Below are 55728 nucleotides of genomic sequence, written 5' to 3'. Positions count from 1 at the left end.
CCCCCTGCAGGGCGACAGGCCGCAAGGCGGCTGTCCGCGCAGTGCGGCGCACGCATGACAGCGTTGCGCGCAGCATTGCGCAGTGGCCCGTTTGGCTCGGCCATGCAGGCCGTCCGGTTGATGCCATCGTGTCGCGCCATTTTGCCTGGCGCACCCCTCAATTTGCGGGTCGGACACCGATAGTGAGGAAGAGGATAAGTTGTCGTGGCCTCAAGGTCAAACCCTTAGCCTCAGACCACTCCGAACCTTTCACGACCCCATGACTTCTCGAAATCTCAGACTATTCGGATTGCATCTTGCCTGGCTACGCAAGCAGCGGGGCTGGTCCCAGGAAACCCTGTCGCTTGAGAGCGGGCTGTCGCGCTCATACCTGAGCGGCATCGAAAGCGGCAAGCGCAACCTGGCGCTCGCCAACATCTGCAGGCTGGCCGAGACGCTCGCCGTGCCAACCCCGGAGATGCTCGACTTCAGCCGCCATGACGCCAGCCAGCTGCAGGTGGAACAATCGCGCGCGCCCTTCGGCAACCGCCAGCGCGCGGCGATCGAGGCCACCGTGCGCCATATGGCGGAGCTGACCGAGCCCGAGCTGAACCTGGTGGCCGCGGTGGCGCGGGCGCTGGCGGGCAAGGGCAGCTTCCGCCCGTCGCTGACTCACGCCACCAACGCCGCATCCGATGCCAAGGGCGACAGCGCAGACTAGACGCCCAGCATGCCCTGCCGTTCGATAAAGCGGATCACCTCGTCCAGGCCCTGCCCGGACTTGACGCTGCCCATCACGAACGGCCGGGCGCCGCGCATCTTGCGCGCATCGCTCTCCATCACTTCCAGCGATGCCCCGACGTATGGCGCCAGGTCCGTCTTGTTGATCACCAGCAAGTCGGACTTGGTAATGCCCGGCCCACCCTTTCTCGGAATCTTCTCACCGCCGGCTACGTCGATGACGTAGATCGTCAAATCAGAAAGTTCTGGGCTGAAGGTGGCAGCGAGGTTGTCGCCGCCGGACTCGATGAAGACCACGTCAGCATCCGGGAAGCGCGCCAGCATGCGGTCCACCGCCTCCAGGTTGATCGAGGCGTCCTCGCGGATCGCGGTGTGCGGACATCCGCCCGTTTCCACGCCCATGATGCGTTCCGCCGGCAACGCGCCGGAGACCGTCAGGAGACGCTGGTCCTCCTTCGTGTAGATGTCGTTGGTGATGGCAACCAGGTCGTAGCGGTCGCGCATCGCCTTGCACAGCATTTCCAGCAGCGTGGTCTTGCCGGAGCCAACCGGGCCGCCGACGCCGACGCGCAGCGGAGGGTTCTTCTTGGTACGGGCCTGGGTCATGGTGCGATATGGGTTCAGGATCGGAACAGCCGGGAGTACTGCGTTTCGTGGCGCGCGGAAAGCAGGCCCAGCATCGGGGAAAAGGTGGAAAGTTGCGGCGGCGTGGCGTCGGCGCGGCGCGTGGCTTCATCGACTGTGTCGAGCACCGCGCAGTGCAGGCGCCGCAGCATGTGCTGCCCCGCCACCTGGCCCAGCGGCACCGCCTTGATCGCCGCGGCGACCTGGTTCTCGGCCCAGTTGAAGCAATAGGCAGCGAGGCCGTCGCGCGCCTCGACCTGCAGCGCCACGCATGCCGCAGTGAACGCCGTCGGCAGGCACACCGGCGACAGCGCCGCCAGCGTCTCGCGCAGCACGGGCGCGCCCCACTCCATCTGCGCAATCAGCCTGGACAGCGACCAGCCCATCTGCTCGGTCTCAAGCCGCAACTCGGAAGTCTCGCGCGTGGCGCGGAACCAGTCGTTCCATGTCCGCACCTGCGCGGCATCGCCCGCTTTCCAGCAGCGATGCAGCAGCAGCCACAGCGGCGCTTCGCATTGCGCCTGCACATGCAGCAGGTTGTCGCGGATCCATCGTTCTGCGCTTGCCGCATCGTGCACGCTGCCACAATCGATCGCAGCTTCCAGGCCTTGCGAATAGCTGAAGCCGCCGATTGGCAGCGATGGCGATGCGAGGTGCAGCAGTGAGATCAACTGGTGGAGTTGCGTCATGGCGCGGACTCCGGTTCAGCGATGGCTTGCTCCCCTCTCCCGCAAGCGGGAGAGGGGAGTATCGGCGAGTTCAGTTCTTCATCGGTTGGCATGGTCCGGCACCCACCTTGCAGGGCAAAATTCAGTGCTTATGTCCACACTTCTCGTCATGCACGTGATCGTGCGAGTGCGAGTGCGAGTGCGAGTGCCCATGATGCTCATGAAACACCGCCTGCGCCGCCGCATAGTCCTCCGCAAACGTCGCATCGTGCCCATGCTTGTGCCCGCCGCCATAGGCCCCAGCCTCCGGCTCGAACGGCAGCTCGGCACGTTCGGCGCGCACGCCCAGCCGTTGCAGCATGTCCGCCAGCACCGCGTCATATTCCAGCCGCAGGTAGTCGCGCCCGATCTCCACCGGCGTATGGCGGTTGCCGAGGTGATAGGCCGCGCGCATCAGCGCATGCGGGTCTTCCGCACGCACTTCCAGCACCGCCTCGGCAGCGGCCTGCACTTCCACGAAGCTGCCGTCTTCGGCCACCAACAGGTCGCCGCCGCGCAGCACGGTGCCGCGCGCCAGGAACAGCGCGGCTTCGTCGCCGTTGTCGAGCACCGCGCGCAGGCGGCTCTTGCTGCGTTCGGCGAAGGGCAGGACCAGCTTGGGCGCGCGGCGCACCAGCACGGGCGCGATGCCGTGCGGGGCGCTCAGGAGTTTGTCGATCTTCAGCATGGGCGATGCGGGGCGCGGGCCCCGGCCAGTCAGAACAGGAAATAGCGCTGCGCCATGGGCAGCTCGGTGGCGGGCTCGCAGGTCAGCAACTGGCCGTCGGCAACGACCTGGTAGGTCTCCGGATCGACCGTGACATGCGGTTGCCAGTCATTGTGCACCATGTCGCGCTTGCTTACCGTGCGCGTGCCGCGCACCGCCGACAGCGTCTTGGCCAGTCCGTAGCGCTCGCCGATGCCGGCCGCCAGCGCCGCCTGCGACACAAAGGTCAGCGACGAACGGTGCAGCGCCCCGCCGGCCGAAGCAAACATCGGCCGGTAGTGCACCGGCTGCGGCGTCGGGATCGACGCATTGGGATCGCCCATCGCGGCCGCGGCAATCATGCCGCCCTTCAGGATCAGGCTGGGCTTGACGCCGAAGAACGCCGGACGCCACAACACCAGGTCGGCCCACTTGCCGACTTCAACCGAGCCCACCTCATGAGCGATGCCATGCGTCAGCGCCGGGTTGATGGTGTACTTGGCGACATAGCGCTTGACGCGGAAGTTGTCGTGCCCGCCGCGCGCATCGTTGGGATCGCCCGGCAGCTTGCCGCGCTGCAGCGCCATCTTGTGCGCGGTCTGCCAGGTGCGGATGATGACCTCGCCGACGCGCCCCATCGCCTGCGAGTCGCTGGAGATCATCGAGAACGCGCCCAGGTCGTGCAGGATGTCTTCGGCGGCGATGGTCTCGCGGCGGATGCGGCTTTCGGCAAAGGCGATGTCCTCGGCAATCGACGGGTCCAGGTGGTGGCACACCATCAGCATGTCGAGGTGCTCGTCCAGCGTGTTGACCGTGTACGGGCGCGTCGGGTTGGTCGACGACGGCAGCACGTTGGCCTCGCCGCACACCTTGATGATATCGGGCGCATGGCCGCCGCCCGCGCCTTCGGTGTGGTACGTATGGATGGTGCGGCCCTTGAACGCGGCGATGGTCGCTTCAACGAAGCCGGCTTCGTTGAGCGTGTCGGTATGGATCGCCACCTGGGTATCGGTCGCGTCCGCCACCGACAGGCAGGTGTCGATCGCCGCCGGCGTGGTGCCCCAGTCCTCGTGCAGCTTCAGGCCGATGGCGCCCGCTTCCACCTGCTCCAGGAGCGGCCCCTGCTGGCTGGCGTTGCCCTTGCCCAGCAGGCCGATATTCATCGGGTAGGCATCGGCTGCCTGCAGCATGCGCTCCATGTACCACGGCCCCGGCGTCACGGTGGTGGCAAAGGTGCCGGTGGCCGGCCCGGTGCCGCCGCCGATCATGGTGGTGACGCCGCTCATCAGCGCCTCTTCGATCTGCTGCGGGCAAATGAAGTGGATATGGCTGTCGATGCCGCCTGCGGTGACGATCATGCCCTCGCCCGCGATCACCTCGGTGCCTGGCCCGACCACGATGGTGACGCCCGGCTGGATATCCGGATTGCCGGCCTTGCCGATCGCCGCGATGCGCCCGCCCTTCAGGCCGATATCGGCCTTGACGATGCCCCAGTGGTCAACGATCAGCGCATTGGTGATGACGGTGTCGACGCAATCGCTGGCCATGCGCTGGCTCTGCCCCATGCCGTCACGGATCACTTTGCCGCCGCCGAACTTCACTTCCTCGCCATAGATGGTGAAGTCTTTCTCGACTTCGATGATGAGCCCGGTATCGGCCAGCCGCAGGCGGTCGCCGGTGGTCGGGCCGAACATCTCGGCATAGGCCTGCCTGGAGATCTTTGCCATCACAGCGCTCCCATGATCTTGCCGTTGAAGCCATAGACGATGCGGTCGCCGTCCAGCGCCACCAGTTCCACCGTGCGCGTCTGACCGGGCTCGAAGCGCACCGCGGTGCCGGCGGCAATATTCAGCCGGAAGCCGCGCGCGGTTTCGCGGTCAAAGGCCAGCGCCGCATTGGTCTCGTAGAAATGGAAGTGCGAGCCGACCTGGATCGGCCGGTCGCCGGTATTGGCCACCGTCACGCTGACCGTGGCGCGGCCGGCATTCAGTTCGATCTCGCCGTCGGCGGGCATCAGTTCACCGGGGATCATGGCGATTCTCCTCAGGCCACCAGCAGGCTGGCGCCATACAGCGCCACGCCGGCACCTGCCGCGCGGGCCAGCCAGCCGGCATGGCGGCGCAGCAACGTGCCGGCGCCGATGCCCAGCAGGTGCAGCGCCATGGTGGCGGCCGCAAACCCGCCTACGTATGCGAGTACCGCAGGCAGCGCGCCCGCAGTGGCGGGCAGTTCGGCCCCGTGGGCGTAGCCGTGGAAGATGGCAAAGCCGCCGACCAGCAGCGTACCGGCCCACGCCGGCAGCTTCGCGCGCAGCGCCAGCAGCAACCCGATCACCAGCAACGAGGCCGCGATCATCGGTTCGACTGCGGGCAGCGCCACACCGGACAGGCCGATTGCAGCCCCCACCAGCATCAGCGCCACGAAGGCCAGCGGCAGGCGCAGGGTGTCGGCGGCCGAGCGGGCAATCAATGCGCTCCACACGCCCACCGCCGCCATCGCCAGCAAATGGTCGGCGCCGGTGAAGGGGTGCGCCAGGCCGGCCCACAGGCTGGCGCTGACGGTGGCGGCATCGTGGCCGGGATGCGCCAGGGCGGCGCCGGCGGCAACGGTCAGGGAAGTGCCCAGGGCAAGGCGCAGGCAGGCGGTACGGTTCATGTCGGCTCTCGGGTTGGTCTTGTTATCGCGGTCCAGAATCGGAATCGGTCATGTTCAGACAATGGGATGGTGGACGGTCACCAGCTTGGTGCCATCCGGAAAGGTGGCCTCCACCTGGATCTCGGGGATCATCTCGGCCACGCCATCCATCACGTCCTCGCGGCCCAGCACGGTGGTGCCCTCATGCATCAGCTCGGCCACGGTGCGGCCATCGCGCGCGCCTTCCATGATGGCGGCGGTGATCAGCGCCACCGCTTCCGGGTAGTTCAGCTTCAGCCCGCGTGCCTTGCGCCGCTCGGCCAGCAGCGCGGCGGTGAAGATCAGCAGCTTGTCTTTCTCTCGCGGCGTCAGTTCCATCTCTTGTTCCTGGTTTCTTGTGTTCGGTTGTCTCTGTTGGCGGCCTACGTGGCCCACAGCCGCAGCGGCCGCGCCGCGACACCGTGGATCGGCATGCGCAGCGCCTGCCAGCTGTCGACCATGACGTGGCGCACGGCTTCCATCTGCCGGCCCAGCACGCGCAGCAGCAGCATCGACTGGCCGCTGGTGGCCAGGCAGGTCACGCCGGCGCGCAGCTCCGGCGTATAAGGCAGCTGTTCGGCCAGGGCTTCGGCCAGTTCCTGCGTCGCGCCCTCGCCTACCGCCCACAGCGTGCCCAGCACATTGAGTCCATCGAGGCCGGCCACCGCGGTGCGCAGCGGCGACTCGGCTTCAAGATGCGATTGCTCGATCCACAACGCACGCTCGCCCGTGCCGACGCGGGTATCCAGCCACAGCGCGCCGCGGGTCCACTGCTCGCCGGATGCCTGCCGGCCCAGCACCACAGCATCCCAGCCGATCGCGCTGCCGCCGGGCGCGACGTCGAGCACGGTCGAAATCCGCGCACGGGCGTCGTCGAAGACGATGTTCTCCTGCGGCAGCCAGTCCAGCCGCGCGCCTGCGCCCACCGTCAGGCGCACATGCTGCGCCGCCTCGCGGCCGAGCGACTTGTACCACTTGGTGGCACCCGGCGTGGCCAGCACGGCGTGCGCGCCATCCTCGACCGTCACGTCGATATCCAGGCTGTCGCCGCCTGCCACGCCAGCCGGCGGATGCAGGATCACCGCGTGGCAGATGCCGCCTTCCGGGTACAGCGGCTTCTGCACCAGCAGCGGCCCCTGGTGGCGCCGCTCGGTCAGCGCGGTGCGTTCGCCGCGCTGCGCAAAGCGCAGCCGCAGGGTGGCCTGCCATGCGGCGGGCACGGTGAGCGATGAAGGAAGATCGGGATGGCGCATGGCAAGGACAGCCGGCGGAGGCGCGCGCGCAATGGCGGGAGTTGCAAGCAATCATAGCGCGCTGCCTGGCTTCGCGTAAGCAGCGTATGACCCACAAATCCCGGCGCTGCCGCGCAGCCGCCCTACACGGCGATCAGCTCCCGCACACCGTCCTGCTCCATGCTGGCGCCGACACCCCGCGCCACCACTTCGCCGCGGCTCATCACGACATAGTGGTCGGCAATATGCCGCGCGAACTCGTAGTACTGCTCGACCAGCAGCACCGTCATGCCGAACTCGTCGACCAGCAGGCGCAGCGCCCGGCCGATGTCCTGGATGATGGAAGGCTGGATGCCCTCGGTGGGCTCGTCCAGGATCAGCAGGCCCGGCTCGCTCATCAGCGCGCGCCCGATCGCCAGTTGCTGCTGCTGGCCGCCGGACAGGTCGCCGCCGCGGCGCAGGCGCATGGTGCGCAGCACCGGGAACAACTGGTAGATCCGGTCCGGCACGCCGGACGGCCGCGCCCGGCTGGCTGCGCCGATCAGCAGGTTTTCTTCCACCGTCAGCCGCGGGAAGATCTCCCGGCCCTGCGGCACATAGGCCAGCCCGGCGGACACGCGCTCATACGGAGCCTTCTTCTCCAGCGCCTGCCCTTGCCATTGGATGCTGCCGCTGCGCGTGGGCACCACGCCCATCAGGCACTTGAGCAGCGTACTCTTGCCCACGCCGTTGCGGCCCAGCAGCGTGGTCAGCTTGCCGGCGGGCACGTCGAAGCTGACATTGCGCAGGATATGGCTGCCGCCATAGAACTGGTTCAGTGCATTGACCTGCAGCATGCTTATCTTCCCAGGTAGGATTCGATCACGCGCTCATCGCGCTTGACGCTGTCGAGCGTGCCTTCGGCCAGCACGCTGCCCTCGGCCAGCACCGTGACCTGGCCGGCATCGCCCGCGAGCGCGGCGACGAACTCCATGTCGTGCTCGACCACCATCATCGAGCAGCTGCCGCGCAGGCCGTTGAGCAGCGCCGCCAGCTGCATGGTCTCTTCATCGGTCATGCCGGCCACCGGCTCGTCCAGCAACAGCAGCTGCGGCTGCTGCATCAACAGCATGCCGATCTCCAGGCGCTGCTTCTGCCCGTGCGACAGCAGCCCGGCGGGCCGGTAGGCCTCTGCCTCCAGTCCGGTCAGCGCCAGCGTTTCCTCGATGCGGCGATGCCCCTCCGCCGTCAGCCGCGCGCGCAGCGACGACCACCAGCGCTTGTCGGCCTTCATCGCCAGTTCCAGGTTCTCCCAGACCGCGTGCTGCTCGAACACCGTCGGCTTCTGGAACTTGCGGCCGATGCCGACCTGCGCGATGCGCGGCTCGGTCATCCGCATCAGGTCGATGGTCTGGCCCAGGAACACGCGCCCGCTGACATTGGCATTGCGCGGCCCGGTCTTGCCGGTGATGACATCCATCATCGTGGTCTTGCCGGCACCGTTGGGACCGATCACGCAGCGCAACTCGCCATGGTCGATCGACAAGGTCAGCTTGTTCAGCGCGCGGAAGCCGTCGAACTGCACCGTCAGGTCTTCCAGGTACAGGATCGGCCCGTGCGAGACATCGATGGTGCCGGGCTCGACGATGCGGCCCAGGCCGGTGGCATCGCCGCTTTCGGCCTGGCCGTGCTGGAGTGCGGCGTTCATGCTTCACCTCCCGTGCGGCCTGCCACGGCAGGCGCGGAAACAGGGTCTGCAGCGGCTGATGGTGCGGCCGCGCGCCGCTCGCGCAGCCGGTTCCACAGCCCGGTCACGCCATCGGGCAGGTACAAGGTCACCAGCACGAACATCGCGCCCAGCAGGAACAGCCAGTATTCGGCAAAGTGGGCTGTGAACAGGGTCTTGGCACCATTGACCAGGAACGCGCCGATCACCGGTCCGATCAGCGTGCCGCGCCCGCCCACGGCGACCCACACCGCCATCTCGATCGAATTGCCGGGCGACATCTCGCCGGGGTTGATGATGCCCACCTGCGGCACGTACAGCGCCCCCGCGATGCCGCACAGCACCGCCGAAAAGGTCCACACGAAGAGCTTGTAGCCCAGCGGGTTGTAGCCGGAGAACATCACCCGCATCTCGGCATCGCGCACCGCGGTGACCACGCGCCCGAGCTTGGACGTGACGATGTAGCGGCAGGCGATGAAGCCCGCCAGCAGCGCCAGGAAGGTCAGCACGAACAGCGCCGTGCGCGTCTGCGGCGCCGCAATCGCAAAGCCGGCAATGCGCTTGAAGTCCGTGAAGCCGTTGTTGCCGCCGAAACCGGTCTCGTTGCGGAAGAACAGCAGCATCGCCGCATACGTCATCGCCTGCGTGATGATCGACAGGTACACGCCCTTGATGCGCGAGCGGAAGGCGAAGAAGCCGAACAGCCACGCCAGCACGCCTGGCACCAGCACCACCAGCAGCAGCGCATAGCCGAGGTGCTCGGTGCCGTGCCAGAACCATGGCAGCTCCTTCCAGTCGAGGAACACCATGAAGTCCGGCAGTTCGCTCTTGTACACGCCCTCGCGCCCGATCGATCGCATCAGGTACATGCCCATGGCATAGCCGCCCAGCGCGAAGAACAGCCCGTGGCCCAGGCTCAGGATGCCGCAGTAGCCCCACACCAGGTCCAGCGCGATCGCCGCCAGCGCAAAGCACATGATCTTGCCGACCAGCGTCAGCGCATAAGCCGACAGGTGCAGCGGATGCCCCTCCGGCAACACCAGCGCGCACACCGGCACGCCGATGCCGACGATCACCACCAGCGCCGCAAGCACCAGCCAGCCGCGCGGCGAGAACAGTGCCTGCCGCTCCGGCACCGCTAGCCGGAACGCGGTGGCGGAAGAATTCGATTGGACTCGCTGCATCATGCCTCCGCGCTGCGCCCCTTGAGCGCGAAAAGTCCCTGCGGCCGCTTCTGGATAAACAGCACGATCAGCACCAGGACAAAGATCTTGGCCAGCACCGCGCCGTAGAAGGGCTCGATGAACTTGTTGATGATGCCCAGCCCGAAGGCGCCGACGATGGTGCCGGCCAGCTGCCCGACGCCGCCCAGCACCACCACCATGAACGAATCGATGATGTAGGCCTGGCCCAGGTCGGGGCCGACATTGCCGATCTGAGACAGCGCGCAGCCGCCCAGCCCGGCAATGCCGGCGCCGAAGGCAAAGGCGTAGCTGTCGACCTTCCAGGTGCGCACGCCGACGCAGGCCGCCATGGTGCGGTTCTGCGTGGTGGCGCGCACGAACAGCCCCAGCCGCGTGCGGTTCAGCACCGCCCACGCCACCGCCACCACCGCCAGCGCGAACAGGATGATGACGATGCGGTTGTACGGGATCACCAGGCCCGGCATCCATTCGATGCCGCCGCTCATCCACGCCGGGTTGGCCACTTCCACGTTCTGCGCGCCGAACAGCGTGCGCACCGCCTGCATCAGCAGCAGGCTCACGCCGAAGGTGGCCAGCAGCGTTTCCAGCGGGCGGCCGTACAGGTGGCGCAGCACCAGCCGCTCGAGCACGAAGCCCACCAGCGCGGCGGCCAGGAACGAGGCCGGCAGCGCCGCCGGCAGGTACCAGTCGAACGCACCCGGCGCGTAGGCGCGGAACAGCGACTGCACCACGTAGGTGGCATAGGCGCCGATCATCAGGAATTCACCGTGCGCCATGTTGATGACGCCGATCAGGCCATAAGTGATGGCCAGCCCGAGCGCGGCCAGCAGCAGCACGCTGCCCAGGCTCAGGCCGGCGAACAGGTTGCCGATCAGCTCGGCGCGGCGCTGGTCGCTGCGCAGCGTGTCCAGCGCCTGCTGCGCGGCCAGGCGCACGTCGGCATCGGGCTCGCGGTAGTTGCCGGCGCTGTCGCGCTCCACCAGCGGCGCCAGCTTCTGGCGGCTCTGCGGGTTGCTGTCGCTGCCGAGGATGCGGATGGCTTCAAGCCTCGCGTCATGCGCTGCGGGATCGGCCGGCTCGGCCAGCACCAGGTTGGCCCAGATCACGTCCAGGCTGGTGCGCAGTCCGGCATCGGCCTCGTTCTTGCGGGCGGCTTCGACCGCGGCGCGCGAGGCGCTCTCGGGCTGGTCGCGCAGCGTGGCGATGGCCTGCGCGCGCACCGCGATATCGGGCGACTGCAGCAGCAGGCTGCTGGCGGCGCTGTCGACCAGCGCGCGCAGGCTGTTGTTCAGGGTCAGGGATTCGAGCTCGTCGGCTTTCACCGCGACCGGCTTGCCCGTGACAGCATCGACGGTCTTGTCGCCATCCTGGCGCACCATGCCGACCGACGGCGCATATTGCAGCGCGTCGTCCTGCAAGGCCTTCAGGATCGGGCCGGCCTGTTCCGGCGGGGCCTTGGCCAGCGCGGTCAGCGCCGCGGTCTTGGCATCGAAATCGTCTTCGGCCAGCGGCTTCAGGTCGGCCTGCGTCAGCGCCGCGGCCCACGGCGCAGCCGCCAGCAGCAGCGCCGCCAGCAGGGCGCGCAGCCATGGCAGGATGGAAACGGATAAGGGATTGCGCATAGGTGCTGGCGAGTTGCGGAATAAGTGTTTGGGGAGAAGGCAGGTGTCCATGACGAAGCGAGTGCCATCTGGCTGGCAAGCGCCAGCCCTCTCCCCCAGCCCCTCTCCCGCAAGCGGGAGAGGGGAGCCAACCGGCAGCGGGTGGCCCGGCTTACATCACCTTGTCCGGCTTGCCTTCATTACCCGCGATGAACGGGCTCCACGGCTGCGCGCGCACCGCCTTCGGCGTCTTCCACACCACCGAGAACTGGCCGTCGCCCTTCACTTCGCCGATCATCACCGGCTTGTACAAATGGTGGTTCTCGCCCATGGTCAGCGTGAAGCCGTCCGGTGCCTTGAAGGTCTGGCCGTACATGGCGGCGCGCACCTTGTTGGTATCGGTGGTGCCAGCCTTCTTCACGGCCTGCGCCCACATATGGATGCCCACGTAGGTGGCTTCCATCGGGTCGTTGGTCACACGCTTGTCGCCGCCGGGCAGGTTGTTGGCCTTGACCCATGCCGCCCACTGCTTGCGAAAGGCGTCGTTCTCGGGGTTCTTGACCGACATGAAGTAGTTCCATGCGGCCAGGTGGCCCACCAGTGGCTTGGTATCGATGCCGCGCAGTTCCTCCTCACCCACCGAGAACGCCACCACCGGCACGTCCTTGGCCTTCAGCCCGGCGTTGCCAAGTTCCTTGTAGAACGGCACGTTGGAGTCGCCGTTGATGGTGGAGATCACCGCGGTCTTGCCGCCCTGCGAGAACTTCTTGATATTGGCGACGATGGTCTGGTAGTCGCTGTGGCCAAACGGGGTGTAGACCTCTTCGATGTCCTTGTCGGCCACGCCCTTGCTCTTCAGGAACGCGCGCAGGATCTTGTTGGTGGTGCGCGGGTAGACGTAGTCCGTGCCCAGCAGGAAGAAGCGCTTGGCGCCGCCGCCTTCCTTGCTCATCAGGTATTCCACCGCCGGAATGGCCTGCTGGTTGGGCGCTGCACCGGTGTAGAAGACGTTCTTCGACATCTCTTCGCCTTCATACTGCACCGGGTAGAACAGCAGCGAGTTCAGCTCTTCGTAGACCGGCAGCACGGATTTGCGCGACACCGAGGTCCAGCAGCCGAAGGTCACCGCGACCTTGTCCTTGGTGATCAGCTGGCGCGCCTTTTCCGCGAACAGCGGCCAGTTCGAGGCGGGATCCACCACCACCGGCTCCAGCTTGCGCCCCAGCACGCCGCCGCTCTTGTTGATCTCGTCGATGGTCATCAGCGCCACGTCCTTCAGCGACGTCTCCGAAATGGCCATGGTGCCGGACAGCGAGTGCAGGATACCGACCTTGATCGGTTCCTTGGACTGCGCCATGGCCAGCGGGCTGGTACCGATCATTGCCGCGGCGGCTATCGCCGACAGCTTCAGCATGTCACGTCGTTGCATTTGCAGCTCCCGTTTATGGTGTTAGTCAGGGACTACGCTCCCCGGGTGATGCTTCTGCAACTAGCGTGCCATGGAGGCAGGCCGCCTGATACCCACCGCACCCCCGGCAGATGGCGTGCTGGCGCGGCGCGCAGGCGCTGCCGCCGCCCGCGATCGCGCATCCGCACCAGAGCAGTGCGGGCGGCGCACGCACCACTCCCGTGCATCTGCGCAATTCCGTGCGGGCGGCATGCGCAAGGCACCAGGCGATGCGCGTCCCCGCACCAAGGCCGGGCACCACGCCCCAAGGCAGGCGACGGGCAAAAAAAACGGGGCCCCTTGCAGGGCCCCGCTCTCGATGCCAGGACGTTGGTCCTTACATCACCATCATGTTGGCATTCAGGTTGTGCATGATCCACAGCGAACCCGCCACCACGATCACCAGGATCAGCGCCGTGAACAGCAGCGCGATCACGTTGCTGCGCTGCTCGGAGGACGTGTCCAGGTGCAGGAAGTACTTCAGGTGGACCAGGATCTGGACCGCGGCCATGCCGAGGATGATCCAGAGGATGGTGCCCTTGTCCATGCTGCCGTCCATCACGAGCTTGAACGGGATCACGGTCAGGATCACGGCCAGGATGAAGCCGATTGCGTACGACTTGAAGCTGGCGTGGGTGTCATGACCCGCGTGCGAGTCGTGCGAGTCGTGGGCGCCGTGCGCCGCCGGTGCGTTGTGTTGTGCCATCACAGATGTCCCATCAGGTAGACCACGGTAAACACGCCGATCCAGACCACGTCCAGGAAGTGCCAGAACAGCGACAGGCACATCAGGCGCTTGCTCAGGGTCGGGGTGATGCCCTTCTTCGACAGTTGCCACATCAGCACGATCATCCACAGCATGCCGCTGGCGACGTGCAGGCCGTGGGTGCCGACCAGCGTGAAGAACGACGACAGGAAAGCGCTGCGGCCCGGGCCGGCGCCTTCGGCGATCAGGTGATGGAATTCGTTGATTTCCATCGCCATGAACGCCGCGCCCAGCAGGAACGTGACGCCGAGCCACACCTGCACGCGGCTCAGGCTGCGGTTCTGCAGCGAGATCATCGCCATGCCGTACGTGATCGAGGAGAACAGCAGGATGAAGGTCTCCACCAGCACATAGTTGAGCTCGAACAGCTCCTTCGCCGACGGGCCGCCTGCCAGTTCGCCGCGCAGCACGGCGAAGGCCGCGAACAGTCCGGCGAAGATGATGCAGTCGCTCATCAGATAGATCCAGAAGCCATACACCGTATTGGCACTGGTATCGTGGTGCGCATGGTCATGGCCATGCGCGTCGGCTTTGGCCGGTGCGCCGGCCTGCGCGGGGATGCGGTCTAGGACTTGAGTCGACATGGTTCTCAGGCTTGCGAAGCAATGCGCTGCAGATGGCGCGTTTCGATCTGCTCGACCTCGGTGGCCGGCACGTAGTAGTCGATATGGTCGTCGTTGCTGCGGTGGATAAACGCCCACACCATGCCCACCAGGCCAACGATGGCCATCCACCAGATATGCCAGGTCAGGGCAAAGCCGAACACCAGGCTGAAGGCGCCGATGATGAAGCCCGCGCCCGTGTTCTTGGGCATGTGGATCTTCTCGTAGCCTTCGGTCGGCAGCGTCTCGCCACGGGCCTTCATGTCGGAGAACGCGTCCAGGTCACGCACCACCGGGGTGTGCGCGAAGTTGTAGAACGGCGGCGGCGACGAGGTGGCCCACTCCAGGGTACGGCCGCCCCACGGGTCGCCGGTCACGTCGGCCAGCTTCTTGCGGTCGCGGATCGACACCACGATCTGCAGCACCTGGAAGAAGATGCCCAGCGCCACGAACACCACGCCCACGACGGCCAGGTACAGCCACGGCGTCCAGGCCGGGTTGTCGGTGTGGTTCAGGCGGCGGGTCATGCCCATCAGGCCCAGCACGTACAGCGGCATGAAGGCGAAGTAGAAGCCGACCAGCCAGCACCAGAAGGCGCACTTGCCCAGGCGCTCGTTCAGCGTGAAGCCGAACGCCTTCGGCCACCAGTAGGTGATGCCGGCCAGGTAGCCGAACAGCACGCCGCCGATGATCACGTTGTGGAAGTGGGCGATCAGGAACAGGCTGTTGTGCAGCACGAAGTCAGCGGCCGGCACGGCCATCAGCACGCCGGTCATGCCGCCGATCACGAAGGTGATCATGAAGCCCAGCGTCCACAGCACCGGCGAGGTCATCTGGACCCGGCCGCGGTACATGGTGAACAGCCAGTTGAAGATCTTCACCCCGGTCGGGATGGAGATGATCATGGTGGTGATGCCGAAGAACGCGTTGACGTTGGCGCCCGAGCCCATCGTGAAGAAGTGGTGCAGCCACACGATGAACGACAGCACCATGATCGCGGCGGTCGCGTACACCATGCCCTTGTAGCCGAACAGCTTCTTGCCCGAGAACGTGGCGATCACTTCAGAGAAGATGCCGAACGCCGGCAGGATCAGGATGTACACCTCGGGGTGGCCCCAGATCCAGATCAGGTTCACGTACATCATGGCGTTGCCGCCACCGTCGTTCGTGAAGAAGTGGGTACCGACGTAGCGGTCCAGGCCCAGCAGCGCCAGGGTCACGGTCAGCACCGGGAAAGCGGCCACGATCAGCACGTTGGTGCACAGCGCGGTCCAGGTGAACACCGGCATGCGCATCAGCGTCATGCCCGGCGCGCGCATGCGCAGGATCGTCACCAGGAAGTTCACGCCGGTCAGCAAGGTGCCCAGGCCCGAGATCTGCAAGCTCCAGAGGTAGTAGTCCACCCCCACACCCGGGCTGAAGTCCAGTCCCGACAGCGGCGGGTAGGCCAGCCAGCCGGTCTTGGCGAATTCACCGACGCCCAGCGAGACATTGACCAGCATGGCGCCCGACACGAACAGCCAGAACGACAGCGTGTTCAGGAACGGGAACGCCACGTCGCGCGCGCCGATCTGCAGCGGCACGACCAGATTCATCAGGCCGGTCATCAGCGGCATGGCCACGAAGAAGATCATGATCACGCCGTGGGCGGTGAAGATCTGGTCGTAATGCTCGGGCGGCAGCACGCCGGTCGCGCCATTGGTGGCGAGCGCCAGCTGGGTGCGCATCATGACCGCGTCGGCGAAGCCGCGCAGCAGCATGATCAGGGCGACCAGGCAGTACATCACGCCGATCTTCTTGTGGTCGACCGAGGTGAACCACTCGTTCCAGAGGTAGCCCCACTTCTTGAAATAGGTGATCGCGCCTAGCAGCGCGGCACCGCCCAGGGCGACGCCGGCCAGAACGACCATGATGATCGGCTCATGAAACGGAATCGCCGACAAACTCAACTTGCCAAACATCATTGCTCCTAGGATTGCGCGCCCAGCGCCTTCACAGGCGTGGTCATCGACAGCTGCTCTTCACCGAGGGTGTTGCGCGACGTGCAGATCGGGCCGCCCTTGAACCCGTCGGCGGCGAGCGCCGTGCCGCTGTGGTCCATGTACTTGTGCAGGATGTTGTGGAAGAGCTTGTCTTCCACCTTGCCGTAGTACGTGACCGGCTCCTTCTCGCTGGGTTGTGCCAGCGTCTTGTAGCCTTCAACCCCCAGTTCGGTGGACGAGGCGCGAACCTTGGCGACCCACTGGTCGAACTCGTAGTTCGACATGGCGACCGCCTTGAACTTCATGCCCGAGAAGCCGCCGCCGCTGTAGTTGGCGGATACGCCGTCGTAAGAGCCGGCTTCGTTGGCGATCAGGTGGAGCTTGGTCTCCATCCCTGCCATGGCGTACACCTGGCTGCCCAGTTGCGGGATGAAGAACGAATTCATGATCGAATCCGAGGTGATCTTGAAGTTCACCGGGGTGTCGACCGGGAAGGCGATCTGGTTGACCGTGGCGATCTTCAGTTCCGGATAGATGAACAGCCACTTCCAGTTCAGCGCCACCACCTCGACGGTGACGGGCTTCTTGCTGGATTCGAGCGGCTTGTACGGGTCCAGGTCGTGCGAGGACTTCCAGGTGATGATGCCCAGCGCAATGATGATCAGGCAGGGGATCAGCCACACCACCACTTCGATCGCCGTGGAGTGCGACCAGTCCGGCTCATAGCGCGCCGAGGTATTGGACGCGCGGTACTTCCAGGCGAACACCAGCGTGAGCACGATCACCGGCAGCACCACCAGCAGCATGAGCCAGGTTGCAATCAGGATGATGTTCTTGATGTCGACGCCGACCTGCCCTTTCGGGTCGAGCAGCGTCATGTTGCAGCCGGCGAGCAGGAGCAGGCCAAGGCAAGGCAGGAACCGCGTCCAACGCGGCAGTATGGGTTTCTTCATGTCACGACTGGTTTGGTTACACCGCGCTTCGGGCAAAAGCGCGGCTAAACCGCCTGATGCTCGCGCAAGAGGCGTGGGGCTGAGGGAAAACCGGAAGGACGTGTCCTTAGCTGGCGTTGCGGTCGGGCGGCGGATCGAACGCCGGGGGACCATGCGGCCTTGCAACGCCATGAACACGGAAGGACAACTGACTGCGTGCGCTGCAGGCCCTGTAGGACCTTGCCGGCGCTGCGGCACCTGGCCGAAACCGCGAACGGTCCCGGCTCAGTACGGCGGCCGGGTAGCGTTGGAATACGAGGTTTTTGCACTTCCCGACGGACTTGCCTTCATGGCAAGCGCGGTTTTCGGCCGGGGAGCGCAACACGTAAAACATCGTGGGCGCGACTGTACCGCAACGCAACATTAGGGGTAAACCCAACGGCACAGAACACACTGTTCAGCAGAACGGACAATCGACGCACAAATCCGCGAAGCAGCATTTGACCGGCATCAACGTCACAAATCGGTTCCTAAAAATGCAGAAAGCCGCGCATCAGGCGGCCTCCAGGGGTGCGACATGCCTGTGTGGCATATTGTCGCACCGCGTCAAAACTGCGTATCCGTCACCCGTAGCGGCGCGTGATCGACTCGGCGACACAGACCGGACGGTCGCTGCCTTCGCGCTCCACCGTGACTTCCCAGGTCGACTGTGCGCCAACCAGTTCGGGCGACTTCGGCAGCGGATCGAGACGCTCGACCTTCAGCAGCTTGATGCGCGCGCGCAGCTTGCTGCCCACCGGCACGGGTGCCGTGAAGCGCACGCGGTTCAGGCCGTAGTTAACGCCGATCTTCGACGGCATGTGCAGCGCGTTGTGCATGAACTTGGGCAGCAGCGACAGCGTCAGGAAGCCGTGCGCGATCGGGCCGCCATAGGGCGACTCCTTCTTCGCGCGCTCCACGTCGATGTGAATCCACTGGTGGTCGCCGGTGGCATCGGCAAACTGGTTGACCTGCTGCTGGGTCACCTCGATCCAGTCGCTGACCGCGACCTCCTGGCCCTGCAGGCCTTCCAGTTCTTCCAGCGATGCGATGGTACGCATGTCGATAGTCTCCTCTTGACGATAAAGTGTTCTTAAGCGGGGCGGCGGCCGTACATGCCCATGCCCTTGACGGTGCAGACCAGTTCGCCGCGCTGGTTGGTGGCTTCCCACTGGGTGTGGACCACGCCGCGGTCCGGCTTGGACTGCGACGGCCGGGTATCGAGCACATTCAGCACGACGGTGAGCGTGTCGCCGGCGTAGACGGGCTTGAGCCAGCGGATCTCGTCCACGCCAGGCGAGCCCATGCTGGCCGACTTGCCGGTGGTGCTCAGCACCAGCAGCCGCATCATGATCGAGCACGTCATCCAGCCGCTCGAGATCACGCCGCCATAGATGCTCCTGGCAGCGGCTTCCTTGTCGATATGGAACGGCTGCGGATCGTACTGGCGGGCAAAGGCCAGGATCTCTTCCTCGGTGACGAGGTACGAACCCAGTTCGCGGCGGCTGCCGACTTCAAAGTCCTCGAAATACAGCATCGGTTGTCTCTCTGTAGTGATTGGCGCCATGGCACCAAGTTTGCTCAGGCAATGATCGCATGGCCGCCGGGGGCCGGCGTCCGTATTTGCCGAACCCGCCCCTAACGGTCCCCAAAGAAAAAAACCGCGCCTGGACTACAGCGCGGTTTTGATTGGACTGGCAGGATCAGGCAGCTTCCTGGAACCCCGGCTGGGCGGCGAACCTGCCCAGGTGGTGATCCACGTCGCCGAAGGTGGTGTTGATCAGCGTCAGCCGCTTGAACATGTGCGCGGCCGGCAGTTCGTTGGTCACGCCCATGCCGCCGTGGATCTGCACTGCCTCCTGGCCAACCGTGCGCGCTGCCTGCCCCACGCGCGCCTTGGCGGCGGAGACATAGCGGCGGCGCTCTTCCGGCGTTACTTCTTCGAAGCGTGCCGCGGCCAGCAGCGTGATCGAGCGCGACTGCTCGGCGTGGATGAACATCTCCACCATGCGGTGCTGCAGCGCCTGGAAGCGCGCGATCGGCACGCCGAACTGCTGGCGCGTCTTGGCGTATTCCAGCGTGGCGGCATTGAGCGTATCCATCACGCCCACGGCCTCGGCGCACAGCAGCACGGCAGCGTAGTCGGCCACTTGCTCGATCACCGGGAAGGCCTTGCCGGCTTCGCCCAGCAGTTGCGCGGGGGCATCCTGGAAGGTGATGTCGGCCGCGCGCAGGTTGTCGATGGTGCGGTAGTCCTTGATGCTGACGCCGGCGCCCCTGGCATCCACCAGGAACAGCGAGATGCCGTCCTGGTCGGCTTCGGCACCGCTGCTGCGGGCCGACACGATCAGCTTGTCGGCCTGGCCGCCGTGCAGCACCACGGTCTTGCGGCCGTTGAGCTTGCCGTCGCGGGCGGTGACGCGCACGTTGTTCAGTTCATAGCGCGCCTGCGGCTCGTTGAAGGCCACGGTCAGCTTCAGTTCGCCGCCGGCGACCTGTTCCAGCAGTGCATCCTGGCCACCGGCCAGGCCCAGGGCGTAGGCGCCCACCACCGTGGCCAGGTACGGCTCCACGATCAGGCCTCGGCCCAGCTCCTGCTGCACCACCATCATGTCCAGGGCCTTGCCCGCGAAACCGCCCTGCGCTTCCGGCACCGGCAGCGCGGTCAGGCCAAGCTCGACCAGCGAGCCCCAGGCGGCGTCGCCATAGCCGGCGGCGCTTTCGTAGTTCTGCTTGCGGGACTCGAAGCCGTAGTCCTTGTCGATGAAACGGCGGACGGCGTCGGCCAGCTGCTTCTGTTCGTCGCTGAGATTGAAGTTCATGTTGCGTGTCTCCTCACAGCCCCAGAATCATCTGGCTGATGATGTTCTTCTGAATTTCGTTGGACCCGCCATAGATGGAGGTCTTGCGATAGTTGAAGTAGTACGCGGCCAGCGGCGCGGCGTCGTCGTAGCCGGTCACGGCGTGCTCGGTCTCGCACTCCAGGTAGGCGGTGTCGAACGGCTGCGCGTACGGGCCGACGGCCTCGACCATCAGCTCGGTCAGCAGCTGCTGGATCTCGGTGCCCTTGATCTTGAGCATCGAGGCCTCGGGGCCGGGGCCCTTGCCTGCCGCTTCGCTCGAGACCACGCGCAGCACGGTGATTTCCAGCGCCATCAGCTCGATTTCCAGCGCGGCCACCTTGGCGCCGAACACCGGGTCTTCCAGCAGCGGCTTGCCGTTCTTCTGCTGCTGGCGCGCCACGCGCTTGAGGAAGCCCAGCTCGCGCTTGGAGTTGCCCACGCGGGCGATCCCGGTGCGCTCGTGGCCCAGCAGGTACTTGGCGTAGGTCCAGCCCTTGTTCTCTTCGCCGACGCGGTTCTCGACCGGCACCTCGACGTTGTCGAAGAAGACTTCGTTCACCTCATGCTCTTCGTCGAGCATGATGATCGGGCGCACGGTGATGCCCGGGGTCTTCATGTCGATCAGCAGGAACGAGATGCCCTCCTGCTTCTTGGCTTCGGGGTCGGTGCGCACCAGGCAGAAGATCATGTCGGCGTGCTGGCCGAGCGTGGTCCAGGTCTTCTGGCCGTTGACGATGTAGTGCTTGCCGTCCGAAGTCAGCTCGGCACGGGTCTTCAGCGAGGCCAGGTCCGAGCCCGAGCCCGGCTCCGAATAGCCCTGGCACCACCAGTCGGTGCAGTCCAGGATGCGCGGCAGGTAGTACGACTTTTGCTCTTCGCTGCCGTACTTCATGATCACCGGCGCGACCATCGCCACACCGAACGGCAGCACGCCGGGCGCGCCGACGCGGGCGTTCTCTTCATCCCAGATATGGCGCTGGGTGGCGTTCCAGCCGGTGCCGCCGTACTGGACGGGCCAGTGCGGTGCCGACCAGCCCTTGCCGGCCAGGGTCTTGTGCCAGCGCACCAGGTCGTCGCGGTTCGGACGGCGGTGGTTGAGAATCTTGCTGCGGATGTCCGCCGGCAAGTTGGCTTCGAGCCAGCTACGCACTTCCTCGCGGAAGGCGTTGTCGGACGCCGAGTAGTTGAGATCCATGCCCGTCTCCAGTGGTGCCGGCTTGGCGTGGGGCCGCCGGCGGTTTGTTCTGCCTGCACGTCAAGCGCCGACAGCAAACGGGCACAAGACGCAATTCAGTGAGCCGTCTGCTTCAGCGCATCCGGCACCACGAGCGGGAAAGTCTCGATGCCCTCTTCGGCCAGCGCCTGCACCTCCTCCGCCGAGGCCGAACCGCGAATGCCGCGTTCCGGCGCCTCGTCATAGTGCATGCGCCTTGCCTCTTCGGCAAAGCGATCGCCAACATCCTCGGTCTGTGCCAGCACCTGCTTCACTGCCTTCATATAGAGCGCTTGCAGTGTCTCCGGTGCGGCAGCCGGCTGCGCCGGCCTGGCGCTGCCTTCGCGCGCGGTCGCGCCCGACAGGTTCAGGCGCGGCGCGCTGGGCAGCCGCGTCACGGCGTGGTCGCCACAGACCGGGCATTGGACGAGGTCACGCGAGATTTGCGACTGCGCATCTTCTTCCGAGGCAAACCAGCCCTCGAAACCATGGTCATGCGCGCAGCGCAGGTCGAGCACCTTCATGATCTTTCCAGCCCGTCAAAAGCTATATTATCCGCGAATCGAAATTTTGTGAACGGTCGTGCTAAATTTTTTAGAACGACCGTTCGGGAACAACCGCATGGCGCAGAATCCACGCGGCTCACTACTCACTATACGGCGTAATGCGGCAGCGGCTGTTCGCCCGGTTGCCAGGCACCCGAGATCACTTTTTCCAGCCAGAATGCGCCGATGATGGTCTTTACATCGGTGATGCGGCCGCTGCGGACCCAATCGATCACCTGCCCCACCGGCGTGATGAAGGTCTCGATGAACTCGCCGTCGTCGAGCTGCGCCTCGCCATGCGTCAGGTCGCGCGCCAGGAAGATGTCGATGAACTCGGTGGAATACGAGATAACCGGGTGGATGCGCGTCAGGTAGTCCCAGCGCGCCGCGCTGTAGCCGGTCTCCTCCAGCAGTTCGCGTTCGCCGCAGCGCTGCGCGCCCTCTTCCGGATCAAGCTTGCCGGCGGGGAATTCCAGCATCACTTCGCCGATCGGATAGCGGAACTGGCGCTCCATCAGCACGGTGCCGTCGCTGAACAGCGGGATCATCATCACCGCGCCCGGATGGACCACGTACTCGCGCCCGGTCTGCTTGCCGTCCGGCAGCCTGACGATATCTTGCTTGAGGGTGAGGAACTTGCCGCGATGGACCGTGGCCGAGGCGACGCACACTTCCTTCAGTGCGTCGTCGTTCCCGGCGGGTTCAGCGGTAGGCGGGGTGCCGCGTTGGATCTTGTCGGTCATGGACGCTCCGGATCAGGCAGGGCCCGGCGCCGACAAGACCGGCTTCAGGCCGTGCGGTGTTTGACGAGGTATTGCCAGGTGAAGCCCGGGAAGGCAAACACCAGCATCATGCACGCGGTAATGGCATAAAACTGCCAGCCCTGCGGGAAGGCGTTGCCAAGGCTGGCCTCCACCGCAAAGCCGGCGGCGCCCGCCACCGCGAACCATACGATCAGTTCCAGCAGGCGCAGCCACAGCGGCTTGCGCGCCCGCCGCAGCGGGATCAGCACGAACAGGCGCTGGTTCACAAACGGCAGGTTCGCACTGATCAGTGCCAGCAGGATGACAAACCAGCCGCTTGCGGATGCGCTCATGGCATGTGGCGGATCAGGAACCCAGGGTCGAGCGGATGGCCTGGTAGCACAGGTTCATCAGCGCGGCCGGGAAAATACCCAGCAGGATCACCGCGGCGCCGTTCACGCTCAGCATCGAGCGCAGGCCAAAGGTTGCTTCCAGCTCTTCTTCAGCAGCGGGCGCATCGAAGTACATCAGCTTGACGATACGCAGGTAATAGAACGCGCCGATCAGCGAGAACAGCACGGCCACCACGGCCAGCCAGGTCATGCCCGACTTGACCACCGCATCCAGCACGGCCAGCTTGGCATAGAAGCCCACGGTCGGCGGAATGCCGGCCAGCGAGAACATCATCACCAGCATCAGGAACGCGAACCACGGGTTGCGGCGCGACATGCCCCTCAGGTCTTCCAGGGTCTCGGCCTCGAAACCCTTGTTCGTGCGCAGCAGGATGATGCCGAAAGTGCCCAGCGTGGTCAGCAGGTAGGTCACCGAGTAGAACATCGCCGAGCTGTACGCATCGGCGGCGCCGTCAGCCTTGTTGGCGACCACGCCCGACAGCAGGCCCAGCAGCACGAAGCCCATGTGCGAGATGGTCGAGTACGCCAGCATCCGCTTCAGGTTGCTCTGCACGATGGCGGTCAGGTTGCCGATGGCCAGCGAGATGATCGACAGCACCACCAGCATCATCTGCCAGTCATTGGCCAGCGGCAGCAGGCCTTCCACCAGCACGCGGATAAACAGCGCAAAAGCAGCAACCTTCGGGCCGCCGGCGATCAGCAGCGTCACCGCGGTCGGCGAACCCTGGTAGATGTCCGGGATCCACATGTGGAACGGCGCGGCACCCAGCTTGAACGACAGGCCGGCGACGATAAAGACCACGCCAAAGGCCAGCATGGTGGTGTTGACGCGGCCCGACTCGACCACGCGGAACACTTCGCCCAGGTTCAGCGAACCGGTGGCGCCATACATCATCGAGATGCCGTACAGCAGGAAGCCCGAAGCCAGCGCGCCCAGCACGAAGTACTTCATCGCCGATTCCGAAGTCACGCGCGATTCGCGGCGCAGTGCCACCAGTGCGTACGACGACAGCGACAGCAGCTCCAGGCCCAGGTACAGGGTCAGGAAGTTGTTGCCGGTGATCATCACGATCTGGCCGCCCAGCGTGAACAGCGCGAGCTGGTAGAACTCGCCGGCAAACATGTCGCGATCCGCCAGATAGCGGCGCGTGTAGACCAGTGTCACGAACAGGCCGGCAGAGCAGAACGCGGACAGCACGTTTGCCATCGGATCGATCACGACCAGGTTGGCGAACGCGTAGTGCGTCTCGCCGGCGGCGGCATTCAGGCCGAACCAGACGGTCAGCGCCAGCGTGGCCAGCAGCGACAGCGGATATGCCACGCTTTGCTTGCCCTTGCCACGTGCAAGGTCGATCCAGTTGACCGCGCCGATGGCGATCGCCAGGAAAATAATCGGCGCCACGGGGCCGAGTGTCGAGGACGTTTGCATGTTGATTTCTCTCCCCGATTACAGCTTGGACTGTGCCGCGTGGGACAGCAGGTTCACCACGGACGCGTGCATCACGTCGGTAAAGGGCTTCGGGTGCAGGCCCATGTACAGCGTCATGATGGCCAGCAGGCCGAGCATGACGAACTCACGCTTGTTCAGGTCGACCAGCTCGCGCACGTGCTGGTGGACGATGTCGCCGAAGATCACGCGCTTGACCATCCACAGCGAGTAGGCGGCGCCGAAGATCAGGGCGGTGGCGGCCAGCAGGCCGATCCAGAAGTCGAACTTGACCGCGCCCAGGATCACCATGAATTCGCCGACGAAGCCCGAGGTGGCCGGCAGGCCGCAGTTGGCCATCGCGAAGAACACTGCCAGCGCGGCGAACTTGGGCATAGTGTTGACCACGCCGCCGTAGTCGGCGATCTGGCGCGAGTGCACGCGGTCGTACAGCACGCCGATGCAAAGGAACATCGCGCCGGAGATAAAGCCGTGCGAGATCATCTGCACGATGCCGCCTTCCACGCCGATGTCGCTGAAGATGAAGAAGCCCAGCGTGACGAAGCCCATGTGGGCGATCGACGAGTACGCCACCAGCTTCTTCATGTCGGCCTGCACCAGGGCCACCAGGCCGATGTAGATCACCGCGATCAGCGAGATGGTGATGATGAACGGGGCCAGGTAGTGGCTGGCGTCAGGCGCGATCGGCAGCGAGAACCGCAGGAAACCGTAGGCGCCCAGCTTCAGCATGATGGCGGCCAGCACCACCGAACCGCCGGTCGGCGCTTCCACGTGGGCGTCGGGCAGCCAGGTGTGCACCGGCCACATCGGCACCTTGACCGCGAAGGCGACGAAGAAGGCAATGAACAGCGCGATCTGCTCGTTCATCGACAGCTTGGCCTGGTGCCATTGCAGGATGTCGAAGGTACCGGTCTTGTTGTACAGGTACAGCAGCGCGATCAGCGTCAGCAGCGAGCCCGCCAGCGTGTACAGGAAGAACTTGAACGCGGCATAGACGCGGTTCGGGCCGCCCCAGACACCGATGATGATGTACATCGGGATCAGCGTGGCTTCGAAGAACACGTAGAACAGCATGCCGTCCAGCGTGCAGAACACGCCGACCATCAGGCCCGACAGGATCAGGAACGAGGCCATGTATTCGGCCACACGCTCGGTGATCACTTCCCAGGCCGAGATCACCACGATCACCGTGATGAAGGCGGTCAGCACCACGAACCACATCGAGATGCCGTCAACACCCAGCAGGTAGTTGATATTGAAGCGTTCGATCCAGCTCGCCTTTTCGACGAACTGCATGGCCGCGCTGGCGCGGTCGAAGCCGAAGACCAGCGGCAGCGTGACGACAAAGCTGGCGATCGAGCCGAACAGCGACATCCACCGGACAAAGCCAGGGCTGCGGTCCGAGCCGAAGGCCAGGATCAGCAGGCCGAAAAAGACAGGCAGCCAGATTGAGAAAGACAGAACCATTTCTATGTTTTCCTTACTTGGTGCCTATCACTTGGTGCCGATCACGCCCGTGACCGTCAGCGTCAGCAGCACCAGCATGCCGACGATCATCGCGAACGCGTAGTGGTAGATATAGCCCGACTGCAGGTAGCGGCTTGCCGAAGCAAACGAAGCCACCAGGCGCGCCGCGCCGTTGACGAACAGGCCGTCGATCACGCTCTGGTCGCCGCCCTTCCACAGGCCGGTACCGAGCAGGCGTGCGCCGCGGGCGAACACGGCCTGGTTGATGGCGTCCATGTAGTACTTGTTGTCCAGCAGCTTGTAGAGACCCGAGAAGCGGTTCGCGATGGCTTCAGGGATATCCGGGCGCTTCATATAGAAGAACCAGGACAGCACCACACCGGCGACGGCCAGCCACAGCACGGGCGTGGTCAGCGAGTGGATCGCCATTGCCACCCAGCCGTGGAACGCTTCCTTGAGCTCGGCCATGGCGTGGTGGTTCTCGCCGACGAAGATCACATCCTTGAACGCGATGCCGTTCTTGAAGAAGTTGCCGAACAGCATCGGCTCGATCGCGATCGCACCGACGATCACCGACGGGATCGCCAGCAGCACCAGCGGCAGCGTCACCACCCACGGCGACTCGTGCGGCTTCTCGCCGGCGGCCAGGCCATGGTGGTGGTCGTGCGAGACCTCTTCGTCCTCATGGTCGCCTTCATGATGCTGGTGGGCATGGTTCTGGCCCCAGCGCTCCTTGCCATGGAAGACCAGGAAGTACATGCGGAACGAGTAGAACGCGGTGACGAACACGCCCGCCAGCACGGCGAAGTAGGCAAAGCCCGAACCGGCGATATGCGACTCGGCCACGGCCTCGATGATCGAGTCCTTGGAGTAGAAGCCCGCGAAGAACGGCGTGCCGATCAGCGCCAGCGAACCCACCAGCGAGGTGATCCAGGTGAGCGGCATGTACTTGCGCAGGCCGCCCATGTTGCGGATGTCCTGGTCGTGGTGCATGCCGATGATGACCGAGCCCGCGCCCAGGAACAGCAGTGCCTTGAAGAACGCGTGCGTCATCAGGTGGAACACGGCCACCGAGTATGCCGAAGCGCCCAGCGCCACGGTCATGTAGCCCAGCTGCGACAGGGTCGAGTAAGCGACCACGCGCTTGATGTCATTCTGGATGATGCCCAGGAAGCCCATGAACAGCGCCGTGATGGCACCGATCACCAGCACGAAGGACAGCGCCGTATCCGACAGCTCGAACAGCGGCGACATGCGTGCCACCATGAAGATGCCGGCGGTCACCATCGTTGCCGCGTGGATCAGCGCCGAGATCGGGGTCGGGCCTTCCATCGAGTCAGGCAGCCAGACGTGCAGCGGGAACTGCGCCGACTTGCCCATCGCGCCGATGAACAGGCAGATGCAGGCCACGGTGATCATGAGCCAGTCGGTGCCCGGGAAGATCACGGTCGCCAGCTGGTCGCGCGCGGCGAACACTTCGGTGTAGTTCATGCTGCCGGCATAGGCCAGCAGCAGGCCGATGCCCAGGATAAAGCCGAAGTCGCCGACGCGGTTGACCAGGAACGCCTTCAGGTTGGCGAAGATCGCCGTCGGGCGGGTGTACCAGAAGCCGATCAGCAGGTACGACACCAGGCCCACCGCTTCCCAGCCGAAGAACAGCTGCAGGAAGTTGTTGCTCATCACCAGCATCAGCATCGAGAAGGTGAACAGCGAGATGTAGGCGAAGAAGCGGTTGTAGCCGGGGTCCCCGTCCATGTAGCCGACGGTGTAGATGTGCACCATCAGCGAGACAAAGGTAACCACCACCATCATCATCGCGGTCAGCGAGTCGACCAGGAAGCCGACCTCCATCTTCAGGCTGCCGATGGCCATCCACTCATAGACGGTGCCGTTGTAGCCGGCGCCGTTCATGACGTCGAGCAGCACCATCACCGACAGCACGCAGGCAATGGCCACGCCCAGAATCGTCGAGGTGTGGGCCACCATCCGGCCGCCGCGCGACTCCGAGGAAAACAGGTCAAAGAACTTGGTACCGAACAGGCCGGCGATCGCGGAGCCGACTAGCGGCGCCAGCGGGATCGCAAGCAGCAGGTTGGGGTTGAGCGTGGTTGCCATAGGACGCTTAGTGGTGTGCGGTCGGTGAGTCTTGGGTATCTGCGTAGTGCGCCACGGATCAGCCCTTGAGGGTGTCCATGTCGTCCACGTTGATCGTATCCAGGTTGCGGAACAGCACAACCAGGATGGCGAGACCGATTGCCGACTCGGCGGCGGCCACCGTGAGGATGAAGAAAACGAAAACCTGACCAGCCAGGTCGCCCAGGTAATGCGAGAAGGCGACGAAGTTGATGTTCACCGCAAGCAGCATCAGTTCGATCGCCATCAGCAGCACGATCACGTTCTTGCGGTTCAGGAAGATGCCGACGATGCTGATCGCAAACAGGATCGCACCGAGCACGAGGAAATGAGCGAGAGAGAGCACAGCGATTTCTCCGGGCTTTAGTTCTTATTGGCGGCAGCCGCGGCTTCCGTCTGCTGGGTCTGGCCTTCGGACTGCATCGGCACCAGGCGCACGCGCTCGTCGCGGCGGGTGCGCAGCTGCGCCGACACGTCCTGGGCCTTGACGTCCTTGCGGCGGCGCAGGGTCAGCGCCACGGCGGCGATGATCGCCACCAGCAGGATGATGCCGGCCACTTCGAAGGCGTAGATATAGTCGGTGTAGATCAGCTTGCCGAGCGCTGCGGTGTTCGAGTAGCCCGGGTCCTGCGAACCGTTGGTGGCCACCGGCGTGGTGGTGCCGATAAAGTTGCGCACCAGCACGATCGCCATCTCGGCGATGATCAGCGCGCCCACCACCGAGGCCATCGGCACGTAGGTCCAGAAGTCCCGCCGCAGGTGCTCGATGTCGATGTCGATCATCATCACCACGAACAGGAACAGCACCATCACCGCGCCGACATAGACCAGCACCAGCAGGATGGCGAGGAATTCCGCCTTGAGCAGCATCCAGATCGCCGCCGCCGTGAAGAACGACAGCACGAGGAACAGTGCGGAATGCACCGGGTTCTTCGCAGTGATGACTTTCAGTGCGGAGAGCACCAGCACCAGCGCAAAGACGTAGAAGATGGTGGTCGTGAGTTCCATGGTCCCTATCGGATCCTCTCTGGGCCGTCCGGCACAAGCCACCCCCTCGGGTGGCCCGCTCCTGCGGCATCCTTGCATTGGCCCCTTGCATTGCAGGGACCGCATTCAATTCGGTGGCGGCGGCTGCCAGGTCTGCTGCTTGCGGCAGCCGCGAACCGGTCGTTACTTCTGTCGCTGCTTCGGCTTAGCGATACTTTGCGTCGGCAGCCTTCGCTGCGGCGATCTGCGGCTCGTAGCGGTCGCCCACTGCCAGCAGCATGTCCTTGGTGAAGTACAGGTCGCCGCGCTTCTCGCCGTGGTACTCCAGGATCTGCGTTTCCACGATGGCGTCGACCGGGCAGGCCTCTTCGCAGAAACCGCAGAAGATGCACTTGGTCAGGTCGATGTCATAGCGGGTCGTGCGGCGCGTGCCGTCGGCGCGCGCGTCGGACTCGATCGTGATGGCCAGCGCCGGGCACACCGCCTCGCACAGCTTGCAGGCGATGCAGCGCTCTTCCCCGTTGGGGTAGCGGCGCAGCGCGTGCAGACCACGGAAGCGCGGCGAGATCGGCGTTTTCTCTTCCGGGAACTGGACGGTGATCTTGCGCGCGAAGAGATAGCGGCCGGTCAGGGCCATGCCCTTGAAGAGTTCCTTCAGGAGCAGGCTGTTGAAGAAGTCCTTGATGGCGAGCAGCATGATGCTTCCTAGTATTTCCACACGGCGCGCGCCCCGGCGCGCACCGTCGTTTGGCCGTTCAGTGCCAGATGTTCCAGGGCGACTTGATCCAGATCGCCACGATGATCAGCCACGCCACCGTCAGGGGGATGAACACCTTCCAGCCCAGGCGCATGATCTGGTCATAGCGGTAGCGCGGGAACGAGGCACGGATCCAGATGAAGACGGACAGCAGCAGGAATACCTTGATCACCAGCCAGAAGAAGCCCGGGATCGCGTTGGTCAGCACGCTGTCGATCGGGGGCGCCCAGCCGCCCAGGAACATCAGCGCGGTCATCGTCGAGATGATGATCATGTTGATGTACTCGGCCAGGAAGAACAGCGCGAAGCCCATGCCCGAATACTCGATCATGTGGCCGGCCACGATTTCCGACTCGCCTTCCACCACGTCGAACGGGTGGCGGTTGGTTTCGGCCACGCCCGAGATGAAGTAGACGCCGAACATCGGCAGCAGCGGCAGCCAGTTCCACGACAGGATGTTGATGCCCATGTCGGCAAAGTAGCCGGTGTTCTGGCCGTTGACGATGGCCGACAGGTTCAGGCTGCCGGCAACCATCAGCACCGTCACCAGCGCAAAGCCCATGGCGATTTCATACGACACCATCTGGGCCGCGGCACGCATGGCGCCGATGAAGGCGTACTTGGAGTTCGAGGCCCAGCCTGCCAGGATCACGCCGTACACGCCCACCGAGCTGATCGCCATCACGTACAGCAGACCGGCGTTCACATCCGCCAGCACCACTTCAGCCTGGAACGGAATCACGGCCCAGACCGCCACGGCGGGCATCAGCACCATCAGCGGGGCAATCAGGTACATGCCCCGGCTGACCTGCGTGGGCATCATGACTTCCTTGAGCAGCAGCTTCAGCACGTCGGCAATCGGCTGCAGCAGGCCCAGCGGACCCACGCGGTTCGGGCCGATACGGACGTGCATCCAGCCGATCAGCTTGCGCTCCCACAGGATCAGGTAAGCCACGCACAGCAGCAGCGGCACCACGATGATCACGGCGCGAATCAGGATCCACAGCGGCGTCCAGTAGGCACCCAGCAGACCCTGTCCTTGCGAGGTAATCCAGTCAATCATGTCTTGTTCTCGCTCTTGTTCTTACGCCGTGGCCACGGTGCCGGTGGCCGGCGCCAGGTCAATGGCCTTCTCTACGGTGACCGTGCCGTACATCGCGCCCAGGCTCATGGCCGCCGGCGTCGCCGCCGGCACGCGCACGGTGTTGGCCGGGAGCGTGGCTTCGAGCACGGCCGGCAGCACCACGCTGCCCTGCCCTTGCGTGACCCGCACCGGATCGCCGGACTGGATGCCAAGGCTGGCGAACAGGTCGGCCGGCAGCGCGATCTGCATGGCGCGGCGCGCGGCAGCGCTCAGCTGCAGCGACTCGGCGCGGCGCACGATCGGATCGGCGTGGTAGATCGGCACATCGGCAATGCGTTCGATGCCGTTGGCGGCAGCGGCGGCCACGCGGATCGGCGCGTCGGTGGCGTTGTCCAGCTGCGCGTCGACCGGGGCCGACAGCACTTCGGCACGCACCGATTCGGCGGTTTCGTAGTCGAAGCCGGCCACGTCCAGCAGGTTGCCCAGCACGCGCAGCACCTTCCAGCCCGGACGCGATTCGCCCAGCGCGCGCACCACGCCGTTGAAGCTCTGCGGCTTGCCTTCGCAGTTGACGAAGGTGCCGGCGGTTTCCGTGAACGGCGTCACCGGCAGGATCACGTCGGCGTACTGCATGGCCGCTTCCGAACGGAACGGCGACAGCACCACCACCGTGCCGGCCTGGGCCAGCGCGGCCAGCGCCTTGCACGGGTCGGCGGCGTCGAACTCGGGTTCGGTGTTCAGCAGGATGTAGGCCTTGCGCGGCGTGTCCAGCATCGCCTGCGCATTGGCGCCGCCCTGCCTGGGCAGCGCGCCGGCGACATAGCCGCCGACGGTATTGGCGGCTTCGGTCAGGAAGCCCAGCGTCGCACCGGTTTCGGTGGCGATCCACTGTGCCAGCGCGTGCAGCGCCGAGAACTGCGGATGGCGCACGGCCTCGTTGCCGAGGAACACCGCACGGCGCTCGCCCGACAGCAGCGCTTCCGCCACCTTGCCAGCGGCTTCGCCACCGTCGAAACCTTCAGTGCCGGCCGGGGCAGCGACGCCCTTGGCGGCAGCCACGGCACGGGCCACGCCGGCGAGCGCCGCGGTCCAGCCGGACGGCGCCACGTCGATGCGGGCGGCCAGCGGCATCAGCAGGTCTTCACCGCCGGCACCCAGCACCGCCACGCGGGCACCCTTCTTGGTGGCCTGGCGCAGGCGCGAGGCCAGCAGCGGATGATCCTTGCGCAGCGACGAGCCGATCACCAGCACGCGTTGCAGGGTGGTCACGTCGGCCACCGGCATGCCCAGCCACGGCGCGCCCTTCAGTGCCGCCGAGAAGTCGGTCTGGCGCAGGCGGAAGTCGACATTGTCGCTGCCCAGGCCGCGCATCAGCTTGCCCAGCAGGAACAGCTCTTCCAGCGTGCTGTGCGGGCTGGCCAGCGCGGCGATCTGGTCGGCGCCATGATCGCGCTTGATGCTGGCGAGGCCGTTGGCCACATATTCCAGCGCGGTCTGCCAGTCGGTTTCCATCCATTCGCCGCCCTGCTTCAGCAGCGGGCGGGTCAGGCGGTCGGCGCTGTTCAGGCCTTCATACGAGAAGCGGTCCTTGTCGGAGATCCAGCACTCGTTGATGTCTTCGTTTTCCAGCGGCAGCACGCGCATCACGCGCTGGTTCTTGGTCTGCACCACCAGGTTAGCGCCCAGGCCGTCGTGCGGCGACACCGACTTGCGGCGTGCCAGTTCCCAGGTACGGGCCGAGTAGCGGAACGGCTTGCTGGTCAGCGCGCCGACCGGGCACAGGTCGATCATGTTGCCCGACAGTTCCGAGTCGACGGTCTTGCCGACGAAGGTGGTGATTTCCGAATGCTCGCCGCGGCCCAGCATGCCCAGCTCCATCACGCCGGCCACTTCCTGGCCGAAGCGCACGCAGCGGGTGCAGTGGATGCAGCGGGTCATCTCCTCCATGGAGATCAGCGGGCCCACGTTCTTGTGGAACACCACGCGCTTCTCTTCCTTGTAGCGCGACTCCGAGGCACCGTAGCCCACGGCCAGGTCCTGCAGCTGGCATTCGCCGCCCTGATCGCAGATCGGGCAGTCGAGCGGGTGGTTGATCAGCAGGAATTCCATCACGGACTTCTGCGCCTTGACCGCCTTCTCCGAATTGGTGAAGACCTTCATGCCGGGGGTCACCGGCGTGGCGCAGGCAGGCAGCGCCTTCGGGGCCTTTTCGACCTCGACCAGGCACATGCGGCAGTTGGCCGCGATGGACAGTTTGCGGTGGTAGCAGAAGTGCGGGATGTAGGTGCCCAGCTTGCGGGCTGCTTCCATCACCAGGCTGCCTTCAGCAACCTCAACCTTCTTGCCGTCGATCTCTAGTTCAACCATGTTCTGCCACGCTTAGATGTAGGCCGGAACCATGCACTGCTTGTGTTCGACGTGATATTCGAACTCTTTCCAGTAGTGCTTGAGCATGCCGCGGACCGGCATCGCCGCGGCATCGCCGAGCGCGCAGATGGTGCGGCCCATGATGTTTTCCGCGACGTTGTTGAGCAGGTCCAGGTCTTCCTGGCGCCCCTCTCCGTGTTCGATGCGATTGACCATGCGGTAGAGCCAGCCGGTGCCTTCACGGCACGGCGTGCACTGGCCGCACGATTCCTCAAAATAGAAGTACGACAGGCGCAGCAGCGAGCGGACCATGCAGCGCGTCTCGTCCATCACGATCACAGCGCCCGAGCCCAGCATCGAGCCGGCCTTGGCGATCGAGTCGTAGTCCATGTCGGACGCCATCATCAGGTCGCCCGGCACCACCGGCGCGGACGAACCGCCCGGGATCACCGCCTTGATGCGCTTGCCGCCGCGCATGCCGCCGGCGAGCTCCAGCAGCTTGGCGAACGGCGTTCCCAGCGGGATCTCGTAATTGCCGGGACGTTCGACGTCACCCGAGATCGAGAAGATCTTGGTGCCGCCGTTGTTCGGCTTGCCCAGCTTCAGGTAGTTCTCGGGGCCGACGGCCAGCAGGAACGGCACCGCGGCAAACGTTTCCGTGTTGTTGATGGTGGTCGGCTTGCCGTACAGGCCAAAGCTGGCCGGGAAAGGCGGCTTGAAACGCGGCTGGCCCTTCTTGCCTTCCAGCGATTCGAGCAGCGCGGTTTCCTCGCCGCAGATATAGGCGCCGTAGCCGTGGTGCGCGTGCAGCTGGAAATCGAAGCCCGAACCCAGGATGTTGTCGCCCAGGAAGCCGGCAGCGCGCGCCTCTTCGAGCGCTTCCTCGAAGATCTTGTACTCGTTCCAGATCTCGCCGTGGATATAGTTGTAGCCCACGGTGATGCCCATCGCATACGCGCCGATGGCCATGCCTTCGATCAGCGAGTGCGGGTTGTAGCGGATGATGTCGCGGTCCTTGAACGTGCCGGGCTCGCCTTCATCGGTGTTGCAGACCAGGTATTTCTGCCCCGGAAACGTGCGCGGCATGAAGCTCCACTTCAGGCCGGTCGGGAAGCCCGCACCGCCGCGGCCCCGCAGGCCCGAGGCCTTGACGTCGGCGATCACCTGCTCGGGCGGGATCTTCTCGGTCAGAATGCGCTTCAGTTGCTGGTAGCCGCCACGCTTGACGTAGTCTTCCAGGTGCCAATTCTTGCCGTCCAGGCCGGCCAGGATCAGCGGCTGGATATGGCGGTCGTGCAGACTGGTCATGTTACTTGCCCCCCTTGGCAGCTTCGGCTTTCAGCTCGTCGACGAGCGCGTCGAGCTTGTCGTCGCTCATGAAGCTGCACATGCGGGTGTTGTTGACGATCATCACCGGCGCGTCGCCGCAAGCGCCCATGCACTCGCCCTCTTTCAGGGTGAAGCAGCCGTCAGCGGTGGTCTCGTTGTAATCGATCCCGAGCTTGCGCTTCAGGTACTCGCCGGCCCGCTCGCCGCCCGACAGGGCGCACGGCAGGTTGGTGCAGACGGCGAGCTTGAATTTGCCCACCGGCTTGGTGTCATACATGTTGTAGAAGGTCGCCACCTCTTCCACCCACACGGGCGGCATCTCGAGATAGCTGGCGACGAACTGCATGACTTCGGGGGAAACCCAGCCCACCTCGCCCTGCGCCACGGCAAGCGCCGCCATCACGGCCGACTGCTTCTGGTCGGCCGGATACTTCGCGATCGCGCGATCGATTTCCTTGAGAGCTTCTGCTGATAGCATGGTCATTGCAGTAAAACGGCGTCAGGCAGCGCCACCGGGCGTTCCCTTCCGCAGGTTTGCAGCCGTCGCTGCCCGTTCCGCCGGCAGGCCTGAGGCCGTACCGGTCCGCCGCGGGTCTTCCGCCCGCTCCCCCTGGGGAGCGCCGCGGAAAGCGCCCGGATCGTCGTCCGGGCCGGCGGTCCGTGATTAGCGGTCGATCTCGCCGAAGACGATGTCTTGCGTGCCGATGATCGTTACCGCGTCAGCAATCATGTGTCCCTTGGCCATTTCGTCGAGCGCGGCCAGGTGAGGGAAACCAGGTGCACGGATCTTCAGGCGGTACGGCTTGTTGGCCCCGTCCGAGATCGCGTAGATGCCAAATTCGCCCTTCGGATGCTCCACCGCTGCATACGCTTCGCCTTCCGGCACGTGCATGCCTTCGGTGAACAGCTTGAAGTGGTGGATCAGTTCTTCCATGTTGGACTTCATGTCCACGCGCGAGGGCGGCGCCACCTTGTGGTTGTCGGTGATCACCGGGCCCGGGTTGCGGCGCAGCCATTCCACGCACTGCCTGATGATGCGGTTGGACTGGCGCATCTCTTCCACGCGCACCAGGTAGCGCGCGTAGCAGTCGCCGCCCACGCCCACCGGCACGTCGAAGTCCAGCTTGTCGTACACCTCGTACGGCTGCTTCTTGCGCAGGTCCCACTCGATGCCGGAGCCACGCAGCATCGGGCCGGTAAAGCCCATCTGCAGCGCACGTTCCGGGCTGACCACGCCGATATCCACCAGGCGCTGCTTCCAGATCCGGTTGTCGGTCAGCAGCGTCTCGTATTCGTCGACGTACTTCGGGAACCGGTTGGTGAAGTCCTCGATGAAGTCCAGCAGCGAGCCCGAACGCGCCTCGTTCATGGCCTTGATGGCGCGCTCGTTGTGTACCTTGGAGGCACGATATTGCGGCATCGTGTCAGGCAGGTCGCGGTAGACGCCGCCCGGACGGTAGTAGGCCGCGTGCATGCGCGCGCCCGACACCGCCTCGTACATGTCGAACATGTCCTCGCGCTCGCGGAAGGCGTACAGGAACACCGCCATCGCGCCCACGTCCAGCGCGTGCGAGCCGATCCACATCAGGTGGTTCAGCAGGCGGGTGATCTCGTCGAACATCACGCGGATGTACTGCGCGCGCACCGGCACTTCCAGGCCCAGCAGGCGCTCGATCGCCATCACGTAGGCGTGCTCGTTGACCATCATCGACACATAGTCGAGTCGGTCCATGTACGGCACGCTCTGGATCCAGGTCTTCTGCTCGGCCAGCTTCTCGGTGGCACGGTGCAGCAGGCCGATATGGGGGTCGGCGCGCTGGATGACTTCGCCGTCCAGCTCCAGCACCAGGCGCAGCACGCCGTGCGCAGCCGGGTGTTGCGGGCCGAAGTTCAGGGTGTAGTTCTTGATGTCTGCCATGGCGCGTTATCAGTGCAAGCCGCCGTAGTTGTCCTCGCGGATCACGCGCGGGGTGATTTCGCGCGGCTCGATCGTGACCGGCTGGTAGATGACCCGCTTCTGCTCCGGGTCGTAGCGCATCTCGACGAAGCCCGAGACCGGGAAATCCTTGCGGAACGGATGGCCGACGAAACCGTAGTCGGTCAGGATGCGGCGCAGGTCCGGATGGCCGTCGAACACGATGCCGTAGAAATCGAAGGCTTCACGCTCGAACCAGTTGACGCCGTTCCACACGTCGATCAGCGACGGCAGCACCGGGAAATCATCGTCCGGGGCGAACACGCGCACGCGCAGGCGCCAGTTGTGGGTGATCGACAGCAGCTGCGAAACCGCGGCAAAGCGCAGGCCGTCCCAGGCACCGTCGCCGTACTCGGAATAGTCCACGCCGCACAGGTCGATCAGCTGCTCGAAGCGCAGCGACGGATCGTCGCGCAGGATGCGGGCAACTTCGAGGTAGTCGTCGGCCTTGACGATCAGCGTCAGTTCGCCGGTCGCCTCGATCAGGTTCTGCACGCGCTTGCCGAGAGCTTTCTCGAGCGCGGCCTTCAGGATGTCAAGCTTCGCCATTTCAGCCCTTGCGCGCGATGGTGTTGGTGCGCTTGATCTTGTTCTGCAGCTGGATCACGCCGTAGATCAGCGCCTCGGCCGTCGGCGGGCAGCCCGGCACGTAGATATCCACCGGCACGATGCGGTCGCAGCCACGCACCACCGAGTACGAGTAGTGGTAGTAACCGCCGCCATTGGCGCACGATCCCATCGAGATCACCCAGCGCGGTTCTGCCATCTGGTCGTAGACCTTGCGCAGCGCGGGGGCCATCTTGTTGCACAGCGTGCCGGCCACGATCATCACGTCCGACTGGCGCGGCGACGGGCGGAAAATCACGCCGAAGCGGTCCATGTCGTAGCGCGCGGCGCCGGCATGCATCATTTCCACGGCACAGCAGGCCAGGCCGAAAGTCATCGGCCACAGCGACCCGGTGCGGGTCCAGTTGATCAGCTTGTCAGCGGTAGTCGTGACAAAGCCTTCGTTGAGAACGCCTTCGATTGCCATTTCACATCACTCCCAATCGAGCGCGCCCTTTTTCCAGATGTAGACGAAGCCCACGATGAATTCCAGCAGAAACACGCCCATGGCGATGAAACCCGGCCAGCCGATATCCCTCAGGGCGACACCCCACGGAAACAGGAAGGCGGTTTCGAGGTCGAACAGGATAAACAGGATGGCGATGAGGTAGTAGCGCACATCGAACTTCATGCGCGCGTCCTCGAACGCTTCGAAGCCGCACTCGTACGGCGACAGCTTCGCGGGATCGGGCTTGTTCGGACCGAGGATCCGACCGATCGACATCAGCGCCACGCCAAGCACGACACCGAAGATGATGAAGATGAGAACGGGGAAGTAGGCTTCGAGATTCAAGGTACGGCCAGCCTTATCTGGAATGTTGTCAACAGCACCAGCTGAAGCGGCGTCCTGTTGCCCACCCCAGGCGCTAAGCCATGAGCCTCATGGCGCGCCGCCTTGCGGACTGCCGGAGCCCCACGCTCGGGTGCATTGCCCGGCCAGGGACTCCGATCAAGTTGTTTGGTGCCGACGGCGAGACTCGAACTCGCACAGCTTTCGCCACTACCCCCTCAAGATAGCGTGTCTACCAATTTCACCACGTCGGCTGGGGGAGAAACAATATTGCCTGGCGCCGGGTTTTCAGGCCCTTCAGGTCCGTTGCAGAGGCTTTCGTCTTTGCTCGGAACCCATCGCTGGGGAATCGTTTCAAGCCTTGCATTCTAACCCAGATTTCTTGCTTTGTTCAACGCACAACTGCAAAAAAACTCAGGAATCCGCCGCAAGGCTTACGGATTATTTCGGTACAGCGGGAGCTGCCGGCGCCGATGCATCAGCGGCCGCTGCCGGGGCTGCAGCGGGAGCCGAAGCAGCTGCCACTGCGGGCGCCGAAGCCGGCGCCGCGCCCATCACGCCCAGCGATGCAGCCGGCTTGTAGTTGCCCAGCAGCGTCAGCGCCAGCGTGCAGACGAAGAACAGCGTGGCCAGCACGGCGGTGGTGCGCGACAGGAAGTTTGCCGAGCCGGTGGCACCGAACAGGCTGCCCGAGGCACCCGAACCGAATGCCGCGCCGACATCGGCGCCCTTGCCATGCTGGATCAGCACCAGGCCAATCACGCCCAGCGCCGACAACACCTGCAGCACCACCAACAAAGTCTTGAAGATTGCCATTTGATTTAGATAAGCCTTACTGGCTGGTTACTTGCCTGATCGGTCGATCGGAACGGCCGGCATTCAGGCGTTGCCGATCGCGAGAAAATCTGCCGACTTCAGCGAGGCGCCGCCAATCAGGCCCCCGTCGATATCGGTCATGGAAAACAGTTCGGCCGCATTGTCCGGCTTGACGCTGCCGCCGTACAGGATGGCCATGCGCTCGGCCACGCCCGCGTCGCGCGCGGCAACCTGGCCGCGCAAGAACGCGTGCACCGCCTGCGCCTGCTCGCTTGTGGCGGTCTTGCCGGTGCCGATCGCCCAGACCGGCTCATAGGCCAGCACCACGCGGCTCAGCTGCTCCACCGTCAGCGCGTCCAGCACGGCCTGCAGCTGCCTGCCGACCACCGCTTCGGTTTCGCCCGCCTCGCGCTGGGCCAGTGTTTCACCCACGCAGACTACCGGGACGATGCCGAATTCCAGCGCGCGCAGCGCCTTGGCCGCGACGGTCTGGTCGGTTTCGCCATGATAGGTGCGGCGCTCCGAGTGGCCGACCAGCACATAAGTGCAGCCAAACTCACCCACCATCGATGCCGAGACTTCACCGGTGAAGGCGCCGCGCGCCTCTGCCGACACATCTTGTGCACCCCAGGCCACTTGCGAGCCATTCAGCAACGCCTGGCATTGTGCAAGATAGGGGAACGGCGCGCAGACCGCCAGCGTCGCCTTGGCCGCGCCAGCCTTGATGCCCTCCAGCAGCGCCGCGTTTGCAGCCAGGCTGCCATGCATCTTCCAATTGCCGATGACGAGCTTTTGTCTCACGAAGTGCCCCTCCCAAATCAAACCCGCTATTGTAGCTTGTGGCGGGGGCACGGCGCTACCGCCGCCCGATGGCGGCGGGCGGCAGCATTGGCCACATGCAACGCTCGATGTGCCTTACCAGGTCAGCACGATCTTGCCGATATGCTCGCTCGACTCCATCAGGCGATGCGCATCGGCCGCCTGCGCGGCCGGGAACACCTCGTGGATCACCGGCTTGATCCTGCCGGCGGCCAGCAGCGGCCACACCTGCTCGTGCAGTGCCGCGGCGATCTTGCCCTTGAACGATGCCGGGCGCGGACGCAGCGTGGAGCCGGTCACGGTGATGCGCCGGCGCAGGATATCGCCCAACGGGATCTCGGCCTTGGCGCCACCCAGCAGCGCAATGATGACGATGCGGCCATCGTCGGCGATGACCTTCAGCTCGCGCGCCAGGTACGGGCCGGCAACCATGTCGAGGATCACATCGACACCGTTGCCGCCGGTCAGCGCCGACACCTCGGCGACGAAGTCCTGCGTCTTGTAGTTGATCGCGCGATCGGCGCCCAGGTCTTCGCAGGCCTTGCATTTCTCATCGGTGCCGGCGGTGACAAACACCTTGTAGCCCAGCGCCTTGGCGATCTGGATCGCGGTCGTGCCGATGCCGCTGGAGCCGCCCTGGATCAGCAGGGTCTCATCCTTGCCGCGCGGGCCCTGGCCCAGGCAGCCGCGGTCGAACACATTGCTCCAGACGGTGAAGAAGGTCTCGGGCAGCGCCGCGGCCTCGATATCGCTCAGGCCTTGCGGCGCGGGCAGGACCTGTGCCAGCGGCGCCGTGCACAGCTGTGCGTAGCCGCCGCCCTGCACCAGCGCGCAGACGCGGTCGCCCACCTTCAGGCCGAAGCGGTTGTCGGCATGCGACAGGTCGCCGCCCACCACCACGCCCGCCACTTCCAGGCCGGGCAGGTCCGAAGCGCCCGGCGGCACGGGGTAGTTGCCGGTGCGCTGGAATACGTCCGGACGGTTGACGCCGGCGGCAGCCACGCGGATCAGGACCTCGCCCGCCCCCGCAACCGGGTCGGGACGCTCGGTCAGCTGGAGGACTTCGGGGGCACCGTATTCGCGGATCTCGATGGCTTGCATGCTGCTCTGCTCCTTGTACTTGTCTTGGCGCGGGTCGACGATGCGTCGCGCCAGGGTCGGTGTGAGCCTTGGCTCGATAGGGTTGCCGGCAGTGTAAACAAAAAAACGGCTGGACATCGTCCAGCCGTTTTTTTGGCGGCACCACCTTGCGGCGGCACCTGCGGGCAATCCTGCCCCGCTGGCTTTACTGCTGTTCCGAGCCTTCGGCCGGAGCCGCCGGCGCGGCGGCTTCGCCGGCGTTGATCGGGCTGATGCTGCCGCCCTCTTCGGTCAGCGCGGCCTTCAGCGACAGGCGCAGGCGGCCCTTCTCGTCAGCCTGGATCAGCTTGACACGGACCTGCTGGCCTTCCTTCAGCCAGTCCTTGATGTCCTTGACACGCTCGTTGACGATTTCCGAGATGTGCAGCAGGCCATCCTTGCCCGGCAGGATGTTGACGATGGCGCCGAAGTCCAGCAGCTTCAGCACGGTACCGGCGTAAATCTTGCCCACTTCGGCTTCCGCGGTGATGCCCTCGATGCGGCGCTTGGCTTCGGCCATGCCGTCGGTCGAGGTCGACGCGATCGTGATCGTGCCGTCTTCCTGGATGTCGATGGTGGTACCGGTTTCCTTGGTCAGCGCCTGGATGGTCGAGCCGCCCTTGCCGATCACTTCGCGGATCTTGTCCGGATGGATCTTCATGGTGATCATGCGCGGAGCGTGCGCCGACAGTTCGGTGCGGGCGTGGCCCATCGCTTCCTGCATCTTGTGCAGGATGTGCAGGCGGCCTTCACGGGCCTGCGCCAGCGCGACCTGCATGATCTCCTTGGTGATGCCCTGGACCTTGATGTCCATCTGCAGCGCGGTGATGCCGTTGTCGGTACCCGCCACCTTGAAGTCCATGTCGCCCAGGTGATCTTCATCGCCCAGGATGTCGGTCAGCACGGCAAACTTGTTGCCTTCCAGGATCAGGCCCATGGCCACGCCGGCCACGTGTGCCTTGACCGGAACGCCGGCGTCCATCAGCGCCAGGCAGCCGCCGCAGACCGAAGCCATCGACGACGAGCCGTTGGATTCGGTGATTTCCGAAACCAGGCGGATGGTGTAGGCGAATTCATCGTCCTTCGGCAGCACCGGGATCAGTGCGCGCTTGGCCAGGCGGCCGTGGCCGATTTCACGGCGCTTCGGGCTGCCCACGCGGCCGGTTTCACCGGTGGCGAACGGGGGCATGTTGTAGTGGAGCATGAAGCGGTCGCGGTATTCGCCGGCCAGTGCGTCGATGATCTGCTCGTCGCTCTTGGTGCCGAGCGTGGCCACCACCAGCGCCTGCGTTTCACCACGGGTGAACAGCGCCGAGCCGTGCGCGCGCGGCAGCACCGACGAGCGGATCTCGATCGGGCGCACCGTGCGGGTGTCGCGGCCGTCGATACGCGGCTCGCCGGCCAGCACCTGGCCGCGCACGATCTTGGCTTCGAGGTCGAACATGATGTTGCCGACTTCCACCTTGTCGGCTTCCACGCCGGCGGCTGCCAGCGCGGCCGCCACGTTGGCGTTTACTTCCTTCAGCTTCTGGCTGCGGGCCGACTTCTGGCGCAGCTGGTAGGCTTCCTGCAGCAGCGGCAGCGCAACTTCGGTGACCTTGGCGATCAGCGGCTCGTTCTTGGCGGCGGGGGCCCAGTCCCACTCGGGCTTGCCGCCTTCGCGCACCAGCTCATGGATGGCGTTGATCGCGATCTGCATTTGCTCATGGCCATAGACCACGGCGCCCAGCATGACGTCTTCCGACAGCTGGTTGGCTTCCGATTCCACCATCAGCACGGCGCGCTCGGTACCGGCGACCACCAGGTCCAGGTCCGAGGTGGCGAGCTGCGAGCGGGTCGGGTTGAGCAGGTACTGGCCATCCTTGTAGCCCACGCGCGCGGCGCCAACCGGGCCGTTGAACGGGATGCCCGACACGGCCAGCGCGGCCGACGCGCCGATCAGCGCGGGAATGTCAGCGGGCACTTCCGGGTTCAGCGACACCACGTGGATCACCACCTGGACGTCGTTGTAGAAGCCTTCCGGGAACAGCGGGCGCAGCGGACGGTCGATCAGGCGCGAGGTCAGGGTCTCGTTTTCCGACGGACGGCCTTCACGCTTGAAGAAGCCGCCGGGGATCTTGCCGGCCGCGTAGGTCTTCTCGATGTAGTCGACGGTCAGCGGGAAGAAGTCCTGGCCCGGCTTCGGGTTCTTGGCGGCGACCACGGTCGCCAGCACCACGGTGTCTTCCACATCGACCAGCACGGCACCGCCGGCCTGGCGGGCGATTTCGCCGGTTTCCATGCGGACCGTGTGCTGGCCCCACTGGAATTCCTTGACGATCTTGTTGAACATGGACATGTGCATTCCTTGGCTTGCGTGCAGGCCGCGCAATCACGCAATAACACGCGCACGGCCTGCGACGCCTGCGTTCTCAGCCGCAGGCAAACTGCCGGGTCGCCGGTCGCAGTCGCAGGGAAGTGCTATGCCATTCCAGCACGGCACCGGCGTTGCCGATGCCGTGCTGGAATGACACAAAGCCCTGTTTCCTTGGCCGGTCCGGGGTATTGAAAACAAAAAAAGAACAACTTACTCCGTTGCGCAGCTTGCTGCAACGGGCGCCCGGTGAATCAGAATGTCCGCCGGGCGGCGTGAAGCGAAAATCACTCCATCAACTGCCTGCATCTCTGGGCAAGGCCGATTCACCCCGCCAGAAATGCAAAATGCCTGCCCCAGCATTGCTGAAGCAGGCATCGAGGCCTCACGCGAAACCGTGCAAACCCTGGAATCGCGCTGCCATCGGGCGCAACCTTACTTGCGCAGGCCCAGCTTTTCGATCAGGGCGCGGTAACGGTCGGCGTCGTTGGACTTGAGGTAGTCCAGCAGGCGGCGACGGCGGCTCACCATGCGCAGCAGACCGCGGCGGCTGTGGTGATCCTTCATGTTGGCCTTGAAGTGCGGGGTCAGTTCGTTGATGCGGGTGGTCAGCAGGGCCACTTGCACTTCGGGGCTGCCAGTGTCGTTGGCGCCACGTGCGAACTGCTTGATGACTTCGGACTTGTTGATATCGGCAACTGCCATGATGATTTCCTTTCACTTGCGAACGCTACAGCGCGGGATGCGCCGCATGCGTCGTGCCATGTCTTGACTGGCTACCGCCGCCACCGGGCCAACGGCCAGGCAACGACAGCCGCGGATTATAGCCGAAAAGCCGCGGCAGGAATACCGTGCGGGCGCGCTGGCGCTCAGGGGCGCTCCATCCGGCACGTGGTCGGCAGCGTGGTCTGCGCGGCCTTGAGCTTGCGCACGGTACGGAAGCCATAACCCGAGCCCTCGTTGTCGAAGCGCACTGCCCCGCCCTGGCGCTCCATCACCGACACGTACAGCGGCTGCAGCACCTGGTGGTCGTCGGCGCGCACGGTGGCCTCGTGGAACTGGTTGACGTAGCGCATGTTCTCGAGCGCGCCCGCCACCTTGACCGCATCGGTGGAACCGGCCTGCTCGATCGCGCGCGCCAGCATTTCCACCATCATCTGCATGCGCAGGTGGACGTAGTCGTCCTTCGGCTCCGGATAGCGCACGCGGAACTGCTGGTAGAACGCGTCCGACGCCACCCCGCCCACATTCGGGTGCCACTCGGCCACCGCCAGCACGCGGCCCACGCCAGCATCGCCCATCGCCGCGGGCGCGCCCAGGCCATTGCCATAGAAGGTGTAGAACTTGGCCTGCAGTCCGCCTTCGCGTGCGGCCTTGACCATCAGCGTCAGGTCGTTGCCCCAGTTGCCGGTGATGACCGCGTCCGCCCCGCTCGCCTTGATCTTGGCGATATAGGGCGCAAAGTCCTTGATCTTGCCGATCGGGTGGAACTCGTCGCCCACGATCTGGATATCCGGCCGGCGCGCCGCCAGCATCTCGCGAGCCGAGCGCGACACCTGGTGGCCGAAGCTGTAGTCCTGGTCGATCAGGTACACCTTGCGCACCGACTGGTCCTGGCGGATCACCTCGGTCAGCGCCTGCATGCGCATGTCGGCACTGGCGTCAAAGCGGAAATGCCAGAAGCTGCAGTTCTCGTTAGTCAGGCTGGGATCGACCGCCGAGTAGTTCAGGAACAGCACGCGCGCGTCGGGCTGGCGCGCATTGTGGCGGTTGATGGCCGACACCAGCGCGCCGGCCACGGCCGAGCTGTTGCCCTGCAGGACAAAGGGAATGCGCTTGTCGGTCAGGGCCCGCAACTGGATCAGGCTCTCGTCGACATTGCCCTTGCTGTCAAAGGTGACCAGCTCCATGGGCCGCGCACCCTCGGCGGTCTTCACGCCGCCGCGCGCATTGATGCGCTCGATCGCCAGGCGCAGGTTGCGCGTCACGGCTTCGCCCGCGTTGGCAAACGGGCCGGACAACCCGTCGATCATGCCCAGCCGGATCGGCTCTTGAGCCGACGCGCCCGCCGCTGCCGCCAGCAACAACCCGCCCAGCCATCCACGCCACCGTGCCGCAACCTTCATGTTCTCTCCCGGAAAGCGCAGGATAGTACGGCAGCGACCGGTTGCGGGCAAATGCCACCGGGCCCGATCATTGACTGCCGTTTCCGCGAGGAAAGCGCCAGGTTGCGGGAAGATCCACTGAAAAGCAGCGCCCGGTGCACACAAGCGCGGAGGCCGCACTACACTTGCGGTATTCACCATCCACGCATCGACCGAGGTTCGCCATGAATTCTGTCATCGCCAACGGCGCGCGCCGGCTCATGCTGGCGCTGGGCGCCGCCATGCTGTCTGCCTGCACCACGCTGATGCCGGTACCGGAAGGCACCAGGCTGGTGGGCCAGCCGCAGGCCGCAGTACAGGCTGCGTTCGGGCCGCCCACCGATGTGTTCCAGCTGCGCGACGGTACCTCGCGCTGGATCTACACCAAGCAGCCGCTGGGCCAGTACGCCTATGGTGCCGACTTCGACCGCAACGGCAACCTGACCCGCTTCAGCAATGTGCTGTCCACGCTGGAACTGTACAAGGCGCAGGTCGGCACCTGGACCAAGCAGGATGTGGCCGAGCATTTCGGCATGACGCGCCTGCCGGTCGAGTACTACCCGCTGATGCGGCGCGAGGTCTGGTCCTACCGCTTCCGCCATGAAGACGTGTGGCCGTCGCTGTACCACTTCTATTTCGACGACGCCGGCATCCTGCGCCAGACCCAGATCACGCCCGACCCGATGTACGACCCCGACGAGCGCCGCCGCTGAGCCATGAAAAAAGCCCGCCATCCCCGGGTCGGGAATGGCGGGCCTGGTCCGGACGCTCAGGCCGGGTAAGCCTTCCGCCGTCTACGCAGGGGCCTGGGTCAGATCTGCGGATTGATCTTTTGCACAGCCTTGTCGTGCAGCTTGTTCAGCGCGGCCAGGTAGGCCTTGGCCGAGGCGGCGACGATATCCGGGTCGGTGCCCACGCCGTTGACGATGCGGCCGGCCTTGGACAGGCGCACGGTGACTTCGCCCTGGGCCTCGGTGCCGCCGGTGATGGCATTCACCGAATAGAGCACCATCTCTGCGCCGCTGGACACGCGTGATTCAATCGCATGCAGGGTGGCGTCGACCGGACCGTTGCCCTCGCCCTCACCGCTCTGCTCCTGGCCGTCCATGCTGAACACCACGCGCGCATGCGGGCGCTCACCGGTCTCGGAGCGCTGCGACAGCGAGATAAAGCGGAAGTGCTCGTTGGCATCGTGCTGGGCCTCGTTCGAGACGATGGCGACGATGTCCTCGTCGAAGATCTCGGCCTTCTGGTCGGCCAATTCCTTGAAGCGGGTGAAGGCGGCGTTGACTTCGGTTTCGCTTTCAAGCTCGATGCCAAGCTCCTGCAGGCGCTGCTTGAAGGCATTGCGGCCCGACAGCTTGCCCAGCACGATCTTGTTGGCGCTCCAGCCCACATCCTCCGCACGCATGATCTCGTAGGTGTCGCGCGCCTTGAGCACGCCATCCTGGTGGATGCCCGAGGCATGCGCGAAGGCATTGGCACCCACGACGGCCTTGTTCGGCTGCACCACGAAACCGGTGATCTGCGACACCAGCTTCGAGGCCGGCACGATCTGCGTGGTATCCACGCCGATATCGAGGTCGAAATAGTCGCGGCGGGTCTTCACCGCCATCACCACTTCTTCCAGGCTGGTGTTGCCGGCGCGCTCGCCCAGGCCGTTGATGGTGCATTCGATCTGGCGCGCGCCCGCCATCTTGACGGCGGCCAGCGAGTTGGCCACGGCCATGCCCAGGTCGTTATGGCAGTGCACCGACCAGATCGCCTTGTCCGAGTTGGGAATGCGCTCGCGCACCGAGCGGATCAGCTCGGCGTAGCCTTCCGGCACGGCATAGCCCACGGTATCCGGCAGGTTGATGGTGGTCGCACCCTCGGCGATCACGCCTTCCAGCACGCGGCACAGGAAGTCCATGTCCGAGCGGCTGCCGTCTTCCGGCGAGAACTCGATATCGTCGGTGAACTGGCGCGCAAAGCGCACCGCCAGGCGGGCCTGCTGGTACACCTCGTCCGGCGTCATGCGCAGCTTCTTCTCCATGTGCAGCGCGGAGGTGGCGATGAAGGTGTGGATGCGGAACGAGTTGGCCGGCTTGAGCGCCTCGGCGGCGCGGGCAATGTCCTTGTCGTTGGCACGGGCCAGCGAGCAGATGGTCGAGTCCTTGACCACCTGCGCGATCGAGCGGATGGCCTCGAAGTCGCCGTTGGAGCTCGCCGCGAAACCGGCCTCGATCACATCGACCTTCAGGCGTTCCAGCTGGCGTGCGATGCGGATCTTTTCCTCGCGGGTCATCGAGGCGCCGGGCGACTGCTCGCCGTCACGCAAGGTGGTGTCGAAAATGATGAGTTTGTCAGACATTTTGTGGAGCTCCTGATTGCTTGTCGTGTGCTGTCCCCGGCATGCTGCGTCCGGGGCCTACCGCCTGTTCCGCGCTCCACGGCTGTGGAATGCAAAACGCCCCGGCGTGCATGGAGCAGGCCGGGGCGTTGGAAAAATTCCTTGCGGATTTCGCGCTAAGGGGTAAGTCCGTCCTTAGCGCGCGCGCGTCCCGACCTGATGGCCTAGTAGGCCACCTAGGGTGGTGCGGGCGATTAGAACTTGGCGCGAAATCATGCCAGCGACTATAGCCGAGTTGGCGCGCCCGTGCAATACAGGGTTTAGCCCATATTGCCCGGACCCGCCAGCGGCACGGATCAGCCCTTGGGCGGAATGCGCAGCTTCTGGCCCGGGTAGATCTTGTCCGGGTGGCTCAGCATCGGCTTGTTGGCCTCGAAGATCTTGTTGTACTCGGCACCGTTGCCGTAAGCAGCCTGGGAGATCGCCCACAGCGTGTCGCCCTTGACCACGGTATGCCAGCTCGATTCCGCGGATTCGACGTTGACGGACATCTTGTCCTCGACCTTGTCCACGCCCTCGACATTGCCGGCGCACAGGATGATCTTCTCGCGCGTGGCCTGGTCCGGTGCCACGCCGAAAACGGTGACCAGCCCCTGCGAGCCGTCCACCTGCACCATCAGCCCGGTGGCATCCAGGCCCATCTTCCTGATGTAGCCCTCGATCGCATCGCCCGCGGCGCGATTGGCGGCATCGACCTTCTCCGCCGACGCATCCGCCGCGGCGGCCTCTTGCGCGGCCTTGGCCTCGCCCGTGCCGAACAGCTTTTCTCCCGCTTCCTTGATGAAGTCGAACATGCCCATGACATCCTCCTGACGGTGACTGGAAAACACTGCAGAGTGCCACGCCTTGATGGCCGCGGCATGAAAACAATTGTGAATCCGGAAATGCATGAAGGGCGCCTGAGCGCCCTTCTGCCTGAAACGTCTAAGAAGCCTTGCCGCCGTTCTCGCGCTGCTTCTTCTCGATGGCCGGCTTGCCGTGCATCGCCCGCCAGGCCCATAGCACATAGCCCGAGATCGCATAGGCCACGAACAGGCCGAACAGCGCCACCGGCGGATCGGTGGACACCACCACGAACAGCACCAGGACCAGCACCATCATGCCGAACGGCACGCGGTAGCGAACGTCAAGCGCCTTGCCGCTGTAGAACGGCGCGTTGGACACCATCGACAGGCCGGCGTACAGCGTGATGCCGAACGCCACCCACGGCATCCACAGCTCCTTGACCGGCAGCTTGTTGTCGATCACCAGCCAGACGAAGCCCGCGACCAGCGCGGCGGCGGCCGGGCTGGGCAGGCCCTGGAAGAAGCGCTTGTCTACCACGCCGATGTTGGCGTTGAAGCGCGCCAGGCGCAGCGCAGCGCAGGTGCAGTAGACAAAGGCTGCGATCCACCCCCACTTGCCCAGGTCATGCAGGATCCACTCATACATCACCAGCGCCGGCGCAACCCCGAAAGAGGTCATGTCCGACAGCGAGTCATACTGCTCGCCAAACGCACTCTGCGTATTGGTGATGCGCGCCACGCGCCCGTCCATGCCGTCCAGCACCATCGCCGCGAAGATGGCGATGGCCGCCGCATCGAAGCGCATGTTCATGGCCTGGACGATGGCGAAGAAACCCGCGAACAGCGCCGCAGTGGTGAACGCGTTGGGCAGCAGGTAGATGCCGCGCCGGCGCGGACGCTGGTAGACGATGTCGTGGTCGTCGGCGGCTTCGTCATCGAAGTTGTCGTCGGCGCCGCGCAGCTGGTTATGGCGGAACGGCCGCAGGTGGGTCACGTTGCCGCTGCTGCTGCGCTTGTTACGTCGATGGAAGGCAACCATCACTGTCCTCCGGTCAGGCTGTCTCTCACTTCACGTCGAGTTCGGCGAGGATGGTCGACGAGGCCGATACCTTCTCGCCGATGGTCACGCGCGGACGCGCATCGAGCGGCAGGTAGACGTCCACGCGCGAGCCGAAGCGGATAAAGCCGTAGCGCTGGCCGCGCGAGAGGTTGTCGCCCACCTTGGTGTAGCACAGGATGCGGCGAGCCACCAGGCCGGCCACCTGCACCAGCGTCACCAGCTGGCCGTCCGCAGCGCGCCGGATCAGCACGGCATTGCGCTCGTTCTCGACCGAGGCCTTGTCCATGTCGGCGTTGACGAACTTGCCGGGGAAATATTCGACCTTCTCGACCGCGCCATCGACCGAGACCCGGTTCGAGTGCACGTTGAAGACGTTCATGAAGACGCTGATCTTCAGCGCCTCGCGGCCGGCGTACGGGTCCTGGGTCTTTTCGACCACGACGATGCGGCCGTCCGCGGGGGCCAGCACCGCGTTGGGCTGCGACGGGATCGGGCGCGGCGGATCGCGGAAGAACTGGAGCACGAATACCGTGATGATCCACAACGGCAACGCCCACCAGAAGCCCGCGCTGGCGTGCACCAGCAGCGAGATGACAAAGGCGCCGGCCAGGAACGGCCAGCCTTCACGGGCGATCAGCGGATGAGGATAGTTCATGCAGTACAGGTGTCGGTGGATACAAGACCATGGCAAGGCGGCGCGGCGGCGGCAATAGCCGCCATCGGGCGGCGCCCCCGTGGTCGCGGAGCAGGATAATGCACGCCTTGCCCAAAGTCTGACAAGCATAACAAAAAGCCGTTCAGGTCCCGCGACTCCCCTCTGATAATAGAAGGGCGTGGCACGGAACGCTGAACGGCTTCGGCCCGCCGCCGTGCGGCGCGGGCCATCAGTCAGCGATGCAGCTTAGTTCTTCGACTGGTCGACCATCTTGTTCTTGGCGATCCACGGCATCATCGCGCGCAGCTTGGCACCCACTTCCTCGATCTGGTGCTCGGCCGTCAGGCGGCGGCGCGAGATCAGCGTCGGGGCGCCGGCCTTGTTCTCCAGCAGGAAGCTCTTGGCGTACTCGCCGGTCTGGATGTCGGTCAGGCACTGCTTCATCGCCTTCTTGGTCTCTTCGGTCACCACGCGCGGGCCGGTGACGTACTCACCATATTCCGCGTTGTTGGAGATCGAATAGTTCATGTTGGCGATGCCGCCTTCGTAGATCAGGTCGACGATCAGCTTCAGTTCGTGCAGGCACTCGAAGTAGGCCATTTCCGGCGCGTAGCCGGCTTCCACCAGGGTTTCGAAGCCAGCCTTGATCAGCTCGACGGTACCGCCGCACAGCACGGCCTGCTCGCCGAACAGGTCGGTTTCGGTTTCTTCGCGGAAGTTGGTCTCGATGATGCCGGCACGGCCGCCGCCGTTGGCGGTGGCGTACGACAGCGCGATGTCACGGGCGGCGCCGGACTTGTTCTGGTGCACGGCGATCAGGTGCGGCACGCCGCCACCTTGCGTGTACGTCGCGCGCACGGTGTGGCCCGGGGCCTTCGGCGCGATCATGATCACGTCCAGGTCGGCGCGCGGGATCACGGCACCGTAGTGCACGTTGAAGCCGTGGGCGAAGGCCAGCGCCGCGCCTTCCTTGATGTTGTCGTGCACTTCGTTCTTGTACACGTCGGCGATCTGCTCGTCCGGCAGCAGGATCATGACCACGTCGGCACCCTTGACGGCCTCGGCCACTTCCTTCACTTGCAGGCCGGCGTTGGCAGCCTTGTTCCACGACGCGCCGCTCTTGCGCAGGCCGACCGTCACATTGACGCCCGAATCCTTCAGGTTCAGCGCGTGGGCATGGCCCTGCGAGCCATAGCCGATGATGGTGACGTTCTTGCCCTTGATCAGGGAGAGGTCGGCGTCCTTGTCGTAAAACACTTTCATGATGATTCCTTCAATCTCTGTCTTTTGTATGAGGGGGGCGGCATCCTCGGACGCATCGTGTGCGTCCGGATCGCGCCGCCCCGGGGATGCTGCGTGAAGCCGTATGGGTGAGCCGGGGCCCGGTCAGACCTTCAGGATGCGCTCGCCGCGGCCGATGCCCGAGCCGCCGGTACGGACGGTCTCGAGGATGGCGGTGCGGTCGATGGCGTCCAGGAACGCATCGAGCTTGACGCCGTTGCCGGTCAGCTCGATGGTGTAGGTCTTCTCGGTGACATCGATGATGCGGCCGCGGAAGATGTCGGCGGTGCGCTTCATTTCCTCGCGCTCCTTGCCCACCGCGCGCACCTTGACGAGCATCAGCTCGCGTTCGATGTGCGCGCCTTCGGTCAGGTCGACCACCTTGACCACTTCCACCAGGCGGTTCAGGTGCTTGGTGATCTGCTCGATCACGTCATCCGAGCCGGAGGTGACAATGGTCATGCGCGACAGCGAGGCATCCTCGGTGGGTGCCACGGTCAGCGTCTCGATGTTATAGCCGCGGGCCGAGAACAGGCCCACCACGCGCGACAGCGCGCCCGGTTCGTTTTCCAGCAGGACCGAAATGATGTGACGCATTACAGGTCCTCCGCGCCGAGCAGCATTTCGGAAATGCCCTTGCCCGCCTGGACCATCGGCCAGACGTTTTCGGTGGGATCGGTCTGGAAGTCCAGGAACACGGTACGGTCCTTCAGGCGAAACGCCTCGCGCAGCGCCGGCTCGACGTCCGACGTCTTCTCGACGCGCATGCCGACGTGCCCGTAGGCCTCGGCCAGCTTGACGAAATCGGGCAGCGCGTCCATGTAGGAGTGCGAGTAGCGGTTGTCGTACTCGATCTCCTGCCACTGGCGCACCATGCCCAGGTAGCCATTGTTGAGCGAGCAGATCTTCACCGGGGTGTCGTACTGCAGGCAGGTCGACAGTTCCTGGATGCACATCTGGATCGAGCCTTCACCGGTGATGGTGACGACTTCCTTCTCCGGGAACGCCTTCTTGATGCCCATTGCGTACGGCAGGCCCACGCCCATCGTGCCCAGGCCGCCGGAATTGATCCAGCGGCGCGGCTCGTCGAACTTGTAGAACTGCGCGGCCCACATCTGGTGCTGGCCGACGTCGGAGCAGATAAAGGCGTCGCCCTTGGTCAGTTCCCAGATCTTTTCCACCACGTACTGCGGCTTGATGATCTCGGAGCTGCGGTCGTACTTCAGGCAGTCCACCGAACGCCATTGCTCGATCTGCTCCCACCATTTGGCGAGCGCTTCGCGCTTGGGCTTGATATCGCTGGCCTTGATCTGGGCGATCAGTTCCTGCAGCACGTCCTTGACGTTGCCGACGATGGGGATGTCGACCTTGACGCGCTTGGAGATCGACGACGGATCGATGTCGATATGGATGATCTTGCGCGCCTGCGAGGTGAAGTGCGCCGGGTTGCCGATCACGCGGTCGTCGAAGCGGGCACCGATGGCGATCAGCACGTCGCAGTTCTGCATGGCCATGTTGGCTTCATACGTGCCGTGCATGCCGAGCATGCCGACGAACTGCTTGCTGGTGCCGGGGAACGCGCCCAGGCCCATCAGCGTGTTGGTCACCGGGTGGCCGGTCAGCGCCGCCAGCTGGCGCAGCTCGTCGCTGGCATTGGCCAGCACCACGCCGCCGCCGGTGTAGATATACGGACGCTCGGCGCCTTGCAGCAGGGCCACGGCCTTGCGGATCTGGCCCGAGTGGCCCTTGTTCACCGGGTTGTACGAGCGCATGTCGATCGACTTGGGGTACTCGTACTTGCAGGCATTGCGCGAGACATCCTTGGGGATGTCCACCACCACCGGGCCCGGACGGCCGGTCGCGGCAATGAAGAACGCCTTCTTGATGGTCGCGGCGAGGTCGCGCACGTCCTTCACCAAGAAGTTGTGCTTGACGATCGGGCGGGTAATGCCGACCGTGTCGCACTCCTGGAAGGCGTCCTGGCCAATGGCGTGGGTCGGCACGTTGCCAGTGATCACCACCATCGGGATCGAGTCGAGGTACGCGGTGGCAATACCGGTGACGGCATTGGTCACGCCGGGACCGGAGGTCACCAGCGCCACGCCCACCTTGCCGGTTGCCCGTGCATAGCCGTCTGCGGCATGAACCGCGGCCTGCTCGTGGCGCACCAGGATGTGCTCGAACTTGGTTTGCTTGTGGAGCTCGTCGTAGATATACAGCACTGCGCCGCCGGGGTAGCCCCAGACGTACTCGACGCCTTCTTCGGCAAGTGCGTGAACGAGAATTTCCGCCCCGATCATTTCGGGTGCGGCAGATGAATTGCTGTCTGCGTGGGAGAATTCCGCGCTGGGCATGTTCATTTCAGTCCTTTGCAATTTTCGGCAAAAAATTGTTTGGATGCTCTCTGCCGGGCTTGTGGCTCGGGTTCAAGCGGTGCGCGTCTGCATGGAAGACCGCCTCATAAGCGGCCGGATGAGACAACCACTGATGTCGTGTGAACCGACGATGATACTGCAATGCACCAGCGCGGTCTACGGTTGTTTTTGCCCTGCGCATGAGGGATTTTCCGGAGTTGCGGCGGATTTTTTGCGCGCCGCAATGTATTTGCAGCAATACAAAGTGGTACAGGGGGTCGTTTTTTTGCTAGCATCGCAGCACCTCGAATGTGCCACGGGCCGTACGCAGCACATTCACCAGAACCGGGCATTTGTCCCGCAGCAACGAGCCGCAACCGCCCGAATGGCCACCGACCAGGAACTGTCCGATTTTCTTGCCAGCGTCGAGCGCCGCGCCTTCAAGCAGGCCGTATTTGCGGTCCGCGACGACGACGCCGCGCTGGACATTGTCCAGGACGCCATGATCAAGCTGGCCGAGAAGTACGGCGACAAAGGCGCCGCCGAGCTGGCGCCGCTGTTCCAGCGCATCCTGCAGAACACCATCCACGACTGGTTCCGCCGCCAGAAGGTGCGCAACACCTGGGTCTCGCTGTTTTCCAGTCTGCGCGACGACCGCGACGGCGACGACAATGACCTGCTTGAGACGCTGGAGGCACAGGCCGGCTCCGAATCGGCCGAAAGCAGCGCCGACAAGGTCGAGCGCGCCCAGGTCATGCACATCATCGAGCAGGAAATCCAGCGCCTGCCGACGCGTCAACGCGAGGCATTCCTGATGCGTTACTGGGAAGATATGGACGTCGCTGAAACCGCCGCCGTAATGGGGTGCTCCGAAGGCAGCGTCAAGACGCACTGTTCCCGTGCCACGCATACACTTGCGCAGGCCCTGCGCGCACGGGGGGTCCGACTATGAGCAGAAACGAAAAAGAAATCCGCGAACGCCGGTTTGCCCAAGAGATTCGGGCGGCACTCGATGCCGGCACCGACGACCTGCCGGCCGACATCACCGAAAGGCTCGCCGCTGCGCGCCGGATGGCGGTCGCCCGCAAGAAGGCCGAGGCGCCCGTGCTGGTCCCGCAACTGGCCATGCCCGGCGCGCACGTCCCGCTGTTTGATGAAGACAGCTCCCCGCTGTACCGCGCCGGCGCCTGGCTGCGCCGCCTTGGCCTGATCTGGACGCTGGTGGCGCTGGCCGCCGGCCTGATCGGCATCTATCACTGGCAGGAGCAGAAGCGCATCGAGGAACTGGCCGATATCGACGCCGCCATGCTGCTCGACGACCTGCCGCCCACGGCCTACGCCGACGAGGGCTTCCACGTATTCCTGAAGCGCGGGCAATAGCATGGCGCGCGCAATATTCCACCCCGACGCCTTGCGCCGCCGGCTGGCCGCGCTGCTGGCCGGTGCCGGCGCAGCCGCCTGCTGGGGCCTGCTGCCGCCCGCGGCGCATGCCCAGGGGGCTTCGGCGGTGACAGCGCCTGCGGCCGCGCAGGCAACCAATGCCCGGCCGGCCTGGGCCGATCTGAGCCCGGTCAACCAGCGCATCCTGGCCCCGCTGCAGCCGCTGTGGGACAGCCTGCCGGAACTGAACCGCCACAAGTGGCTGCGCATCGCCGAGCGCTACCCCAAGTTCTCCCCGGCCGAGCAGGCCCGGCTGCAGGCGCGCATGGCGGAATGGGTCAAGATGACCCCGCAGCAACGCCGGCTGGCGCGCGAGAACTACCAGATCACCCGCTCGCTGCCCGCCGAGAAAAAGGCCGAGGCCTGGGACAAGTACCAGCAGCTGCCTGAAGAGCAGAAAAAGAAGCTGGCCGCCACCGACCACGTGCCGCGCCGCCCCGGCGCTGTCAGCGCGCTGCCCAGCGGCAAGCGCCTGCCCAGCGAAACCAGCCGCCAGTTCCACCGCGAGCCGAAAACGGCCAGCGCCGCAGCGGGTCGCAGTGGCCACGCTGCCGGCAAGCCCGCCAGCGAAGCCCAGGCGCAACCGGCCTCCGCGCCCGCGGCCGTGACCGCCGCCTCGGCGCCGGCCGCCTCGGCACCGGCAGCGCTCGCCGCACCGGCATCCGCAGCCGAGGTCGCCACCGAAGCGGCCGCGGCTTCCGACGCCACCGTGCGCCAGTAATCCCCACGTCATTTGGCATAATGGCCGTCTCACGCCGGCCAGCGCAGCAAGGCCGGCCCCGACTGACCCGCGCCGGCACCGCCATGCCCCCGTGCGCCAGCCCAGCCTTCTTCGCCTTCCATGCCCGCTGCCACCCTCGATCCCAAGCC

56 protein-coding genes and 1 tRNA gene are annotated in these 55728 nt (G+C 65.0%); 5 read left to right on the top strand and 52 right to left on the bottom strand.

What is annotated here, in order from left to right:
• The first annotated feature begins 259 nt into the window (after window positions 1-259).
• Window positions 260-700: a helix-turn-helix domain-containing protein gene (locus AC3WRI_RS16660; RefSeq protein ID WP_011614870.1), complete on the top strand. Its 441-nt coding sequence runs from the start codon at window positions 260-262 to the stop codon at window positions 698-700.
• Here AC3WRI_RS16660 and ureG read toward each other — a convergent pair.
• The 45 genes from ureG to AC3WRI_RS16435 all read right to left on the bottom strand — a co-directional run bounded on the left by ureG (window position 697) and on the right by AC3WRI_RS16435 (window position 44873).
• Window positions 697-1326, bottom strand: coding sequence for an urease accessory protein UreG (gene ureG / locus AC3WRI_RS16655; protein WP_010809095.1), 630 nt, complete (start codon window positions 1324-1326; stop codon window positions 697-699). The two genes, AC3WRI_RS16660 and ureG, sit on opposite strands and share 4 nt — an antisense overlap.
• A 14-nt stretch (window positions 1327-1340) precedes the next feature.
• On the bottom strand, window positions 1341-2033 hold the full coding sequence (locus AC3WRI_RS16650; protein ID WP_011614869.1) for an urease accessory protein UreF: 693 nt from the start codon (window positions 2031-2033) through the stop codon (window positions 1341-1343).
• Between the two features lie 121 nt (window positions 2034-2154).
• Entirely contained in the window at window positions 2155-2739 is a 585-nt protein-coding gene (gene ureE / locus AC3WRI_RS16645; protein ID WP_492293606.1) for an urease accessory protein UreE, read from the bottom strand.
• Between the two features lie 29 nt (window positions 2740-2768).
• On the bottom strand, window positions 2769-4487 hold the full coding sequence (ureC, locus tag AC3WRI_RS16640) for an urease subunit alpha (protein WP_305367557.1): 1719 nt from the start codon (window positions 4485-4487) through the stop codon (window positions 2769-2771).
• Window positions 4484-4789: an urease subunit beta gene (locus AC3WRI_RS16635; protein ID WP_011614866.1), complete on the bottom strand. Its 306-nt coding sequence runs from the start codon at window positions 4787-4789 to the stop codon at window positions 4484-4486. The genes ureC and AC3WRI_RS16635 overlap by 4 nt, the downstream gene beginning before the upstream one ends.
• Window positions 4790-4800: 11 nt before the next feature.
• A complete protein-coding gene (locus tag AC3WRI_RS16630; protein ID WP_010809100.1) occupies window positions 4801-5412 on the bottom strand; it encodes a HupE/UreJ family protein in 612 nt (203 codons plus the stop codon).
• Between the two features lie 54 nt (window positions 5413-5466).
• On the bottom strand, window positions 5467-5769 hold the full coding sequence (locus AC3WRI_RS16625; protein ID WP_010809101.1) for an urease subunit gamma: 303 nt from the start codon (window positions 5767-5769) through the stop codon (window positions 5467-5469).
• Between the two features lie 44 nt (window positions 5770-5813).
• On the bottom strand, window positions 5814-6683 hold the full coding sequence (locus AC3WRI_RS16620; protein ID WP_011614865.1) for an urease accessory protein UreD: 870 nt from the start codon (window positions 6681-6683) through the stop codon (window positions 5814-5816).
• 122 nt (window positions 6684-6805) lie between these two features.
• On the bottom strand, window positions 6806-7498 hold the full coding sequence (gene urtE, locus AC3WRI_RS16615) for an urea ABC transporter ATP-binding subunit UrtE (protein ID WP_492293605.1): 693 nt from the start codon (window positions 7496-7498) through the stop codon (window positions 6806-6808).
• A gap of 2 nt (window positions 7499-7500) precedes the next feature.
• Complete coding sequence (gene urtD / locus AC3WRI_RS16610; protein ID WP_010809104.1) at window positions 7501-8349, bottom strand: urea ABC transporter ATP-binding protein UrtD; 849 nt, start codon at window positions 8347-8349, stop codon at window positions 7501-7503.
• A complete protein-coding gene (gene urtC / locus AC3WRI_RS16605) occupies window positions 8346-9551 on the bottom strand; it encodes an urea ABC transporter permease subunit UrtC (RefSeq protein WP_011614864.1) in 1206 nt (401 codons plus the stop codon). The genes urtD and urtC overlap by 4 nt, the downstream gene beginning before the upstream one ends.
• Window positions 9551-11194, bottom strand: a complete 1644-nt coding sequence (gene urtB / locus AC3WRI_RS16600) for an urea ABC transporter permease subunit UrtB (protein ID WP_011614863.1) — start codon at window positions 11192-11194, stop codon at window positions 9551-9553. Before urtB ends, urtC begins: the two co-directional genes overlap by 1 nt.
• 151 nt (window positions 11195-11345) lie before the next feature.
• A complete protein-coding gene (gene urtA, locus AC3WRI_RS16595) occupies window positions 11346-12602 on the bottom strand; it encodes an urea ABC transporter substrate-binding protein (RefSeq protein WP_010809107.1) in 1257 nt (418 codons plus the stop codon).
• A gap of 355 nt (window positions 12603-12957) precedes the next feature.
• Entirely contained in the window at window positions 12958-13326 is a 369-nt protein-coding gene (gene cyoD, locus AC3WRI_RS16590) for a cytochrome o ubiquinol oxidase subunit IV (RefSeq protein ID WP_010809108.1), read from the bottom strand.
• Window positions 13326-13970 (bottom strand): cytochrome o ubiquinol oxidase subunit III, encoded by a 645-nt coding sequence (gene cyoC / locus AC3WRI_RS16585; protein ID WP_010809109.1) that lies wholly within the window; start codon window positions 13968-13970, stop codon window positions 13326-13328. Before cyoC ends, cyoD begins: the two co-directional genes overlap by 1 nt.
• Before the next feature lie 5 nt (window positions 13971-13975).
• Window positions 13976-15949 (bottom strand): cytochrome o ubiquinol oxidase subunit I, encoded by a 1974-nt coding sequence (gene cyoB / locus AC3WRI_RS16580; RefSeq protein ID WP_010809110.1) that lies wholly within the window; start codon window positions 15947-15949, stop codon window positions 13976-13978.
• An 8-nt stretch (window positions 15950-15957) separates the two neighbouring features.
• Window positions 15958-16923: a ubiquinol oxidase subunit II gene (cyoA, locus tag AC3WRI_RS16575; protein ID WP_010809111.1), complete on the bottom strand. Its 966-nt coding sequence runs from the start codon at window positions 16921-16923 to the stop codon at window positions 15958-15960.
• 602 nt (window positions 16924-17525) lie between these two features.
• On the bottom strand, window positions 17526-18002 hold the full coding sequence (locus AC3WRI_RS16570) for a MaoC family dehydratase (protein ID WP_010809112.1): 477 nt from the start codon (window positions 18000-18002) through the stop codon (window positions 17526-17528).
• 32 nt (window positions 18003-18034) lie between these two features.
• The gene (locus tag AC3WRI_RS16565) at window positions 18035-18478 is read right to left on the bottom strand and encodes a MaoC family dehydratase (RefSeq protein WP_011614861.1); all 444 of its coding nucleotides are present in this window, start codon (window positions 18476-18478) and stop codon (window positions 18035-18037) included.
• A gap of 166 nt (window positions 18479-18644) precedes the next feature.
• Window positions 18645-19763, bottom strand: a complete 1119-nt coding sequence (locus AC3WRI_RS16560) for an acyl-CoA dehydrogenase family protein (RefSeq protein WP_011614860.1) — start codon at window positions 19761-19763, stop codon at window positions 18645-18647.
• A gap of 13 nt (window positions 19764-19776) precedes the next feature.
• A complete protein-coding gene (locus AC3WRI_RS16555) occupies window positions 19777-20979 on the bottom strand; it encodes an acyl-CoA dehydrogenase family protein (RefSeq protein ID WP_010809115.1) in 1203 nt (400 codons plus the stop codon).
• Window positions 20980-21074: 95 nt separating this feature from the next.
• Window positions 21075-21521 carry a DUF1178 family protein gene (locus AC3WRI_RS16550; RefSeq protein ID WP_011614859.1) on the bottom strand — a complete coding sequence of 149 codons (447 nt, stop codon included), beginning with the start codon at window positions 21519-21521 and terminating at the stop codon, window positions 21075-21077.
• A gap of 128 nt (window positions 21522-21649) precedes the next feature.
• The gene (locus tag AC3WRI_RS16545) at window positions 21650-22285 is read right to left on the bottom strand and encodes an NUDIX domain-containing protein (RefSeq protein WP_010809117.1); all 636 of its coding nucleotides are present in this window, start codon (window positions 22283-22285) and stop codon (window positions 21650-21652) included.
• A 44-nt stretch (window positions 22286-22329) separates the two neighbouring features.
• Entirely contained in the window at window positions 22330-22638 is a 309-nt protein-coding gene (locus AC3WRI_RS16540; RefSeq protein WP_010809118.1) for a DUF2818 family protein, read from the bottom strand.
• 13 nt (window positions 22639-22651) lie between these two features.
• Window positions 22652-24127: an NADH-quinone oxidoreductase subunit NuoN gene (nuoN, locus tag AC3WRI_RS16535; RefSeq protein WP_010809119.1), complete on the bottom strand. Its 1476-nt coding sequence runs from the start codon at window positions 24125-24127 to the stop codon at window positions 22652-22654.
• A gap of 18 nt (window positions 24128-24145) precedes the next feature.
• Window positions 24146-25612: an NADH-quinone oxidoreductase subunit M gene (locus AC3WRI_RS16530; protein ID WP_010809120.1), complete on the bottom strand. Its 1467-nt coding sequence runs from the start codon at window positions 25610-25612 to the stop codon at window positions 24146-24148.
• Window positions 25613-25639: 27 nt separating this feature from the next.
• Window positions 25640-27727 carry an NADH-quinone oxidoreductase subunit L gene (gene nuoL / locus AC3WRI_RS16525; protein WP_010809121.1) on the bottom strand — a complete coding sequence of 696 codons (2088 nt, stop codon included), beginning with the start codon at window positions 27725-27727 and terminating at the stop codon, window positions 25640-25642.
• A gap of 58 nt (window positions 27728-27785) precedes the next feature.
• Window positions 27786-28091, bottom strand: a complete 306-nt coding sequence (gene nuoK, locus AC3WRI_RS16520) for an NADH-quinone oxidoreductase subunit NuoK (RefSeq protein WP_010809122.1) — start codon at window positions 28089-28091, stop codon at window positions 27786-27788.
• Window positions 28092-28108: 17 nt separating this feature from the next.
• Window positions 28109-28753, bottom strand: a complete 645-nt coding sequence (locus AC3WRI_RS16515) for an NADH-quinone oxidoreductase subunit J (RefSeq protein ID WP_010809123.1) — start codon at window positions 28751-28753, stop codon at window positions 28109-28111.
• Between the two features lie 184 nt (window positions 28754-28937).
• The gene (gene nuoI, locus AC3WRI_RS16510; protein WP_010809124.1) at window positions 28938-29429 is read right to left on the bottom strand and encodes an NADH-quinone oxidoreductase subunit NuoI; all 492 of its coding nucleotides are present in this window, start codon (window positions 29427-29429) and stop codon (window positions 28938-28940) included.
• Window positions 29430-29487: 58 nt separating this feature from the next.
• On the bottom strand, window positions 29488-30552 hold the full coding sequence (gene nuoH / locus AC3WRI_RS16505) for an NADH-quinone oxidoreductase subunit NuoH (protein WP_010809125.1): 1065 nt from the start codon (window positions 30550-30552) through the stop codon (window positions 29488-29490).
• 21 nt (window positions 30553-30573) lie between these two features.
• Window positions 30574-32940, bottom strand: a complete 2367-nt coding sequence (nuoG, locus tag AC3WRI_RS16500) for an NADH-quinone oxidoreductase subunit NuoG (protein WP_492293603.1) — start codon at window positions 32938-32940, stop codon at window positions 30574-30576.
• Window positions 32941-32952: 12 nt separating this feature from the next.
• Window positions 32953-34248 carry an NADH-quinone oxidoreductase subunit NuoF gene (gene nuoF / locus AC3WRI_RS16495; RefSeq protein ID WP_010809127.1) on the bottom strand — a complete coding sequence of 432 codons (1296 nt, stop codon included), beginning with the start codon at window positions 34246-34248 and terminating at the stop codon, window positions 32953-32955.
• 1 nt (window position 34249) lies between these two features.
• Window positions 34250-34747 (bottom strand): NADH-quinone oxidoreductase subunit NuoE, encoded by a 498-nt coding sequence (gene nuoE / locus AC3WRI_RS16490; protein ID WP_010809128.1) that lies wholly within the window; start codon window positions 34745-34747, stop codon window positions 34250-34252.
• Window positions 34748-34933: 186 nt separating this feature from the next.
• Entirely contained in the window at window positions 34934-36187 is a 1254-nt protein-coding gene (locus AC3WRI_RS16485) for an NADH-quinone oxidoreductase subunit D (RefSeq protein ID WP_010809129.1), read from the bottom strand.
• Between the two features lie 9 nt (window positions 36188-36196).
• A complete protein-coding gene (locus tag AC3WRI_RS16480; protein ID WP_010809130.1) occupies window positions 36197-36793 on the bottom strand; it encodes an NADH-quinone oxidoreductase subunit C in 597 nt (198 codons plus the stop codon).
• Between the two features lies 1 nt (window position 36794).
• The gene (locus tag AC3WRI_RS16475) at window positions 36795-37277 is read right to left on the bottom strand and encodes a NuoB/complex I 20 kDa subunit family protein (protein WP_008643342.1); all 483 of its coding nucleotides are present in this window, start codon (window positions 37275-37277) and stop codon (window positions 36795-36797) included.
• 6 nt (window positions 37278-37283) lie between these two features.
• Window positions 37284-37643 carry an NADH-quinone oxidoreductase subunit A gene (locus AC3WRI_RS16470; protein ID WP_010809131.1) on the bottom strand — a complete coding sequence of 120 codons (360 nt, stop codon included), beginning with the start codon at window positions 37641-37643 and terminating at the stop codon, window positions 37284-37286.
• A 166-nt stretch (window positions 37644-37809) separates the two neighbouring features.
• Window positions 37810-37894 (bottom strand) — tRNA-Leu (locus AC3WRI_RS16465).
• A 187-nt stretch (window positions 37895-38081) separates the two neighbouring features.
• The gene (gene secG, locus AC3WRI_RS16460) at window positions 38082-38456 is read right to left on the bottom strand and encodes a preprotein translocase subunit SecG (RefSeq protein WP_439671473.1); all 375 of its coding nucleotides are present in this window, start codon (window positions 38454-38456) and stop codon (window positions 38082-38084) included.
• Between the two features lie 63 nt (window positions 38457-38519).
• Window positions 38520-39257 carry a triose-phosphate isomerase gene (tpiA, locus tag AC3WRI_RS16455; protein ID WP_011614855.1) on the bottom strand — a complete coding sequence of 246 codons (738 nt, stop codon included), beginning with the start codon at window positions 39255-39257 and terminating at the stop codon, window positions 38520-38522.
• A 114-nt stretch (window positions 39258-39371) separates the two neighbouring features.
• Window positions 39372-40376 carry an NAD(P)H-quinone oxidoreductase gene (locus AC3WRI_RS16450; protein WP_492293601.1) on the bottom strand — a complete coding sequence of 335 codons (1005 nt, stop codon included), beginning with the start codon at window positions 40374-40376 and terminating at the stop codon, window positions 39372-39374.
• A 184-nt stretch (window positions 40377-40560) separates the two neighbouring features.
• Window positions 40561-42732 (bottom strand): polyribonucleotide nucleotidyltransferase, encoded by a 2172-nt coding sequence (gene pnp, locus AC3WRI_RS16445; RefSeq protein ID WP_011614853.1) that lies wholly within the window; start codon window positions 42730-42732, stop codon window positions 40561-40563.
• 450 nt (window positions 42733-43182) lie between these two features.
• Window positions 43183-43452: a 30S ribosomal protein S15 gene (rpsO, locus tag AC3WRI_RS16440; protein ID WP_010809136.1), complete on the bottom strand. Its 270-nt coding sequence runs from the start codon at window positions 43450-43452 to the stop codon at window positions 43183-43185.
• A gap of 164 nt (window positions 43453-43616) precedes the next feature.
• Entirely contained in the window at window positions 43617-44873 is a 1257-nt protein-coding gene (locus AC3WRI_RS16435; protein WP_492293599.1) for a branched-chain amino acid ABC transporter substrate-binding protein, read from the bottom strand.
• A gap of 203 nt (window positions 44874-45076) precedes the next feature.
• Here AC3WRI_RS16435 and AC3WRI_RS16430 point away from each other — a divergent pair, with 203 nt between their 5' ends.
• Window positions 45077-45604: a hypothetical protein gene (locus tag AC3WRI_RS16430; RefSeq protein ID WP_010809138.1), complete on the top strand. Its 528-nt coding sequence runs from the start codon at window positions 45077-45079 to the stop codon at window positions 45602-45604.
• A 98-nt stretch (window positions 45605-45702) separates the two neighbouring features.
• Here the strand turns inward: AC3WRI_RS16430 and AC3WRI_RS16425 are convergent, their stop codons facing one another.
• The 7 genes from AC3WRI_RS16425 to AC3WRI_RS16395 form a co-directional block, all read right to left on the bottom strand.
• A complete protein-coding gene (locus AC3WRI_RS16425; protein WP_010809139.1) occupies window positions 45703-47244 on the bottom strand; it encodes a 2-isopropylmalate synthase in 1542 nt (513 codons plus the stop codon).
• 335 nt (window positions 47245-47579) lie between these two features.
• Window positions 47580-48083, bottom strand: coding sequence for a peptidoglycan-binding protein LysM (gene lysM, locus AC3WRI_RS16420; protein ID WP_010809140.1), 504 nt, complete (start codon window positions 48081-48083; stop codon window positions 47580-47582).
• A gap of 124 nt (window positions 48084-48207) precedes the next feature.
• Entirely contained in the window at window positions 48208-49107 is a 900-nt protein-coding gene (gene pssA, locus AC3WRI_RS16415) for a CDP-diacylglycerol--serine O-phosphatidyltransferase (RefSeq protein ID WP_010809141.1), read from the bottom strand.
• 25 nt (window positions 49108-49132) lie between these two features.
• Window positions 49133-49783 (bottom strand): phosphatidylserine decarboxylase, encoded by a 651-nt coding sequence (locus AC3WRI_RS16410; RefSeq protein ID WP_010809142.1) that lies wholly within the window; start codon window positions 49781-49783, stop codon window positions 49133-49135.
• Window positions 49784-50029: 246 nt separating this feature from the next.
• Window positions 50030-51046, bottom strand: a complete 1017-nt coding sequence (gene ilvC, locus AC3WRI_RS16405) for a ketol-acid reductoisomerase (RefSeq protein ID WP_010809143.1) — start codon at window positions 51044-51046, stop codon at window positions 50030-50032.
• A 123-nt stretch (window positions 51047-51169) separates the two neighbouring features.
• The gene (gene ilvN, locus AC3WRI_RS16400) at window positions 51170-51661 is read right to left on the bottom strand and encodes an acetolactate synthase small subunit (protein ID WP_010809144.1); all 492 of its coding nucleotides are present in this window, start codon (window positions 51659-51661) and stop codon (window positions 51170-51172) included.
• Complete coding sequence (locus AC3WRI_RS16395) at window positions 51661-53424, bottom strand: acetolactate synthase 3 catalytic subunit (RefSeq protein ID WP_041687231.1); 1764 nt, start codon at window positions 53422-53424, stop codon at window positions 51661-51663. Before AC3WRI_RS16395 ends, ilvN begins: the two co-directional genes overlap by 1 nt.
• On the opposite strand from AC3WRI_RS16395, the gene AC3WRI_RS16390 reads away from it, so the two are divergent.
• From AC3WRI_RS16390 to AC3WRI_RS16380, 3 genes are read left to right on the top strand one after another with little or no spacing between them, the layout of a single operon-like run.
• Window positions 53417-54370, top strand: a complete 954-nt coding sequence (locus tag AC3WRI_RS16390; protein WP_439668658.1) for an RNA polymerase sigma factor — start codon at window positions 53417-53419, stop codon at window positions 54368-54370. The genes AC3WRI_RS16395 and AC3WRI_RS16390 overlap by 8 nt on opposite strands.
• A complete protein-coding gene (locus AC3WRI_RS16385; protein ID WP_011614851.1) occupies window positions 54367-54798 on the top strand; it encodes a DUF3619 family protein in 432 nt (143 codons plus the stop codon). Before AC3WRI_RS16390 ends, AC3WRI_RS16385 begins: the two co-directional genes overlap by 4 nt.
• Window position 54799: 1 nt before the next feature.
• Window positions 54800-55579 carry a DUF3106 domain-containing protein gene (locus AC3WRI_RS16380; RefSeq protein WP_492293597.1) on the top strand — a complete coding sequence of 260 codons (780 nt, stop codon included), beginning with the start codon at window positions 54800-54802 and terminating at the stop codon, window positions 55577-55579.
• The last annotated feature ends 149 nt before the right edge of the window (window positions 55580-55728 follow it).

Source organism: Cupriavidus sp. FW305-27 (genome assembly GCF_058787995.1).
Note: the sequence above shows the minus strand (reverse complement) of the source record. Positions and strands in the feature narration are given on the sequence as shown.

Coding starts and splice junctions, on each gene's coding strand:
- nuoE (WP_010809128.1), bottom strand. CDS start 34,747: ATGCTATCAGCAGAAGCTCTCAAGGAAATCGATCGCGCGATCGCGAAG.
- cyoD (WP_010809108.1), bottom strand. CDS start 13,326: ATGGCACAACACAACGCACCGGCGGCGCACGGCGCCCACGACTCGCAC.
- AC3WRI_RS16480 (WP_010809130.1), bottom strand. CDS start 36,793: ATGGCGAAGCTTGACATCCTGAAGGCCGCGCTCGAGAAAGCTCTCGGC.
- ureE (WP_492293606.1), bottom strand. CDS start 2,739: ATGCTGAAGATCGACAAACTCCTGAGCGCCCCGCACGGCATCGCGCCC.
- AC3WRI_RS16550 (WP_011614859.1), bottom strand. CDS start 21,521: ATGAAGGTGCTCGACCTGCGCTGCGCGCATGACCATGGTTTCGAGGGC.
- secG (WP_439671473.1), bottom strand. CDS start 38,456: ATGGCAATCTTCAAGACTTTGTTGGTGGTGCTGCAGGTGTTGTCGGCG.
- nuoH (WP_010809125.1), bottom strand. CDS start 30,552: ATGATTGACTGGATTACCTCGCAAGGACAGGGTCTGCTGGGTGCCTAC.
- AC3WRI_RS16515 (WP_010809123.1), bottom strand. CDS start 28,753: ATGGAACTCACGACCACCATCTTCTACGTCTTTGCGCTGGTGCTGGTG.
- pssA (WP_010809141.1), bottom strand. CDS start 49,107: ATGGTTGCCTTCCATCGACGTAACAAGCGCAGCAGCAGCGGCAACGTG.
- urtD (WP_010809104.1), bottom strand. CDS start 8,349: ATGAACGCCGCACTCCAGCACGGCCAGGCCGAAAGCGGCGATGCCACC.
- lysM (WP_010809140.1), bottom strand. CDS start 48,083: ATGGGCATGTTCGACTTCATCAAGGAAGCGGGAGAAAAGCTGTTCGGC.
- AC3WRI_RS16475 (WP_008643342.1), bottom strand. CDS start 37,277: ATGGCAATCGAAGGCGTTCTCAACGAAGGCTTTGTCACGACTACCGCT.
- cyoC (WP_010809109.1), bottom strand. CDS start 13,970: ATGTCGACTCAAGTCCTAGACCGCATCCCCGCGCAGGCCGGCGCACCG.
- rpsO (WP_010809136.1), bottom strand. CDS start 43,452: ATGGCAGTTGCCGATATCAACAAGTCCGAAGTCATCAAGCAGTTCGCA.
- AC3WRI_RS16450 (WP_492293601.1), bottom strand. CDS start 40,376: ATGCAAGCCATCGAGATCCGCGAATACGGTGCCCCCGAAGTCCTCCAG.
- ureG (WP_010809095.1), bottom strand. CDS start 1,326: ATGACCCAGGCCCGTACCAAGAAGAACCCTCCGCTGCGCGTCGGCGTC.
- nuoL (WP_010809121.1), bottom strand. CDS start 27,727: ATGGCAACCACGCTCAACCCCAACCTGCTGCTTGCGATCCCGCTGGCG.
- AC3WRI_RS16620 (WP_011614865.1), bottom strand. CDS start 6,683: ATGCGCCATCCCGATCTTCCTTCATCGCTCACCGTGCCCGCCGCATGG.
- AC3WRI_RS16540 (WP_010809118.1), bottom strand. CDS start 22,638: ATGAGCGCATCCGCAAGCGGCTGGTTTGTCATCCTGCTGGCACTGATC.
- AC3WRI_RS16435 (WP_492293599.1), bottom strand. CDS start 44,873: ATGAAGGTTGCGGCACGGTGGCGTGGATGGCTGGGCGGGTTGTTGCTG.
- AC3WRI_RS16650 (WP_011614869.1), bottom strand. CDS start 2,033: ATGACGCAACTCCACCAGTTGATCTCACTGCTGCACCTCGCATCGCCA.
- pnp (WP_011614853.1), bottom strand. CDS start 42,732: ATGTCCATGTTCAACAAGATCGTCAAGGAATTCCAGTGGGGCCAGCAC.
- AC3WRI_RS16630 (WP_010809100.1), bottom strand. CDS start 5,412: ATGAACCGTACCGCCTGCCTGCGCCTTGCCCTGGGCACTTCCCTGACC.
- urtE (WP_492293605.1), bottom strand. CDS start 7,498: ATGCTGCAGGTCAATGCACTGAACCAGTTCTATGGCGGCAGCCATATC.
- AC3WRI_RS16570 (WP_010809112.1), bottom strand. CDS start 18,002: ATGCGTACCATCGCATCGCTGGAAGAACTGGAAGGCCTGCAGGGCCAG.
- urtB (WP_011614863.1), bottom strand. CDS start 11,194: ATGCGCAATCCCTTATCCGTTTCCATCCTGCCATGGCTGCGCGCCCTG.
- AC3WRI_RS16425 (WP_010809139.1), bottom strand. CDS start 47,244: ATGTCTGACAAACTCATCATTTTCGACACCACCTTGCGTGACGGCGAG.
- AC3WRI_RS16530 (WP_010809120.1), bottom strand. CDS start 25,612: ATGGTTCTGTCTTTCTCAATCTGGCTGCCTGTCTTTTTCGGCCTGCTG.
- AC3WRI_RS16565 (WP_011614861.1), bottom strand. CDS start 18,478: ATGCTGTATTTCGAGGACTTTGAAGTCGGCAGCCGCCGCGAACTGGGT.
- urtC (WP_011614864.1), bottom strand. CDS start 9,551: ATGCAGCGAGTCCAATCGAATTCTTCCGCCACCGCGTTCCGGCTAGCG.
- AC3WRI_RS16555 (WP_010809115.1), bottom strand. CDS start 20,979: ATGGATCTCAACTACTCGGCGTCCGACAACGCCTTCCGCGAGGAAGTG.
- AC3WRI_RS16545 (WP_010809117.1), bottom strand. CDS start 22,285: ATGACCGACAAGATCCAACGCGGCACCCCGCCTACCGCTGAACCCGCC.
- AC3WRI_RS16410 (WP_010809142.1), bottom strand. CDS start 49,783: ATGAACTATCCTCATCCGCTGATCGCCCGTGAAGGCTGGCCGTTCCTG.
- nuoI (WP_010809124.1), bottom strand. CDS start 29,429: ATGCTGCTCGCCATCAAGGACTTCTTCAACAGCCTGCTCCTGAAGGAA.
- AC3WRI_RS16395 (WP_041687231.1), bottom strand. CDS start 53,424: ATGAACATGCCCAGCGCGGAATTCTCCCACGCAGACAGCAATTCATCT.
- nuoN (WP_010809119.1), bottom strand. CDS start 24,127: ATGCAAACGTCCTCGACACTCGGCCCCGTGGCGCCGATTATTTTCCTG.
- nuoF (WP_010809127.1), bottom strand. CDS start 34,248: ATGACCAGTCTGCACGACCGCCATATCCAGCCGCTGATCCTGGCCGGC.
- cyoA (WP_010809111.1), bottom strand. CDS start 16,923: ATGAAGAAACCCATACTGCCGCGTTGGACGCGGTTCCTGCCTTGCCTT.
- ilvC (WP_010809143.1), bottom strand. CDS start 51,046: ATGAAAGTGTTTTACGACAAGGACGCCGACCTCTCCCTGATCAAGGGC.
- AC3WRI_RS16625 (WP_010809101.1), bottom strand. CDS start 5,769: ATGGAACTGACGCCGCGAGAGAAAGACAAGCTGCTGATCTTCACCGCC.
- cyoB (WP_010809110.1), bottom strand. CDS start 15,949: ATGTTTGGCAAGTTGAGTTTGTCGGCGATTCCGTTTCATGAGCCGATC.
- AC3WRI_RS16635 (WP_011614866.1), bottom strand. CDS start 4,789: ATGATCCCCGGTGAACTGATGCCCGCCGACGGCGAGATCGAACTGAAT.
- ilvN (WP_010809144.1), bottom strand. CDS start 51,661: ATGCGTCACATCATTTCGGTCCTGCTGGAAAACGAACCGGGCGCGCTG.
- AC3WRI_RS16385 (WP_011614851.1), top strand. CDS start 54,367: ATGAGCAGAAACGAAAAAGAAATCCGCGAACGCCGGTTTGCCCAAGAG.
- AC3WRI_RS16485 (WP_010809129.1), bottom strand. CDS start 36,187: ATGGCAGACATCAAGAACTACACCCTGAACTTCGGCCCGCAACACCCG.
- AC3WRI_RS16430 (WP_010809138.1), top strand. CDS start 45,077: ATGAATTCTGTCATCGCCAACGGCGCGCGCCGGCTCATGCTGGCGCTG.
- AC3WRI_RS16660 (WP_011614870.1), top strand. CDS start 260: ATGACTTCTCGAAATCTCAGACTATTCGGATTGCATCTTGCCTGGCTA.
- urtA (WP_010809107.1), bottom strand. CDS start 12,602: ATGCAACGACGTGACATGCTGAAGCTGTCGGCGATAGCCGCCGCGGCA.
- AC3WRI_RS16560 (WP_011614860.1), bottom strand. CDS start 19,763: ATGAACTTCAATCTCAGCGACGAACAGAAGCAGCTGGCCGACGCCGTC.
- AC3WRI_RS16380 (WP_492293597.1), top strand. CDS start 54,800: ATGGCGCGCGCAATATTCCACCCCGACGCCTTGCGCCGCCGGCTGGCC.
- nuoG (WP_492293603.1), bottom strand. CDS start 32,940: ATGGTTGAACTAGAGATCGACGGCAAGAAGGTTGAGGTTGCTGAAGGC.
- AC3WRI_RS16390 (WP_439668658.1), top strand. CDS start 53,417: ATGTTCATTTCAGTCCTTTGCAATTTTCGGCAAAAAATTGTTTGGATG.